This is a genomic window from Streptomyces sp. NBC_00353 (genome assembly GCF_036108815.1).
Classification (GTDB): Bacteria; Actinomycetota; Actinomycetes; order Streptomycetales; family Streptomycetaceae; genus Streptomyces.
On record NZ_CP107985.1, the window covers coordinates 6,367,754 to 6,425,424 of the forward strand.

General features: G+C 69.1%; 46 protein-coding genes and 2 tRNA genes (2 of these 48 running past the window's edge). 27 read left to right on the forward strand and 21 right to left on the reverse strand.

Going from position 1 to position 57,671, the window contains the following annotated elements; translation table 11 throughout:
- From OHA88_RS28770 to OHA88_RS28785, 4 genes are all read right to left on the reverse strand, one after another.
- On the reverse strand, positions 1-1,494 hold the start of the coding sequence (locus tag OHA88_RS28770) for a helicase-related protein (RefSeq protein WP_328627626.1). 1,758 nt of this gene lie to the left of the window's left edge; 1,494 of the gene's 3,252 nt are visible here — the first part of the coding sequence; it begins with the start codon at positions 1,492-1,494; the stop codon falls past the left edge of the window.
- Positions 1,491-3,407: a UvrD-helicase domain-containing protein gene (locus OHA88_RS28775; RefSeq protein WP_328627627.1), complete on the reverse strand. Its 1,917-nt coding sequence runs from the start codon at positions 3,405-3,407 to the stop codon at positions 1,491-1,493. The genes OHA88_RS28770 and OHA88_RS28775 overlap by 4 nt, the downstream gene beginning before the upstream one ends.
- A complete protein-coding gene (locus OHA88_RS28780; protein ID WP_328627628.1) occupies positions 3,404-8,203 on the reverse strand; it encodes a DEAD/DEAH box helicase in 4,800 nt (1,599 codons plus the stop codon). The genes OHA88_RS28775 and OHA88_RS28780 overlap by 4 nt, the downstream gene beginning before the upstream one ends.
- A gap of 119 nt (positions 8,204-8,322) precedes the next feature.
- Positions 8,323-8,691, reverse strand: a complete 369-nt coding sequence (locus OHA88_RS28785) for a hypothetical protein (RefSeq protein WP_328627629.1) — start codon at positions 8,689-8,691, stop codon at positions 8,323-8,325.
- 326 nt (positions 8,692-9,017) lie between these two features.
- Here OHA88_RS28785 and OHA88_RS28790 point away from each other — a divergent pair, with 326 nt between their 5' ends.
- The 3 genes from OHA88_RS28790 to OHA88_RS28800 are packed head-to-tail and all read left to right on the forward strand — an operon-like array spanning position 9,018 to position 12,987.
- Entirely contained in the window at positions 9,018-11,105 is a 2,088-nt protein-coding gene (locus tag OHA88_RS28790) for a helix-turn-helix transcriptional regulator (protein WP_328627630.1), read from the forward strand.
- Positions 11,102-12,079: a hypothetical protein gene (locus OHA88_RS28795; protein WP_328627631.1), complete on the forward strand. Its 978-nt coding sequence runs from the start codon at positions 11,102-11,104 to the stop codon at positions 12,077-12,079. The genes OHA88_RS28790 and OHA88_RS28795 overlap by 4 nt, the downstream gene beginning before the upstream one ends.
- The gene (locus OHA88_RS28800) at positions 12,076-12,987 is read left to right on the forward strand and encodes a DUF6339 family protein (protein WP_328627632.1); all 912 of its coding nucleotides are present in this window, start codon (positions 12,076-12,078) and stop codon (positions 12,985-12,987) included. The genes OHA88_RS28795 and OHA88_RS28800 overlap by 4 nt, the downstream gene beginning before the upstream one ends.
- Positions 12,988-13,073: 86 nt before the next feature.
- On the opposite strand, the gene OHA88_RS28805 is transcribed toward OHA88_RS28800, so the two are convergent.
- From OHA88_RS28805 to OHA88_RS28830, 6 genes are all read right to left on the reverse strand, one after another.
- A complete protein-coding gene (locus OHA88_RS28805) occupies positions 13,074-14,315 on the reverse strand; it encodes a DNA cytosine methyltransferase (protein WP_328627633.1) in 1,242 nt (413 codons plus the stop codon).
- A gap of 66 nt (positions 14,316-14,381) precedes the next feature.
- On the reverse strand, positions 14,382-15,338 hold the full coding sequence (locus tag OHA88_RS28810) for a DNA cytosine methyltransferase (protein WP_328627634.1): 957 nt from the start codon (positions 15,336-15,338) through the stop codon (positions 14,382-14,384).
- Positions 15,335-15,787 carry a very short patch repair endonuclease gene (locus OHA88_RS28815; protein WP_328627635.1) on the reverse strand — a complete coding sequence of 151 codons (453 nt, stop codon included), beginning with the start codon at positions 15,785-15,787 and terminating at the stop codon, positions 15,335-15,337. The genes OHA88_RS28810 and OHA88_RS28815 overlap by 4 nt, the downstream gene beginning before the upstream one ends.
- Positions 15,788-15,801: 14 nt before the next feature.
- Positions 15,802-18,741 (reverse strand): Z1 domain-containing protein, encoded by a 2,940-nt coding sequence (locus OHA88_RS28820; protein ID WP_328627636.1) that lies wholly within the window; start codon positions 18,739-18,741, stop codon positions 15,802-15,804.
- A gap of 49 nt (positions 18,742-18,790) precedes the next feature.
- Complete coding sequence (locus tag OHA88_RS28825) at positions 18,791-20,320, reverse strand: ATP-binding protein (protein ID WP_328627637.1); 1,530 nt, start codon at positions 20,318-20,320, stop codon at positions 18,791-18,793.
- A 218-nt stretch (positions 20,321-20,538) separates the two neighbouring features.
- Complete coding sequence (locus OHA88_RS28830; RefSeq protein ID WP_328627638.1) at positions 20,539-21,537, reverse strand: SEC-C domain-containing protein; 999 nt, start codon at positions 21,535-21,537, stop codon at positions 20,539-20,541.
- A gap of 78 nt (positions 21,538-21,615) precedes the next feature.
- Here OHA88_RS28830 and OHA88_RS28835 point away from each other — a divergent pair, with 78 nt between their 5' ends.
- The 3 genes from OHA88_RS28835 to OHA88_RS28845 are packed head-to-tail and all read left to right on the forward strand — an operon-like array spanning position 21,616 to position 24,200.
- Positions 21,616-22,428 carry a class E sortase gene (locus tag OHA88_RS28835; RefSeq protein ID WP_328627639.1) on the forward strand — a complete coding sequence of 271 codons (813 nt, stop codon included), beginning with the start codon at positions 21,616-21,618 and terminating at the stop codon, positions 22,426-22,428.
- Positions 22,429-22,482: 54 nt separating this feature from the next.
- Positions 22,483-22,641 carry a DUF3311 domain-containing protein gene (locus OHA88_RS28840; RefSeq protein WP_078852680.1) on the forward strand — a complete coding sequence of 53 codons (159 nt, stop codon included), beginning with the start codon at positions 22,483-22,485 and terminating at the stop codon, positions 22,639-22,641.
- Positions 22,638-24,200, forward strand: coding sequence for a sodium:solute symporter family protein (locus OHA88_RS28845; protein ID WP_328627640.1), 1,563 nt, complete (start codon positions 22,638-22,640; stop codon positions 24,198-24,200). Before OHA88_RS28840 ends, OHA88_RS28845 begins: the two co-directional genes overlap by 4 nt.
- Here OHA88_RS28845 and OHA88_RS28850 read toward each other — a convergent pair.
- A complete protein-coding gene (locus tag OHA88_RS28850) occupies positions 24,166-25,614 on the reverse strand; it encodes an MFS transporter (RefSeq protein WP_443044303.1) in 1,449 nt (482 codons plus the stop codon). The genes OHA88_RS28845 and OHA88_RS28850 overlap by 35 nt on opposite strands.
- Positions 25,615-25,754: 140 nt before the next feature.
- On the opposite strand from OHA88_RS28850, the gene OHA88_RS28855 reads away from it, so the two are divergent.
- From OHA88_RS28855 to OHA88_RS28870, 4 genes are all read left to right on the forward strand, one after another.
- Positions 25,755-26,282 (forward strand): winged helix-turn-helix transcriptional regulator, encoded by a 528-nt coding sequence (locus tag OHA88_RS28855; RefSeq protein WP_328627642.1) that lies wholly within the window; start codon positions 25,755-25,757, stop codon positions 26,280-26,282.
- A gap of 86 nt (positions 26,283-26,368) precedes the next feature.
- Positions 26,369-26,704, forward strand: a complete 336-nt coding sequence (locus OHA88_RS28860) for a DUF6412 domain-containing protein (RefSeq protein ID WP_030970975.1) — start codon at positions 26,369-26,371, stop codon at positions 26,702-26,704.
- A 128-nt stretch (positions 26,705-26,832) separates the two neighbouring features.
- Complete coding sequence (locus OHA88_RS28865; protein WP_328627643.1) at positions 26,833-27,603, forward strand: YidC/Oxa1 family membrane protein insertase; 771 nt, start codon at positions 26,833-26,835, stop codon at positions 27,601-27,603.
- Between the two features lie 159 nt (positions 27,604-27,762).
- A complete protein-coding gene (locus OHA88_RS28870) occupies positions 27,763-28,623 on the forward strand; it encodes a fumarylacetoacetate hydrolase family protein (protein ID WP_328627644.1) in 861 nt (286 codons plus the stop codon).
- A gap of 87 nt (positions 28,624-28,710) precedes the next feature.
- Here the strand turns inward: OHA88_RS28870 and OHA88_RS28875 are convergent, their stop codons facing one another.
- Positions 28,711-29,190: a heme-degrading domain-containing protein gene (locus OHA88_RS28875; protein ID WP_328627645.1), complete on the reverse strand. Its 480-nt coding sequence runs from the start codon at positions 29,188-29,190 to the stop codon at positions 28,711-28,713.
- Positions 29,187-30,341: a Gfo/Idh/MocA family oxidoreductase gene (locus OHA88_RS28880; RefSeq protein WP_328627646.1), complete on the reverse strand. Its 1,155-nt coding sequence runs from the start codon at positions 30,339-30,341 to the stop codon at positions 29,187-29,189. Before OHA88_RS28880 ends, OHA88_RS28875 begins: the two co-directional genes overlap by 4 nt.
- A 56-nt stretch (positions 30,342-30,397) precedes the next feature.
- On the opposite strand from OHA88_RS28880, the gene OHA88_RS28885 reads away from it, so the two are divergent.
- The 13 genes from OHA88_RS28885 to OHA88_RS28945 all read left to right on the forward strand — a co-directional run bounded on the left by OHA88_RS28885 (position 30,398) and on the right by OHA88_RS28945 (position 43,461).
- On the forward strand, positions 30,398-31,627 hold the full coding sequence (locus tag OHA88_RS28885) for an ROK family transcriptional regulator (protein WP_328627647.1): 1,230 nt from the start codon (positions 30,398-30,400) through the stop codon (positions 31,625-31,627).
- 179 nt (positions 31,628-31,806) lie between these two features.
- A complete protein-coding gene (locus OHA88_RS28890; protein ID WP_328627648.1) occupies positions 31,807-33,045 on the forward strand; it encodes a hypothetical protein in 1,239 nt (412 codons plus the stop codon).
- A gap of 54 nt (positions 33,046-33,099) precedes the next feature.
- The gene (locus OHA88_RS28895) at positions 33,100-33,864 is read left to right on the forward strand and encodes a GntR family transcriptional regulator (RefSeq protein WP_267004989.1); all 765 of its coding nucleotides are present in this window, start codon (positions 33,100-33,102) and stop codon (positions 33,862-33,864) included.
- Between the two features lie 132 nt (positions 33,865-33,996).
- Positions 33,997-35,121, forward strand: coding sequence for a TIGR03364 family FAD-dependent oxidoreductase (locus tag OHA88_RS28900; protein ID WP_328627649.1), 1,125 nt, complete (start codon positions 33,997-33,999; stop codon positions 35,119-35,121).
- A 53-nt stretch (positions 35,122-35,174) separates the two neighbouring features.
- Positions 35,175-35,879, forward strand: a complete 705-nt coding sequence (locus tag OHA88_RS28905; protein WP_328629822.1) for a phosphonatase-like hydrolase — start codon at positions 35,175-35,177, stop codon at positions 35,877-35,879.
- Entirely contained in the window at positions 35,876-36,991 is a 1,116-nt protein-coding gene (locus tag OHA88_RS28910; RefSeq protein WP_328627650.1) for an ABC transporter ATP-binding protein, read from the forward strand. The genes OHA88_RS28905 and OHA88_RS28910 overlap by 4 nt, the downstream gene beginning before the upstream one ends.
- Before the next feature lie 79 nt (positions 36,992-37,070).
- Positions 37,071-37,889, forward strand: a complete 819-nt coding sequence (locus OHA88_RS28915) for a 2-aminoethylphosphonate ABC transporter permease subunit (protein WP_328629823.1) — start codon at positions 37,071-37,073, stop codon at positions 37,887-37,889.
- Positions 37,876-38,673 (forward strand): ABC transporter permease, encoded by a 798-nt coding sequence (locus OHA88_RS28920; protein WP_328627651.1) that lies wholly within the window; start codon positions 37,876-37,878, stop codon positions 38,671-38,673. The genes OHA88_RS28915 and OHA88_RS28920 overlap by 14 nt, the downstream gene beginning before the upstream one ends.
- A gap of 39 nt (positions 38,674-38,712) precedes the next feature.
- The gene (locus OHA88_RS28925; RefSeq protein WP_328627652.1) at positions 38,713-39,774 is read left to right on the forward strand and encodes a 2-aminoethylphosphonate ABC transporter substrate-binding protein; all 1,062 of its coding nucleotides are present in this window, start codon (positions 38,713-38,715) and stop codon (positions 39,772-39,774) included.
- 113 nt (positions 39,775-39,887) lie between these two features.
- On the forward strand, positions 39,888-40,676 hold the full coding sequence (locus tag OHA88_RS28930; RefSeq protein WP_030970951.1) for an HAD-IIA family hydrolase: 789 nt from the start codon (positions 39,888-39,890) through the stop codon (positions 40,674-40,676).
- A 138-nt stretch (positions 40,677-40,814) separates the two neighbouring features.
- Positions 40,815-41,390: a hypothetical protein gene (locus OHA88_RS28935; protein ID WP_328627653.1), complete on the forward strand. Its 576-nt coding sequence runs from the start codon at positions 40,815-40,817 to the stop codon at positions 41,388-41,390.
- Between the two features lie 5 nt (positions 41,391-41,395).
- The gene (locus OHA88_RS28940) at positions 41,396-42,127 is read left to right on the forward strand and encodes a class F sortase (protein WP_328627654.1); all 732 of its coding nucleotides are present in this window, start codon (positions 41,396-41,398) and stop codon (positions 42,125-42,127) included.
- Positions 42,128-42,447: 320 nt separating this feature from the next.
- Positions 42,448-43,461: a glycoside hydrolase family 6 protein gene (locus OHA88_RS28945; RefSeq protein ID WP_328627655.1), complete on the forward strand. Its 1,014-nt coding sequence runs from the start codon at positions 42,448-42,450 to the stop codon at positions 43,459-43,461.
- Positions 43,462-43,512: 51 nt separating this feature from the next.
- Here the strand turns inward: OHA88_RS28945 and OHA88_RS28950 are convergent, their stop codons facing one another.
- From OHA88_RS28950 to OHA88_RS28960, 3 genes are all read right to left on the reverse strand, one after another.
- Positions 43,513-45,447 carry a kelch motif-containing protein gene (locus OHA88_RS28950; RefSeq protein ID WP_328627656.1) on the reverse strand — a complete coding sequence of 645 codons (1,935 nt, stop codon included), beginning with the start codon at positions 45,445-45,447 and terminating at the stop codon, positions 43,513-43,515.
- Positions 45,444-47,351 (reverse strand): glycosyltransferase family 2 protein, encoded by a 1,908-nt coding sequence (locus OHA88_RS28955; protein ID WP_328627657.1) that lies wholly within the window; start codon positions 47,349-47,351, stop codon positions 45,444-45,446. Before OHA88_RS28955 ends, OHA88_RS28950 begins: the two co-directional genes overlap by 4 nt.
- Before the next feature lie 423 nt (positions 47,352-47,774).
- Positions 47,775-47,848 (reverse strand) — tRNA-Lys (locus OHA88_RS28960).
- 183 nt (positions 47,849-48,031) lie between these two features.
- On the opposite strand from OHA88_RS28960, the gene OHA88_RS28965 reads away from it, so the two are divergent.
- The 4 genes from OHA88_RS28965 (at position 48,032) to OHA88_RS28980 (ending at position 53,832) form a co-directional block, all read left to right on the forward strand.
- Positions 48,032-49,207, forward strand: coding sequence for a peptidoglycan-binding protein (locus tag OHA88_RS28965; protein ID WP_328627658.1), 1,176 nt, complete (start codon positions 48,032-48,034; stop codon positions 49,205-49,207).
- A 92-nt stretch (positions 49,208-49,299) separates the two neighbouring features.
- A complete protein-coding gene (locus OHA88_RS28970; RefSeq protein WP_328627659.1) occupies positions 49,300-51,375 on the forward strand; it encodes an SPFH domain-containing protein in 2,076 nt (691 codons plus the stop codon).
- Between the two features lie 160 nt (positions 51,376-51,535).
- Positions 51,536-52,126 carry a lytic polysaccharide monooxygenase auxiliary activity family 9 protein gene (locus OHA88_RS28975; RefSeq protein WP_267005002.1) on the forward strand — a complete coding sequence of 197 codons (591 nt, stop codon included), beginning with the start codon at positions 51,536-51,538 and terminating at the stop codon, positions 52,124-52,126.
- 26 nt (positions 52,127-52,152) lie between these two features.
- Positions 52,153-53,832: an AMP-binding protein gene (locus OHA88_RS28980; RefSeq protein ID WP_328627660.1), complete on the forward strand. Its 1,680-nt coding sequence runs from the start codon at positions 52,153-52,155 to the stop codon at positions 53,830-53,832.
- 84 nt (positions 53,833-53,916) lie between these two features.
- On the opposite strand, the gene OHA88_RS28985 is transcribed toward OHA88_RS28980, so the two are convergent.
- The 5 genes from OHA88_RS28985 to ehuA form a co-directional block, all read right to left on the reverse strand.
- On the reverse strand, positions 53,917-55,428 hold the full coding sequence (locus OHA88_RS28985) for an MFS transporter (protein WP_328627661.1): 1,512 nt from the start codon (positions 55,426-55,428) through the stop codon (positions 53,917-53,919).
- A 133-nt stretch (positions 55,429-55,561) separates the two neighbouring features.
- Positions 55,562-55,635: transfer RNA gene (locus tag OHA88_RS28990), tRNA-Lys, on the reverse strand.
- A 94-nt stretch (positions 55,636-55,729) separates the two neighbouring features.
- Entirely contained in the window at positions 55,730-56,335 is a 606-nt protein-coding gene (locus OHA88_RS44690) for a sensor histidine kinase (protein ID WP_443044383.1), read from the reverse strand.
- Positions 56,221-56,979, reverse strand: a complete 759-nt coding sequence (locus OHA88_RS28995; RefSeq protein WP_328627662.1) for an IclR family transcriptional regulator — start codon at positions 56,977-56,979, stop codon at positions 56,221-56,223. The genes OHA88_RS44690 and OHA88_RS28995 overlap by 115 nt, the downstream gene beginning before the upstream one ends.
- Before the next feature lie 185 nt (positions 56,980-57,164).
- Positions 57,165-57,671, reverse strand: the 3' portion of a protein-coding gene (gene ehuA / locus OHA88_RS29000) for an ectoine/hydroxyectoine ABC transporter ATP-binding protein EhuA (RefSeq protein WP_326814424.1). Its footprint extends 345 nt past the window's final position; only the last 507 of its 852 coding nucleotides appear in the window; its start codon lies beyond the right edge, outside the window; its stop codon occupies positions 57,165-57,167.

Genomic DNA, 57,671 nt, shown 5'->3' on the forward strand with positions numbered 1-57,671 from the left:
CCCGGCCTCCCCGTCCCGCAACCGCCGCAGGAAGGTGGTGAAGGCGATCAGCCCGAGGTATGCCTCCGTCTTGCCGCCACCTGTGGGGAACCACAGCAGGTCCGAGACCTCTCGGTCCTTGTGGTCCGGATCGACGATTCCGGCGAGGCAGAGAAGCATGAAGGAGATCTGGAAGGGTCGCCACCGTCCGGCCTGCTCGTCCGGTTGGCCGGACCTGCCACCCTTGATCCACACTGTGCGCGCCCGCTGGTCGGCCATCGCGAGGTTCGCCAGCTGGAACGCCCGCAAAATGTCCGGCTGTTCGGAGTCCGCCAGCAGATCCACGCCTTCACGCATCCGGCGTAGTGCATGCCTGCAGAGCAGTACCTGATCGGCCGCGGTCTTGCCGTCTTCCGTGTCCCGCAGCAGACGAGCTTGATCCTCCTGGGTCTCGATCCACCGTTCGTATCCTGTCAGCACAGCGCGAAGCGCCGACACGACCTCATGGGACGGGTCGGTTCCCAGCCGGTACATGGTCAGTGGTTTGTCGTCGATCCCGGGGTTGGAATCCGTCAGCAACACTTCGTGGGAGGGAACGAATTCGGTCCGTAGGGCGGTGACCGTCGGACGATCGGTCGAAACGGATCCCACCGGAGGCGGTGTCCAATCCCAATGCGCCGCGCACCCGTGGCCGGTAGCGAAGGTCGGCACATGGCGGTGCAGGAGCCTGCTCAGCGCCTGTTCCGAGTCGACCGCACCCAGGGTGGCCGGCCGCGCCACGAAAGCCGGGCTGTCGCCGTCCTCTGCCGTAACAGTCAGCGTCGGCTGGTAGAAGCAGTGCGCGTCGCGGAGGTCGTACTGTCCGACCTCAAGATTGTTGACGACCGTGGCCGTCACGGTCACGGTCCCGCCCGACGTGGACCTGGGGCGGACCAGCACACGCAGCTCCAGCCCCGGGTGAAGAACGAAGGGATCGAGTAGACCGACTTGTGTGACGTCCACGCGGACCGGTTCGATCCGCAGGGCGGAGCGCCGCCAATGCTCCCTCTGGGCCTTCGTGCTGCGAGCCTCGGTCCGCTTCGCGGCCACCGGCTTTCCTTCGGCGTCCTCGGGGAGGTAGACGGCAGTGCGTACGGTCAACCGAATCCGGGCGGACACGGCCGGGTCCACAGCGAAAGTCAGGCCGATGGACGACGGCATCCGTACGTTCGACAGCGAGACACCCAGATCGCCGGTTCCTTCCTCGACTTCCCGGCGGGCGCCGAGTGGTACTGCATCGAGCCCGTCCCGCTCGGACTCCAGCTCACCCTGCTCGGTCGTGCCGGTCCGGGAAGAGTTGTCGGACCGGTCCACCCGTGATCGTGGGAAGAGCACCCCGACCGGGTACATGGTGATCGGCGCGTCATCCGTAAGCACCTCGTCCACACCGCCGACGGGACCGAGCAGGTCCTTCCGCAGGGCGTCGAGGAGCGAATCGCGCACCTCGTAATGCGCTTGGTGAGTCGACTCGCTCATCCTTCGTTCCCTTCCGATTCGTCCGCGTACCAGCGGAAGCGCCCCAGGCCGCACAACCGGGGTGCGACCCAAGCGCCGTGCGTACCCAGTCCCGCGCCCTCGGTGGCGGCGGGACTGCCCGCCACACTTTCCACGCAGTCGACCCTGAGGTCGGTGATCAACGGCGGCCATCGATCGACCTCGGAGTGTGAGGTGCGACGCAGCATTCGGTGCAGGTCGGTTCGGAAGCGCTCGGACACCACCGCGATCTGTCGGCCACCGGCCACTACTGCGTACGGAGGCGACTGGTCGGAGGCGACAGGGATGCCGTGCAACAGGACGAGCTCCGCCTCGGCACCGGCGGCGACATCGGTCACCAGGTGGCGCTGAAGCTCCTCGGCGTCCTGTTGAAATCCCTCCGTGCCCGGGGGCTGCTCATGGGACACGTCCGAACCGATCAGCTCGATCCCGTTACGGGCCCAAGAGCTACGACCGCCCAGGTACCAGCGGTCGATCCTCTTGTCCTTCCGGATGAGCCACGAGTTGGGTGCGTCCAAAACGTAGAGGTCGTCCCGAGCCCGCGTCATGGCCACATACAGCAGCCGGGTCTCCGCGGCCGGGTCATAGTCGTACTTCTTCTTCCGGACCGGGGGCGGCTCCTTCAGAACGCGTGGTTCGACGATCAGGACCCGGTCGAACTCCAAGCCCTTGGCCCGGTGCATGGTCGATATCACGAGCGAGGAAGACTGAGCCGCGGTGAGTTCATCAGGCAGTCTGCCTTCGGCGAGCGCGCGGTGGAGCGCGACGACATCGAGAGTTCCTCGACCACGGCCCCGCGCTACTTTTCGTACCGACCGCCACAGCGCCTCCGGCACGCTTCCGGCCGGTATCCGCAGGTCGACCACCAGTTCCTCGAAGCGTTCCCGGGTGAGAGCGGTCGTACCGGTCGAGGCGAGGAGTTCGGTGATCCAGACAGGGGCGGAGCGCTCGCGGGCCGAACGCTGCAGCGTGTGCGGGACGTCGGCTTCGGCCAGGATGCCGGACAATGTCAATGCCTGGCCGTTGTCGCGGCACAGGATGGCGGTGGTGTCGGGATAGTCGCGCAAGGCCGCCAGGACGAACTGGTCTTCCAAGCTCCCGAAGTTCGGCGTCGACAGCAACAGCGCACGCAGGTCACCGTGGATGCGCTCCGCCTCGCCGCCGGCCGCCGCCCTGTCGCGGGGCAGGCGCTGCAACGAGGAGCCGTAGGGCAGAGCCATCCGAGCCGCTTCGCTACGGGCGCGGAAGTTGTCGCCCAGGTGAAGCTCCACCAGGTCCTCGCCGAACGTGGCACGCACCCACTCGAGGAAGCGGTCGGTCTCCTCGGCCCGCTGATCCGGATCGGACACCTGGAACCCGTACACGGATTGAGCCGAATCCCCCACCACGGTGAACCCGCTGTTCTCCTGAAACCGGTCGAGCAGCGCCTCGACCATCTCCCGACGGACGCCGACGAGGTCCTGGACCTCGTCGATCACCACATGGGCCGGCACGTACTCGCCGCCCTCGACCGCCCCCTTGTCGATTGCCTCGGTGGCGGCCTCGATGCGGCCGTCGTAGGTGTAAGTCCCCCAGTCCACGTCCGGGTAGGCGCGGTTGAGCAGTGCAGCGGCCCAGCCGTCGAAGGTCTGGACGCGAATCCGCTGTGCGGCGGCAGCATGCCGCTCGATCCGCTCCGTGAGCTCGCGTACGGCGGCGCGGGAGAAGCTGAGTACCAGGATCTCCCCGGCCTCCAGTTCTTCGCGCTCCACCAAGACGTCGAGCCGCCGCACGAGGGTATGCGTCTTTCCGGCGCCAGCCCCGGCCGTGACCAGCACTCGGGCGTCCCAGGGCTGGTCCACCACGGCTTGTTGTGCGGGGGTGAGCCGGTGTTCGGTGAGAGGGGCGGCGGTCACTGGTTACCGTCCCACAGGTACTCGAACTCGGTGAAGGCAAGCTCTTCACCGTAGTTGGTGATGTTGTCGCGCACGTTCAAGATCAGGCAGCTCTCCTTGCCACCGTTCTTCGGGCCACGCAGGCCACGTCCGATCATCTGCTGGTAGATGTTCGGGCTGTACGTCGGGCGGGCGACGACCACGGCACGGGTGGCCGGCGCGTCGAAGCCCTGGGTGAGCACGCCGTAGTTCGTCAGGACCTGGATCCTGCCCTTGCGGAAATCGCTGATCTGCTTACGGCGTTCGTTGACGGGCGTGGTCGCGTCGACTGCGGCGGCCCTGATGTCCCGGTCGCCGAGCTTGGCGGCGAGCAGCTTGGCGTGGGCCACGGAAGTGGCGAACACCAGAATCGGCCAGTCCGACGGCATGGCGGCGATCTCGTCGACGATGCGCTGGTTGCGTCCATGATCCTCGGCCAGCCGCTGCTCGGCACCCTTGGGCAGAGTGGCGAACTTGTCGGACTGGGCCCGTTCGTCGGCCGTGAGCGCGATGGCAGCACCCGGCAGCTCCCTGTGCTTCACCTGGGCCAGGACACCGATGCGCTGCAAACCCTTGATCGCGACGGAGAGATCACCGTCGAAGACCCCCGTGTCGAGGCGGCTGCCGAACCGCTGCACCAGGAGGCGGGTAAGTTCCGCGTTGTTCTTGTACGGAGTCGCGGTGAGACCGACCAGGTGGCGACTGGTGCGGTGATGCGTGAGGTCGAGCTGGTCCAGCAGACCCGTGTAGCGCTTGGACATCGCGGTGTGTGCTTCGTCGATGATGACGAGCGAGGCAGTTTCTCTCAGCCAGGTGTAGTTCTCCGCCTCCAAGCAACTGGCCAGCTTTGCGTCGGTGGCGACGACCAGGTGCGGGCGACCGGCGACCGGAGTGGCTTCGTTCGAAGACCAGAGCCGGCTGATGACCAGCGGCTGCTCGGGGCCGACCTTCGACCAGACGAACTTCCAGCTCTGCACGGCCTGCTCACACAGCTCTTCGGTCTGCGCGATCCACAGGATCGGGCCGGGAAGATTCGTCCGGTCACGGATCCAGCGGATCACACCCTCCGCCGTGACACGGGTTTTGCCCGCTCCGGTCGGCAGACTGAGCATGCCACGCTGAGGCATCGGGTTCTTCAACAGGCCGAGCAGTGCTTGCGCGAGCTCCTCCTGGTACGGGTGCAGGGCCGGGAATTCAGAGGGACCGTCGATCTCCAGGCGGGGTTCCAGCGAGGGTACCTGGGCACCGGCGAAGGAGTCAGGGAACCCGAGGTCGGTGACGAAGAGCAGGGCTTTCGAGCTACCGGTGAAGGAGCTGGGGGCGCGTGTGGGGAAGTCCAGCGCGAGGTCGCGGGAGTGGACGCGAAGGATCGCCTCACCGTGGGCGTTGAAGGCCATCTCCGCTATACGCCGCGAACTCGGCTCGCTGCCGTGCTCCTGGATCTCGCTCTCCATGAGCCCGGGAGGAAGCTCGCCACGCAGAGCCGTCTCACCGATCAGCAGATCGATCTTGTCGATGATGCTTTCGGCTTCTCGCACCTCCCGCAGGCGCTTCAGGAGGGTTTGGTCATGTTCTTGCTTGTCCTGGAGGGCGAGAGCCTGGCGGCAGCCTACCGGGCCCCAACCCCACTTGAACTCCTTGTCCGCAGCCTCCAGCACCTGCTGTCGATCGAGGGAGTCCAGCACGAAGAGGGTCTGCCCCTTCCGCGCGAACGGGATCTGCTTCCGGTCGCTGCCCATGGGCGTGCGCATGACCTCGTCGAGTTCGGAGCAGCGTTGGATCTTCAGGCTGCCGGCGGCTTGGCCGAGGCGTGCCTTGACCGTCGGGAACTCCTCGAACAGGGACGAAGCCCGCCCGATCTTGACGGGCTCGATCTCCCTGCTGATGACGTCGGAGACCTTGAGCATCCCCCAGTCCTCGATCATCTCCTTCGCCGTGGCGACGTCCGCCTTGTCGGCGACCAGGAGGGCGGGGAGTCGTTCACGCACGAGTTCCTGGAACTCCAGCGCGCTCGTCGCGACAGCGATCTCGCTGTCGGAACGTCCCTCCCACGACGATCCAACCCTGCAGCGGGTGAGCAGGCCCTCCGGGAACTCGAAGCCGACCCGGTGCAGCAGCGCGTACGCGCGCCCGATGAAGGCGTCGTCCTCGCTCCCGAGTAGGAGGTCCAACAACTTGCTCCAGCGCCGGAGGGGCACTTCATCGGAGGATGTGGGCATGTTGAGCCTTCGCGCCGCCTCCTCCGAGATCTCGGCGACAGGAAGCACAGCTCGGAAACTTTTGAGCTGGGGGCCGACAGCCTCGGAGACTCGGGTCAGGCCCATGGAGGTCCTGACGAGCCCGTGCTTCTTGATCATCCAGCGCAGCGGGGACATGACGGCCTTGCGCGTGTTGGCAGTGGATCCGTACTGCATCTGCCAGTGCTGCGAGATGTCGGATGCCGACAGTGCGGACACGAAGGCAGCGCGTCCCTCTTCGGACAGAACGGGAAGCAGGTGCAGTGGTCCCAGTGTCGGAGCACCTTCGACGGCGAGGCGAGTGATGCTGGGGCGGGGAGCTGTGCTGGGCAGTTCACGAAGGTGCGCGTCGTGAACGACCTGCTTGTACTCCTGGAACCACGGCTCGTCATGGGGGCGATATCCGCCGGTGGGGCGGTCGAACAGTCCGAGGTCGCGGAAGACCGGCTTGTCGCTCTCATGGAAAGTCATATCGACGGTGACGGTATTGTCACGGCTCCCGTCGGCAGGCACCACGGGGCCCGGCAGGAGGCAGTCGCGCATCGGTCGGTAACGACCGTCCAGGGTGCGGACACGCAGCGTCTCCAGCGGCTTGGGCACCTTGGTGCGCATCCTGTCGACCTGCAGGCTGCCGCCGGCGCTGCGCAACAGTATCCAGAAGTTCGACCACGCATTGTTGTCGTAGTTGTCGAATCCCTGATCGAGGACGCCCTCGAACCGCCCTTGCGCGTCAGCGACCCTGATACCGATGGTGTGCAGGTGACGCGCCATTTCGGGGCGCTCGGAGATCGACGGGTGGACGTAGACCATGTCGTCGCGGAGCGTGTCGGCAGAGGTGCGGTGGAAGATCTCACCGGCTACGGGGGCGACCAACCCGTGCTCCTCGGTGAGGATGATCCGGGCTTTGCGGGCCTCGGCGGTGAGCGCGGAGTCGTCGCGCAGCCGTGCGGCCTGATCCTTGAGCACCATGAGGGACAAGATCTCGATGGCGTGGGAGGAGGCCTCCGCAGAGCTGTCGGAAACGAGAGCCTCGAGCCAGTCCTTGACGCTCTCAGGAGTCTTCCCTGCGGCATCCAGGACGTGCATCACCTTGCCACGCCGAGTAGCGCTGTCGGATGCGTCGACGGATGGATGCAGCCAGTTGGAGGGGCGGCCGCCGTACTCCGACCAGATCTGCACCCATTCCTTGTCCAGATTCGCCGGCGTGATGAACAGGTCGCGCGGGACCTGGAGTTGGCCGTTCTGGTCGGGTAGAGAAGGGCGTTCGGCGGTCATCTCCCACACCCGACGGAGGAAGTAGTCGTCCGCCCAGTTGAGCTTCTCCTTGGTTCGGCCGGGCAACAGGGGGAGGTATGCGGCAGGGTCCTCGTCGGGCATGAGCTCGGGCAGCGTGTCGATCACCAGTCGGGCAGCCACCTGGAGCAGTTCCCTGTTGAAGGCGCTGCCGTCGAGAAGGTGTTGGCGGTCCTCGTTGGTCTTCCACGGGGCGTTCAGGATGCCGGTCAGTGAAACTTCGTACTTGGTCGGGAAGAACGCCCAGAACGTACCCCGCCCGACGGGCACGGTATACAGGCCGTTACGCACGGTGTATTCGGGCACTGCCCAGGAGACCTCGAGAACCGGCCGGCCGTGAAGCTCGCCCGCACTGTCCGCGGCCTCGCCGGCAGGCGAGTAGGAGGCCGAGAACACCTTCCACTGCTCGGTCGTCTGCTTGGCGCCACGTGCCACTTCCCTGAGGGTGCGGTGGTTGCCCTTGGGCTCGATCGAGATCTCTCTGCGCGCCGGGGGCATGGTGCGCTCGTCGTGCAGAAGCACCTGTCCGACATGGGAGGAGAACAGCTGGAAGTGAGCAGGGAAGGCGTCCGTCTCCCGTCCGTCGCGACCCTTGTAACCGCTGATGTCGCGTCCGAGACGTTCGGCGGCACCCTTCTTCAGGGGCAAACGGACAACGGTGGTGGCCCAGCGCAGGAGTTTGTCCAGCACGTCGTCGTCGGCGCGTTCCTGATCGACATCGAGGGGGCGGGCCATACGGAGGACCGGCGTGTCCATGTCGGCTTCGCTCTGGCGACCGAGCGCCCGCGCGATCTCGGCGGCGGACCACTCCCGGTCGAACCCGAACCCGAAGTCGCCGTTGCCGCTGAAAAACTGGGGTGAGTCGCATACGGAAAGCACAGACTTGACGCCGACGCCGAAGCGGCCGATCTGCCCACCGCGCTTGCGGGACACGCTCATGCGCAGGATCGTCTCGGCGCCCTCCGGTGTGACCGGGGTGCCCTCGTTGGCGCAGTAGAGGTGGGTGTCGGTCAGGACGACGTGCAGCTTGCCGCCGGGCGATGCGGCGATCTCATCCGCCGCGTTCTGGACGAGCTCGAGCAACTGGCGTTCCCCGTAGCCACCCTGAGTGATGCGACGCTCGCCGTTGGCATGCTCCTGTACCAGCCCCGGGTCGACCTCGTAGGTCTTCAGGACGGTCGAGGACTGTCGGATCACGGTTGTGATCACGGGGGGCAGCGAAGGGTCGGCGAACGGCATGTCGGTCATGAAGCACCTGTCTCGAGCGAGAGAAACGAACCGAGGATGCGCGGGGGGATGCAGGGGTGCCGACGCGTGGTGCCGGCACCCCTGGAGAAGCAGTCAGGTAGCTGATGAGAAGGGTGGGGTCAGCTGTTGATGGTGGTGACCGTGGTGATGGTCGTGACCGTGACGGTCGTCGTCATGACGGTCACAGTCCGCCCGGTCGTGCGAGTCCTCCTGGTGCGGATGACCTGGTAGGTGCGGGGGCTACCGGGGCGCCGAGGGGTGGTGGGGCGCCGGGTGGTACGGGACGTGCGACGCACGCGGGGTTCGGAGGCGGTGGTCCGCTCCGTGGACGACATCTTCTTGCGGCGAGCGAGGCGCCGCCGCTCCGAGGCCAGGACCTCGGGGTGGATGCCGTGACACATCAGAAGCTCGGCCCGGAGGTCGGGGTCCTCCGTGTTGTCGTACTCCCTGATGAACCGTGCCATCCAGTCGTCACCATCGTCGCTCATGCGGGGTTCCCCTCCCTGTGGCAACGCCAACGAGTCCCATGACTGGATGGCGCTTGCAAGCATGCGGTGCAACCAGCCCGAGGACGGAGCTCTCCCGCATTCCCGAACAGGCGTTTCCTTCAACAGCCCTCGTTGCGAGGGGAGTTGCTTGGGGTGAACGCTAGCATGACGGTTCGACCTGACGGTCGGACAGTAACGAGATTTTTTCTTCAACCACCCCTGCTGGCGCACCAGTCGGGCATGGTGTCAATCGACGTTTGACGACCTGGCAGTGTCAAATGCAGTGCTACCGTGGCCCTTCCCGGAACCAAGGGGAAGTGGGTTCAATGGAGGACGTCGAAGGCTTCGGCATCTGGCTCGGACGCCAGTTGCGCCGCAGCGGCATATCGCAGGCGGATTTCGCCAAGGAGCTGGATCTGACGCGCGCGGCCGTGTCGGCGTGGGTCACCGGGAGATCGCGGCCGAGGCCGGAGCTGATGGTCGAGATCGCCAGGATCCTGGAGACGGACGTTGCCACCCTGATCACCAGGGACGCCGACGCCGGATCGGATCGGCCGATCGACTGGTACCACCGGGTCGCGCACCAGGACGGTGGTCGGGAGTACGGCAACGCGGCAGTCTTCGCCTTCGACGCGAACCTGGCTGTGTTGGCCAGGGAGGTCACGCAGAACTCCCTGGACGAGAGACTGGATCCGGGGCGCCCGGTGCGGGTGCGATTCACCCTGCACGAGCTGACCGGTGAACACCTGCACTCCTTCCTCTCCGCACTGAAGTGGGACCAGCTCGAGCCCCACTACACGGCGGCGGCGCAGTCCCGGCACAAGGTCGGCCGGGCTCTCGCCGAAGGGCTGCGGGCGTTGCGAGAAGACTCCTCCCTCCTGCTTCTCCGGGTTGACGACTACAACGCCTCGGGTCTGACCGGACCCGAGTACGGAGACGGTCGGTATGCCGCTGTGGTCCGTCGGCAGCTCGACAGTCACAAAAGCAACGACCGAGCCGGCGGTTCGTACGGGTTGGGTAAGGCCACCTTGTGGGCGGCCAGTCGGCTCGGTCTGGTGCTGATCAACAGCACCCTGTCCGAGACACATGAGGGGCGGACGGTCCGCCGGGTGGTCGGCCGATTGGACCTCCCCTGGCGTGAGGTCGATGGAGTTGCCTACGCGGGGCCTGCCTGGCTCGGTGAGCCGGACGCGGAGAAGGAACACGAGGGTGTGTCCCGCTCCTGGTGGGCCGATGAACGAGTGGTCGCCGATCTGCGTCTCGACCGGGACAGCGATGATCCGGGAACTTCCTTCCTCGTCGTCGGCGCTCACGACGCGGCCGGAGGCAACGACGCCCTGGAGGATCTGCACACGGCTCTCGGCCGGGCGCTGTCCGACAACTTCTGGGCGGCCATGACCTCGGGCCGTTCGACGCCGGCCATGCTCGAAGCGTCGGTCCGCGCTCTTCGCAACGGTGAATTCGTGATTCCCGAGCAGCGGGTCGATCCACTCGACCGTCACCCGGCACTGGTCCACGCGCTGCGGGCGTACCTCGACGGCGAGACGGTCGACGAACTCACGGCCCCCGGACAGGTCGCTGCCAGGGACGTGACCTTCGCCGTCCCGCCGTTGCGGGCCGCCGGGCGCGGAGCTGAAGGACACAGCCATCGTGCCGTACTCCTGGTCACTCCTGCTGCAGACAAGGACGAGAAGCACAGCCGCATCATCTGTATGCGCGGCACTCGCATGTCTGTCACGGCCCGCGCCCCTCGAAGTCTGGGCGCGGGGGTGGACCCCTTCCAAGCCGTCCTGCTCGCCGGTTTCGCCACAGGAGATGACGGCTCGGCGACGCACGCCGCCGAGGCATTCCTACGGGCCGCCGAGCCGCCGGAGCACGACAGGTGGGGGACGACCGAGGAACTCACTGCTGCGTATGCCAACGCGCCTCGCCGATTGACCGAGTTCAACGCGGCCATGGATACGGCGCTGCGCGGCGTGATCGGTCGACGGGCTGTCGGTCAGGACTCGACCGGCCCCGAGGTCCTTCGGAAGCTGCTGCGTATCGATGCGCCTGCGGCGGCGAGCGGTCGTCGTGGCGCGGGGCACCCACTCGTGGACCGGGTCGTAGGGAAGGTGGACGGGGACGGGGCCTGGACCCTGGACATGACGCTGACTGTCCCGCAGCGCGACGGCCGCTGGGAGCTGCTGCCGGTGGTCAAGTTCGATGTGCGATCGGGAGGACGTCCCTCGTTGGAGTGGGCGGAGCTGTCCGCGAAGGAGAACTGCCAGGTCGTCGACGGCCGACTGCTCATCGATCCGGATGTACGGTCAGCGCGTTTCGGAGGAGTCACGGCCGTCCGTAGTCACCCGGTGGCTGGCGTCATGGCCGGTGTGATCGTGGACATCCAGCAGGCACGGGAGACTTCGGCGTGAGCACTGTGTACGCGTACCCGACCTTGGTGGGGAAGATCGAGGTCACCGTTCGAGGGGCGAGTATGGACGGGAAGCCTCTGCAACTCTCGCTGATCTCCCAACGCGATCAGGTCGTCGCCCTTCATCAGATCGAGCGGAACGACTGGATCGAGGGCGTCCTCGACATGGAAGTCTCCCTCCCCACCGATGAACTGGACGAGGGGCCGTGGTCCGGGGTCACTTGCGTCGCCGTACTGACCGAGGGAGCCACCAACACTCGTGTGGTCAGTCGATTGGAACGTCGTCGTGGCGACACCCACTGGCGAGGTGAGGTCCGGGTGCGCCGCTCCACCCACGCGGCACGTGCGCTTCTCGATGTGAGCGTCGTCGGCACCCACGGTGGAGTCGACGGGCGCATCATCGGCAGGACGGATACGCCCTGGGTAGTGGACCTGCTTGCCCGTACGCCGACCAGGCAACGCGATCTGGAGATCCTGCAGAAGGATTTCAGGGATGGGCCACAGGAGTGGCTGCGTCGGTTCATGGACGCGCCTTGGCTGATCGACACCACCGGAGACCTGCCGGCGGTCCTGATCAATACGTCCTTCGAAGGGCTTCCCGAGCTGCTGTCCGGTGCTCGCGGGCCGCTGGAGAAAGCGACCGCCGGAATGGTGGCCGCGCAGATCGCGGGTGAGGCCTGGGCGACCATGTTTCACTCGGCACTGAGCGACCTCGAATTCGATGAGGACGGCACCCCGCACTTTCCTGGTGGGTGGCGGGAGTCAGTGCTGCGCTCCATGCTTCCTGAGGTGTTCCCGGGGCTTCCCCTCGCCGAAGCTCTGGCAGAGGCACACAGCCGCAGAGGTGATGGCCGAGGGTGGGCGGAGATCCAGTCGCGGATCCACTACGCAGCAGGAAGACGAGGGCAGGTGCCGAAGAATCTGACGGCGGCCATCCGCGCCGTGAATCGTGCCCAGGAAGGTCCGCGTCGATGAGCCGACACCGACACCACATCGAGTCTCCCGAACGGCTCGCGTTGCTACCGGGCAATCTCGCCGCAGCCTTCCTCACCCATGGGGTACGCGCGGGTCGGGACAGCCTGCCGCAGGTGGCGATTCTTCGGGCCAGCACACCGATCGAGAGCGACTCCGTCCGGTGGAGCGTCGATCCGGTGCGAGAGCTAGTCGAAGAGGCCATGAGCCGGTTCGATGCGGCGAGGACCGACGCCGATGCTTGGCTGGCGCCCCGATTGCATGCGACCTTGCGGATGACACGTGGTGAAGCGGCGAACTCCGGTCTCTGGAATTTCCTGGCCTTGGCCGTGGCGCCGGACTACGTCCTGTGGCGACACCTGCCGCTCGGAGGTTCGGACGGCGGCGAACCCAGGCAGGTCACCGGCGTCAGGTTCGTGGGCCCTCACTACAGCCAGGCCTTCTCCCGGCTGTGGTGGGCCGCCGAGATGTTCCGCGACGGGGCCGATTACACCTCCGCGGAGATCGCCTGCCGGAATCAGGACATGATCAACACGGCTCTCCGGCTCTCCACCATCGATCACAAGCCCACCGCACTGGCCCTGGTGCGGGTCCTCGAGGAGCTGTCACGACAGGGGGCCACGCGACTCGGCGATCGAGTCAACGCACTGTGTACGGCGGTCAACGTGGCCGGCAGCACGCTCATGTACGAGGTGATCGCTCCGGACGACGTCCCCGATCACTTCGCGCTCGCCGATTGGATCGAAGACGTGGAATCGGCGTCGGCCGTCCCGTGGGACCGACTCCCCGAAGGACCGGGCGACGGCACCGCCCGGCGCTCTTCCTGCGAGGCCCTTACGCGGATGTTCGAGCGATTCGTCGCAGAGGCGCCGTTGCGTGACAGGACTCGGGCCGGGGTTGCACAGGACTGAAGGCCGCTGGGGGACGCGGAGAACTTGGTCGCGGCCCTGTACCAAGTGTGTCCGAACGGGGCCTGTCGCAGCATGCCCCGTTCGGCTCACGCGTCCTCGGTGAGGACCTCATCCGCTGAGGCTCCCGGGTGCTCCGGTTCCCACGCCGCCAATTTGTTGATCAAGTCGTCGTCCGGCGGCCCGAGCCGGAGTGCGCTGCTCAGGATGTGCAGAGAGAGGAGCGGCGGAATAGCGTTCCCGATCTGTTGGGCCACATCGGTGGACCGCCAGGGGTACTTCCTCGGGAACGACTGAAGGAGGCCGGCCTCCTCGAACGTGAGCCGCTCCAACTCCTCGCCGATCTCCTTGTTACCGGATTTGGTCTCCTTCAGAAGGAAGACCCGGTTACGCCGGACCTTGCCCGTGATCGTTGCCGCAGGTTGGTCGGAAGTGCGACGGCCCCGGTTCTTGGGGTCGCCTCCCGATCCGTAGTTGGAGACCACCTCGAAGTCGCGTGGGCGCTCAGTGAGTACGTCCTGCATGGCGACCCAGGGCTTGACCGGCTTTCTCCCCTTTCGAGGCGCGGAGAACAACAGCCCCTGCCTGTCGTGCTCCGCATCGTTCTGCTCATGGAGGCGAATGGCTCCCTTGCTGTAGCGCTGGTGCGTCGCGCGGGGAAACTCCACGGGCCGTCCCACATTCTGCGGATCCCACTGGGCGATCAGCACGGCGCGCCGACGTGTCTGCGGGACGCCGAAGTCCTCGGAGTGGAGAACGTGGGCGTCGGCGGCGTAGCCGACGCGTCTGAGGAGCTCGGCGTAGTGCTTCCATACCGGCAGAACAGTGGGTACCTGCTCCAGCACAACCACGTCGTAGGGCTTTCCCCTCCCGAGCTTGGCCTCCATGATCCAGCGCAGCGGCTGGAGTACGAGACCGGTGCGCTCGTCCGACATCTCGTCGGTCTCGGTCTCGACTTCCTTCCGAGCGGCCTCGAAGGAAGCGAAGTCCTCGTTATCGATCAAACGTGTGGCCAGGCGCTTCACGTCCTCCAGGGCTTCGTGGCCCTTCCGGTTACCGGCCACGGAGAAGGACTGACACGGCGGCCCGCCCGTGAGGACATTCGCGTCCTCCACCTGTTGATCGCATGCGCTCAGTACGGCGACGTCCTTCTCTGTAGTGGTCAGGAGTCCGGCCGCTTTGCGTGTCGCACGCGTCGCGTCGTCCCACTCGATCCCGATGCTCTCCAGCCCCATGATCGTGGCCGCGATGTCGAGGCCACCGGGTCCTGCGAACAAATCCACGATGCGGAAATGCGCAGGTAGATGCGGTGGGTGGAGTGCATGGGTCATGGGGTTGAAGTGTAGCCGGCCAACCAAGATCAACTCCCATGGGAGCGAAGGTCGATATGCGGGCGATCAGGTCCGCAACGCGTCCGCGATGGCGCCGCCCAGCACCCTGCCGACCGGTGGCGGTGAAGCGTGCCCGATTTGCCGGTATCGCGCGGTCTTCCTGCCCGCGAATTGCCACTCACGTGGAAATCCCTGCAGGAGCGCAGCCTGTGAGTCCGTGAGTTTGATCAGGTCGGGGGAGCCGTGGAGATCGGGCCCCGGGACCTCATCGGCAAGGGCGCCTCCATTGACCCCCATACGCGCCCAAGCCTTCTTCGTCCCTGTCGGTCCCAGGTCTGCTCCGCCACGATTGTCGGAGCCGCCAACGAGTGTCGGTGCCACGCTGAGCGCCTGAGCCGCCCATGCGTCAGCGCCGAGCCAGCCGCGGGCCGCCATGGAGCGGCGGAGCGCCTTGCCTACCGACACGTGCTCCTTGACCGTCGGTAGCGGCGGCCGGAAGAGGTCGAAATACCGCTTCTTCAGCGCGACAAGCACGCCCTGCTTGCGATCCTGCGGTACGCCGAAGTCGGCCGCGTTCAGGACGAACCAGTGCAGCCGATATCCAAGGTGCTCCAGCTCCTCGCGGATGAATGTGCGCAAGGGCTCGAATTCCGGAGCCGCTACGAGCCCCGGCACGTTCTCGACGAGGAGGGCGCGCGGTTGGATGGAGTGGGTGAGGAGGACCGCTGCCTCCAGGAGACGCTGTTCCTGCTCTGTGTCCTCCCTTGCGGCGGTCGCGCTGGACTTCACCCGGGGCGGGCCTGCCGACAGTAGATCGACGTCGTAGGTCCTCGGGTGCTCGTCCGGAATGAAGTCCAGGAGGTCCATTTCCAGGACGTTCCATGTCGGACGGTTCAGGTGCAGCGTCTCGCAGGCCACCGCCTTGTTGTCCAACAGCAGCACCGGGTCGAAGCCCGCCTGCTCCAGGCCGAGAGCCAGCCCGCCCGCGCCCGCGCACACATCCACGAACCGGAGTTCGCTCACAGGTCCCCACCCATTCCTCGAGCCCCTCGATCGAACCGTTCCCGGTCGACCACCTCCGCCACCTGCTTGGCGACCTGTACCGGTGACTGGTGCTCCCAGAAGCGCAGCACCGTCCATCCCTCGGCGACCAGATGCGCCGTAGTCTCCGCATCCCGCGTCATGTTCCGATCGAGCTTCTGCCGCCACCACTCCGCGTTGGACTTCGGTTGCGTGGCGTGTTCGGGGCAGCCGTGCCAGAAGCACCCGTCCAGGAACACAGCCACCTTGGCCCGTGTGAAGGCGATGTCGATCGTCCGTCGGGACATGTGAGGCACGCGCTCGTTGAGGCGGTAGCGGTAGCCGGACGCGTGCAGCAGCTTCCGGACCGCCACCTCGGGAGCGGTGTCACGGCGTGCCTGGCGGCTCATCCGGGCGGAGACGCCGGGAGAGGAGGGTTTGGCGGTGCTCATCACTGCCAAGTTTCCTACGCTCCGGCCCCTTTGCGATCAATGACGGCGAAATTGCTCCTGCTCGAATCGATGGCGCTGAACCGCACCAGGCTCCTGTGCCCGGCGTCCGACGACCGCGGGGCGACAAGGGAGAAGGCCATGACCACGTCCCCGGGATCTATCGCGCCGCCGGAGGAGAGCCGGGGCTCGTCCTCGACCAACGGATAGAGGACCAGGACACCCCGTCGGTCCCGTGCGAGCGATTCGACCAAAGGGTCCTGGGAGTCGTTCAGGGCGCCGGCCACCCGCAGGGCGACGCCGCGGTGCTTGGGCTCGCTGATCGCACCGAAGAGGTCACCACGGCGCCGCGTACGGCTCGCCAGCGAGAGCGGACGTGAGCCGAGAATGCTCGCCTCCACCCTGTCTGTCGATGTCTGCTGCGGGACGATCACCAGCCAGTCGTCGATGGTGTTGCCGGCGCCGCCCGCCGAGACCAGAGATTCCAGGTGGGGCGAGAACTGTGTGGGCGCCGACCACTTCAGATCGCACAGGACCCCGAGCAGCGCGCCGTGGTCGAGCGTCCCGAGCACGGCTTCGTAGCTGTCGTCCCGGCCGTACTCGACGGAGCAGCACCTCAGCGTGACGGGGGCGGGATCCAGCGCTTCGAGGACAGGGCGCCAGGCCTCGGCGTTGTGCCGCAGGTCTGCCGCGCTCGTCGGGTAGGCGCTCGGCTCCACCCACTCGCCCGGTGACCGGATTTCCACCAGCTCCGCGTTGAACATCTTGTTGCGGGCGGATGGCTTGATCCAGGACAGGTGCTGGGAGACCAGCGGCGGGATCTGGGCCGGGGTGACCTGGGGCTTGCCGTCCACCAGGGCGGCGTACCGGGTGAGTTGGGCGCGGAATGTTTCCTCGTCGCGGCAGATGGCTTCGAAGGCCTCGTACAGGTCGACCGTGTTCGACTTGCCCAGGGGCTCCTCGCGGCCGATGTAGAGGCGGACCAGGTCGCGGTAGCCGGGGCGGAAGCCGAACCAGCGGCCCATCTGCATCAGGGTGTCGGCCTGCTGGGTCTTGCGGCGGTAGTACGTCACCGTCAGGCCCTCGACCGTGAAGCCGCGGGAGAGCTTGGTACCGCCGACCAGGATCTTCCACACGTTCGGGGTGCGGTCGAAGTCGAGGTCGGGCTGGGCGTAGTCGCGTTCGGTGTCGCCGTTGACGACGATCACCGGTGTACCGCCGGAGTTGATCAGCTGACGGGCCCGGAAGACGTGTTGCCTCAGGTCCTCGTACGAGGTGGGGGTGGGCAGGTCGTCGTCGGCGAAGCGCTGGAAGTCGGAGGCCAGCAGGGCCGAGAGGCGGTCGTGACCCTCCTGGCTGGTGTACGCCGCCTCGTGCCACAGGGAGCTGATCCGCAGGGCGAGGGACGCGTGTTCGGCCATGCGTACGGACTCATGGACAAGCATCGTGTGGTGGCGGAACGGGCCGTCGGGGACGCCGTTGGCCGCGCGGTACAGCTTCAGGGCTCCGGTGAGGAGGAAGGCGTCGAGGGCTTCCTGGAGGCGGTCGCCCGTGTCCTCGTAGATGCCGCGGATGTGGGATTCCTCGGCCGTGCCGGTGGCGGAGTCGTCGGTCCGGTCCAGGTCGTGGAAGTCCTGCACGCCCATGTAGCCGGTCGGGCGGGGCAGTGAGATCAGGAAGTCGCGCGGGAAGATGTCCTCGCCGTCGCCCGGGTCGACGAAGACGTTGGCGAAGGGCGTCGCCGTGTAGCCGACGTACTGGGCGCGGGGGAGGAGGCCGAGCAGCTGGGAGATCTGGCTGTTGATGGCCGTACGGGCGACCTTGCCCTCCTCCCACTTCTTCGGGTCCGTGGTGTTGACCGAAGCCTGGTCGGACTCGTCGTCGATGATCAGCGCGGGTATCTCGGAGAGGAGCGGGCCGATCTTCTTCAGGTCCTTGATGAGCTTGGCCAGCACCGACTTGTTCTTCTTCACCACCATCACGCGCGCGGCCGCGCGGTGCAGGTTGTCCGGGGCGTGAAGCGGCTGCGTACGGACCTGCTTGTCGAATTCGAGTGCGCGGATTCCGGTCGCCAGACTCTTGTAGTCGTCGTCCCGGGTGGTGAGGCGTTCGATGTCGAAGGCGCCTCGGGTGGAGGGGCGGCCACCGTGGCTGACGAACTTCGCCGGCCAGTCCTCGTCGTCCTGGTAGTCGATGTCGATCAGGGCGTCGGGGTCCGACGGGTCGGCGCCGCGCAGGATGTTCTCCTGGCCGATGAGTTCCATGTCCAGGCGGCGCTGGGTCTGGCCGCGGAGGAGGTTCAGGGTGCCGCCCAGCACGATGACCAGGCGGTAGCCGGCGTCGATGGCCTTCGCTGTGACGCCTGTGAAGTTGGCGGTCTTGCCGGACTGGACGTAGCCGACGACCAGGCCGCGGGCTCCGTACGCCTCGGCGCGCGTGGGGTCGGCGAGGCGCTCGACCACGGCGTGACTCGCCTCGTCGAGGCTGGACACGGCCGCGTCCGACCAGCCCTTGCGGCGCAGCAGTTGCTCGTACGAGTTCCAGTAGAAGGAGCGGGCTGCCGCGATGTCGCGGGAGTACCAGGAAGTCGGGGTCCTGCTGATGATCGTCGGGCCGGGCTCCTTGAAGACCGGGACGGCATGGTCGAGCGCCTTGCGCAGGTCGGCGCCGAAGCCGAGGCGGGTGTACGTGTCGGCGCGGCGGGCGTCGGTACGGGGCGGGGCAGCGGACCAGTCGGCCTGTTCCGCCAGGTCCCAGCCGGTCAGCGTGCGGTGCCAAAGTGCGGTGAGCTCGTCGCCGGGGCCCGCGGCGATGATGCGGTCCCGGAAGTGGCTCAGCTCCGTGTCGGCGGGTTCGTCGGCCTCGGTGAGTACGAAGGCCAGCTTGGTGAAGTGCTTGGGTCCGCGGCGCATCGCGGCCAGGACGTCGCCGTGCAGGTTGAGCAGGTGGTCGGTCATGGTGGGGACGGCTTCCTCGAGAAGGGAGGTGGGCGGACGACTCGGTGGTTCAGCGCGCGAGTTCGCAGCGCGCGGCTGTCACCAGGACGCTGTTCCACAGCGCCACGTTGTCGGTGTGGACAGCCCGCACCCGTTCCTTCTGGAAGATCTCGTTGACCATGAGATAGAGCATGCTCTTGACGACCGGGGCGTCGTTCAGGCCGCCGCGGCGGCCCCCGTTGAAGGCCTGCCGGTACTCCTTGTTGAGCTTGACCTCCCGCTCGTCACGGTCGAGTTCGAAGAACACCTCCGACGGCAGCGTGTCCCAGCGAAAGGTGATCGCATCCTCGCCCTCCAGCTCCGGAAGTTCGTCACGCAGCGCACGCCTCAGCTTCGGGTCCAGGCCCTTGCCGGCCGGGAGGACGGCCTTGCGCTGCGGCTCGGTGGCGCGCCGGGCCGCCTCCCGGTACGTCGTCTCCGCTTCCTGGAGATACGTGGCGAACGTCTGGCCCCTGTCGTCCGTGGCCTGTTCGAGGCCGCGGGCGAAGGCGGGGGTGACCGTCACGCCGTCCTTCTTCACCGTGAGGCTGAAGACGTCGTTCGGTTCGGTCGGCAGGTCGACGGCTATCCGGGCCAGCGCGAGGTGTCCCTCGGCGCTGCGGGTGCTGTTCCAGCCGCCTGCCTGGACGAGGCGGTCGTTGCGGTAGATGTAGAAGCCCTGGCGTTCGGAGAACGGACCGATGCCGCGGAAGCTGACCAGTGGTGACTTCGGAGGCCAGATGTGCGCGGTCAGTGCCACCTTGCCGACGCCCTCGACGGGTGCGGTGTACGTACGGGGGAAGCCGGACCGGCCCGGTATCCGGTAGCCGAACGGGTCGATCGGCTCGACACCGCGGTGGTCGAGTTCCTCCTTGGTCCGGACGTCCTCGACGACGATGTCGATGTTGAAGTCCTCGCGGGCGAGGAAGCGGTGCAGGTACAGACCGAGGTGGGTCTCCAGCTTCTCGATCGCGTCGTTCAGGAAGCGGTCGGCCTGACCCGTCGTCACGGTGTCGAAGGCGCGCACCCGGTCCCAGCGGACGATCGTGCCGTGCCACTCGACGACCCCGTCGTAGCGGTCGACGAGGTCCTGGCAGTAGCGGGGGTCGACGACGTCGCAGGTGAAGTCGGCCTGCGCGCGCGCCGTCAGCCAGCGCCGGCCGGTGGACGGACTCTTCTTGGTGCGGCTGATGACGGTCAGCGAATCGGCGTGCGAGAGGGAGGCGGCCTTGAGGCCCGCCCCGAAGTGGCCGAGCGCGCTTGCCGCGTATCCCTCGCGGCCGCCGACCGTCATTGCGGTGTCCAGGGCCTCGTCGTTCATGCCGCACCCGTCGTCGACGACAAGGAGGCCGGCGAGGCGGTCGTCGTCCCGGAGGAAACTGACGACGACGTTACGGGCGCCCGCGTCGATGGAGTTGTCGACGAGGTCGGCGATGGCGGCTTCGAAGCCGTAGCCCTGGTGCGTCAGCGATTCGACGTACCGGGCGGCAGGCGGCAGCCGCTTGCTGCCGGTCGTCGGGATCTCGTACTGCCAGTCGGCAGAAGGCTGATAAGGCGGCATGAAGGCTTCCTCGCGCACACAGAGCTGAGACCTGCGTGGGGAGGTGCGCCCTGAGATCAATGGTGGGATGTGATGGTATTGCAAAAGTGGGACATCGAGGGAATCTTCCTGCAGAAAGAATGCCTCGTTCCGCTCACCTACGTCCAAGGGCCCCGCTGGAGCGGGGCCCTTGGGGTTTTCCGGCAACGGCACAGCAGCAGCGCGCCCCGTTCAGGTGCTCATGCCACCCCGTGGCAGTCCCGGTACGCCCGCCCCGACCCGCACCAGCAGGCCGCGGTCCGTGCAGGAGGCCACGGCACCGCGCGGCCGCGGGCTGCGAGCGTCGTTGCGTACTGGGGGAGGAGGTTCGGGTCGGACGGGGACGCGGCTTCGGAGGCGGCGAAGGCCTCGTACGAGGGGACCGTGCCGGTGACGATGCCCAGGTTCGGGGTGCCCGCGGAGTGGAGGTCGCGGAGGGCGGCTTCCAGGTCGGTGAGGTGTTCGGTGTGGGAGGGGTACTCCGCGCGCAGGGTGGGGTATGCGGCGAGAAGTTCGCTCAGTTCGGGCTCCGGCCAGTGCAGGACCGCCACCGGGAACGGGCGGGAGAGTGCGGTGCGGTAGGTGCCCAGTTCGGCGCGGAGGCGGGTGATCTCGGCCTGGAGCTCGCCCGGGTCGGACGAGCCGAGTGACCACAGCCGCTTCGGGTCGTGGAGTTCGTCCAGCGGGACCGTGGCGGTGTGGAGCGTGTCGGTCAGGTCGTCCCAGGTGTCGTGGTCGACGCCCATCAGGCGGCGTACCCGGTGGCGGCCGATCAGCAGCGACTGGGTGGCGTACGGGACTTCCTCGCCCGGTGCCAGGAGCAGGGTCAGCGCGGTCGAGAGGAAGTCGTGGGCCGACTCCAGCTCGTCGTGCGATTCCAGGGTCTCGGCTGCGATCTGCCAGGGGCCGGGTTCGAGGGGCCCCGCCGCGCGGATGCCCTCGATGATGGCGCGGGCCTCGGCCTCGTGGCCGTACTCCCAGAGGTTCGATGCCTTGAGGGCCTTGATCAGGTACGGCTCGGCGGCGTCCGCGGCGAGGAGCTCGTCGTAGAGGGGGGTGGCGCGGGTGCGCTCGCCGGCGAGTTCCAGGTGGGCGGCGGCCCGGAGGAGCAGCGGTTCCCGGTCGTCGGGGTACTGCGCCGCCGTGCGCAGCAGGCGCTCGGCTTCGGCAATGTGGTCAGCAGGCGTGTCGGGGCGCATGCACCACACCGTACTGCTGTACGGCTCCTGTACGGAGGGTTGTTCCGACCCTGGAGAGTTACAGGTCCTGCCCTTATCGTGCGGGCCGTGAGGCAGCGGATACCGGTCAGGGTGCAGAGGAACCCGCGCGGGCGGCGCCTTGCCGCGCGCGGGCTGTGGTCGGGCGCCGAGGCGGTCGTGACCCTCGGTGTGGTGCTGCTGCTTCTCGTCGTCCATCAGCTGTGGTGGACCAATCGGCAGGCCAGGGCCGATGCCCGGCACAAGGTGCAGTCCCTGGAGCGGGAGTGGGGGCGGACGGGGGAGGGGGACGCCGGTGTTCCGTCCGCCCCGTCGGGCGAGGGCGCGGACGCGGACGCGGATACGGACACGGATACGGCGGGGGAAGGCGGGGGAGCGCCGGCGGGTGGTGCGCGTACGGGAGCGGCTGCTGCGCCCCGCTGGGATCAGGCCTACGCCGTCATCCGTATCCCGCGCCTGGGGCTCACCGCCCCCGTCGCCCAGGGCATCAGCAAGAGCGGCGTCCTCGACAAGGGGTACGTCGGGCACTATCCGCGCACCGCGCAGCCCGGTGGCGCCGGGAACTTCGCGCTAGCCGGGCACCGCAATACGCACGGTGAGCCGTTCCGCTACATCAATCGGCTGCGGCGCGGCGACCGGATCACCGTCGAGACCCGGCAGCGCGTGTACACGTACGTCGTCGACAAGACGCTGGCGCAGACCGCCGCCCGGGACAGCGGGGTCATCGCCGCCGTGCCGCGCAGCAATCTGAAGCCCGCCTTCGGGTACAGCGAGCCCGGTTCCTACGTGACGCTGACCACGTGCACGCCTGAATTCACCTCCCGTTACCGCCTTGTCGTGTGGGGGAAGCTGGCGGGTGTGCAGGAGCGGTAGCGGCGGTCACTAAGCTTTTCCGACGTGCTCAGACGACGTCCGCAGTTGTTGTGGTTGCTGGTTCCCTACGTGCTGTACCTGGGGGCGCTGCCGTTCGTGAACCGGGTCCGTCCCGTCGTGCTCGGACTGCCGTTCCTCTTCGTGTGGCTGCTCGGGGCGACCCTGCTGACACCCGTGGCGGTCTGGCTGACCCGGCGGGGGGACCGCCGGTGAACGCCGCGGTCGCGACCTCCGTCTTCGGGGCCTTCATGGTGGCCACCGTCGCTCTCGGGCTCCTCGCCGTGCGAGGCCGCGGGAACAGGGGCCGTGACGGGCTTGCCGAGTGGTCCGTCGGCGGGCGCAGCCTCGGGACCGTCTTCATCTGGGTGCTGATGGCCGGCGAGGGCTACACCAGCTTCAGCTATCTCGGCGCCGCGGGATGGGGCTACAACTACGGGGCCCCCGTGCTCTATGTGGTGGCGTACATGTCCTGCGGTTACGCCGTCGGATATGTCGTCGGGCCGATGCTCTGGGCGTACGCGCGCCGGCACGGGCTCGTCGGGATCACCGACATGGTCGCGCACCGCTTCGGGCGGCCCTGGCTCGGCGCCCTCGTCGCCGTCCTCGCGACCGTGTTCCTGCTGCCGTACATCCAGCTGCAGATCACCGGCATGGGCGTCGTCGTCTCCACCATCTCGTACGGTGCCATCAGCCTGAACTGGGCGTACTTCATAGCCTTCGCCGTCACCACGGGTTTCGTCGTGGTCAGCGGACTGCGCGGCAGCGCCTGGGTGTCCGTGCTCAAGGACGTGCTGGTGATCGCCACTCTCGGGTTCCTCGCCCTCTACGTCCCCATGCACTACTTCGACGGGTACGGGCCCTTCCTGGACCGGCTCGTCACCGAGAAGAGCGAGTGGCTGGCCTTCCCCGGGCACGGCGACAGCGGGCTCGGGCAGGCGTGGTTCATCACCACCTCGTTCCTCAACTCCCTCACCGTGGTGATCTTCCCGACCACCGTTGCCGGCTACCTCGGCGCGAAGAACGCCGACGTCCTGCGCCGCAACGCGATGTGGCTGCCCGCCTACAACGTGCTGTTGTTCGTCCCGATGCTGCTCGGCATGGCCGCCCTCTTCGTCGTGCCGGGGCTCGTCGGCGCCGAGTCCAACCTCGCGCTCTTCGAGCTCGTCGTGGACTCGCTGCCCGCCTGGGCCGTCGGCGTCATCGGGGTGGCGGCCGCGCTGTCGTCGATCGTGCCCATGGCCGTCTTCATGCTCGTCATCGGCACCATGTGGGGGCGCAGCGTGCTCTCGCTCGTACCCCGCTGGCAGCAGCGGCAGAAGGGCGCCGCGCAGACCGTCGTCGTGGCCGCGGGCGTCATCGCGCTCGTGCTGACGTACACCGCGCCGAACACGCTGGTGCGGCTCTCTCTCGTCTCGTACGAGGGGATGGCGCAGCTGCTCCCCATGGTGCTGCTGGGACTGATGTGGCGGCGGCTGACGCTGCTCGGTGCGATGGCCGGGCTGGTCGTGGGCGTGGGGGTGGTCTGCGGGTTCGTGTTCACCGGGAACGATCCGGTGTGGGGCGTGAACGCGGGCATCGTCGCCCTCGGCGCCAACCTCGCCGTCGCGCTCGCGGTGACCTACGCCGGCCCGCGCGAGCACGACGACCGGCCGGACGGCGACGTGCTCGCGCGGGACGAGCCGGGGGAGAGGCGGGAGGCCGGGGAGAGCCGGAGGCCGGAGCTCTCGGGGGTGGGCGTCAGCGAGGCGAGCGACGCTCCCGCAGGAGCATGACGACCACCGTCGCCACCAGGGCCGTCGCGACCGAGAGCAGCACCGCCCCGTCCGCACCCGAGCCCGACGTCGCGACCGCGATCGTCAGCGCGACCCCCGCCGACGAGCCGAGGTAGCGGGCGGTGTTGTTCGCCCCGGAACCCATCGCCGCCCGCTCCGCCGGCACCGACTCCACCGCGACACGCGGCAGCGCGGCATTGAGCAGGCCGCTGCCGATGCCGGAGACGACGAGCGCCAGGGTGAGCCGCAGCCACACCGACGGGCCCGCCGTTCCCGCGTCCAGGGTGCCCAGCAGCGCCAGCACCGCCACGGCGTGCAGGGCGAAGCCCGCGGCCAGCTGGTGGCGCGCCGAGACCCTGCCCGTCAGCCGCCGTGCCTGCAGCGCCACCACGAACGACGTACCGGACCAGAGCAGGAACAGCCACGCCGTGCCCATCGGCGACAGTCCGAGTCCCCCTTGCAGAAGTGTCGGCAGATAGCTGAACAGGCCGATCACCGCGAATCCGGTGAACAGACCGCCCGCCAGCGACGTCAGGAACGGGCGGCTGCGCAGCAGCGTCAGATCGATCAGCGGCGCCGCGGCCCGGCGCTCCACCACCACGAACACGGCGGTCAGCGCGAGCACGGCAAGCAGCAGCAGGCCGACACTCGCGCGCAGCCAGCCTTCCCGGCCCAGCGTGAGGGCCGTCAGCAGTGCGGTCATCGCCAGGCCGAGCGCCGCTGTGCCCGCGAGATCGGGACGGCCGCCGCGCGGCGAACGGGACTCGGAGAGCACGCGGAACGCAAAGGCGGCCGTGCCGAGTGCGGCGACCGCGAGTGCGGCATACACCAGCCGCCAGTCGATGATGCCCAGCGAACCGGCGAGCAGCGGGCCGAGCGCGATCCCGCCGCTCACGCACGCACCCCAGATCCCGGTCGCTCTGATCCTGGCCGTCCCCGCGGGGAACGCGCCGACGAGCAGGCCCAGGCTGGTCGCGAGGATCGCCGCGGTCGCCGCGCCCTGGGCGACCCGGGCCAGCGTGAAGACGAGCGTGCTGGTCGCGAAGGCGCCGGCCGCGGTGGTGACGCCGAGGCCCAGGGTGCCGATGAGGAACAGCCTGCGCCGGCCGTAGTCGTCGGCGAGGCTGCCCACGACGAGGAGGAAGGCGGCCAGTCCGAGCGGGGTGCCGTTGATCAGCCAGGCCTGGCCGGAGGCGGGGGTGGCGAGCGCGGCGGAGATGCCGGGGACGGTCGTCAACGGCGACGTGTAGTTCATCAGCGCCACGGTGGTGGCCAGGGCGGTGACGGCGAGGGTGGCGGTGGGGCGGGAGGAGGAGGGGGAGAGGGCGGCGGTCGGGCGGGTCACGGCACGTCTCGGGGGGTGCGATGGGGTGTGCGCGAGCTGCTGAGTGAGGGGACGTGTGGGCTGCGCCATGGCTTCGCTCCGGGGCTCGGGTCGTTCGTTCCGGGTCGGCTCTCGGCCGCTCTTGGTTCGGTGAATGAACTTAGGGTTGTAGGTCGACGCTAACACGGGTCGGTTCATTCATCGAACCTTGTGGGAGTAAAGTGGTGCCCATGGCTCTCGGCAAGGACTACGCGACACAGCAGTGCTCGATCGCCCGCGCACTCGAAGTGATCGGCGAGCGCTGGACCCTCCTGGTGGTGCGCGACGCGTTCTTCGGCGTCCGCCGCTACAGCGACTTCCTCGTGCACCTCGGCATCCCGCGTGCCGTCCTCGCTGCACGGCTGCAGTCCCTCATCGAGGCCGGAGTACTGGAGAAGCGCCGCTACCAGCAGTCGCCGCCGCGCGACGAATACCTCCTCACCGACAGCGGCAAGGCCCTCTGGCCGGTCCTGCGCACCCTCGGTGTGTGGGGGAGCGAGCACATTCCCGGTACGCGTCCGATGCGGCTCTTCATCCATGCCGCCTGCGGTACGGAGCTGGGGCCGTACGGCAACTGCCCGGCCTGCGCCCAGGTCGTACCGCTGGAGGATGTCGAGATGCGGCCGGGCGACGGGCTCGACCCGAACCGCGATCCGGTCAGCCGCGCCCTGTTCGCGCCGCGCAGGCTGCTCCAGCCCCTGGAGGCCGACCCCGTCTGACGCCGGCCCCCTGCCACGGTGCCATCGTGTATAACGGCTGGAGGGCCGAACGGACGAGCCCACCGGGCCGAGCAGGGGAGGGATCGATGAGCGGCAGCATCAGCAACCGTCTGCGCGCCGGTGTCGCACGCCTGCCCCGTCCCGTCGGAATCCTGCTCTTCCTCCTCACCGAGGTCCTCCTCGCCGAGGGCGGCAGCCTCTCCGCCGCGGTCGCGCTGGCCGCCACCGCGGCCGCCGGTTCCGCGCTCGTCGCCTGCTCGGTCATCAGCGCCCGCTGCGCCGCCCCCGTGCCCCGCACCCGGGTCCGTACCGCGATGCGCGACCGCGAGAAACGCACCGCGTTCCTGCCGCAGCGCGACCCCGACGCCAAGGGGCGCAGGCGGCCCCGAGCCCCCGGCCACGCCCTCCTGACGGCCGCGTAGGGACTTCCGCCCACCTTCTTGCCTGTGTACGTACGCACACGCGTACCCGGGTGCACCCCCACGCGGGTCGTCATGCCGAGCCAGATGTTCTCTCCCCCGGCACGACGAGACCCCCGGAGGGCTCACCCATGTCCGTCTTCATGTCCGCTTTCGCCGGCCTGGTCGGCTCCTTCGCCGACCTCCTCCAGCCGCTCTTCCAGGGCGCCGCCACGGCCGCCGCGATCGTCCTCTTCACCGCGCTGGTGCGGCTCGCCGTGCACCCCCTGTCGCGGGCCGCGGCGCGCGGGCAGAAGGCCCGCACCAAACTCCAGCCGCAGATCGCCGAATTGCGCAAGAAGCACGGCAAGAACCCCGAGCGCATGCAGAAGGCGCTCATGGAACTGCACAAGGAGGAGAAGGTCTCGCCGCTGTCCGGCTGCCTGCCCAGCCTTCTCCAGATGCCGGCCTTCTTCCTGCTCTACCACCTCTTCTCCAGCCAGAAGATCGGCGGCGACCCCAACGCGCTGCTCGGCCACGAGCTCTTCGGCGCCCCGCTCGGCGAGCGCTGGCACGACGCGCTGGCGCACGGCGGGCTGTTCGGCGCGCAGAGCGTCGTCTATCTCGGCCTCTTCGTGATCGTCGCCGCCGTCGCCACGTTCAACTACCGGCGTACGAAGCGTCAGCTCGCCGCAGCCCCGGCCACTCCCGCCACCGGGCCCGACGGGCAGCCGATGCCGGGCATGGGCGCGATGACGAAGCTGATGCCGCTGATGTCCTTCTTCACGCTCGTCTCGGTCGCGTACGTGCCGCTCGCCGCCGCGCTCTACATCGTCACCAGCACCACCTGGACCGCGGTCGAGCGGACCGTCCTCTACCGCGACATGCCGGCCGCGGGCGCCGCCATGGCCACCGTGGCGTAAGGGGCATGGCCACTGCGGCGCAGTCGCCGCGGCGAGTGCGCCGGTCCAGTGCGTGAACAGGGTCTTGCGGAGTGATCCGATGTCTTGGAGGATCGGCCAAGCCTGCGATGGCCGCCACCCATCCGACGGGCCCGATCTCGACGAAGGGGAGACAGACCGTTGAAGCTGCTTCGCGTGGGTACGGCAGGTGCGGAACGACCGGCGCTGCTGGACCAGGACGGAACGCTGCGTGACCTGTCGGGAATCGTCCCCGACATCGACAGCGACCTGCTCGCCGACGAGTCCGCGCTGGCCCGCGTACGGGCCGCCGCGGCCTCGCCCGGCGAGCTGCCCGTACTCGATGCCGAAGGGCTCCGGGTCGGGCCGCCGCTCGCCCGGATCGGCAAGATCGTGTGCATCGGGCTGAACTACCACGACCACGCCACCGAGACCGGTGCGGCGATTCCGACCGAGCCGATCCTGTTCTTCAAGGCGCCGGACACCGTAGTGGGACCCGAGGACACCGTGCTGGTGCCGCGCGGCAGCCGCAAGACCGACTGGGAGGTCGAGCTCGCCGTCGTCATCGGCCGCACCGCCCGGTATCTGGACTCCGCCGAGGAAGCCCTCGGGCATGTCGCCGGTTACGCGGTCGCGCACGACGTCTCCGAGCGCGAGTTCCAGATCGAGCGCGGCGGCACCTGGGACAAGGGCAAGAACTGCGAGACGTTCAACCCGCTGGGGCCGTGGCTGGTGACGGCGGACGAGGTGCCCGACCCGCAGGCGCTTGCGCTGAAGCTGTGGGTCAACGGCGAGCTGAAGCAGGACGGCGCGACCGCCGACCAGATCTTCCCGGTGGGCGAGGTCGTCCGCTACCTCAGCCAGTTCATGACGCTGTACCCGGGCGATGTCATCAACACCGGTACGCCGGCCGGGGTGGCCCTGGGGCAGCCGGAGCCCAAGCCGTATCTGAAGGCGGGCGACGTCGTCGAGCTGGAGGTCCAGGGGCTGGGACGGCAGCGGCAGGAGCTCAAGGACGCTTAGCCGCGTAGCCGGCCAAGAGCGTCCTTGGGCGGTCAGAGATCGGAGGGGTGGGTCGCTGCTGGTGCAGCGACCCACCCCTCCGATGCGTCATCCGGCGATCGTGGTGGCGAACTGTTCCAGCGCCTCGACGACCAGCGCATGGTCGTCCGCCTGCGGCAGACCCGAGACCGTGACCGAGCCGATCACGCCCGCTCCCTCCACCGCGATCGGGAACGAACCGCCGTGCGCGGCATACAGGTCCGGGTCCAGTCGCGAGGAGTCCTCGAACGTCGTCCCCTTCGCCCGGAACCGGGTCCCGACCAGGTACGAGCTCTCGCCGTACCGTTCGACCACTCTGCGTTTGCGGTCGATCCACGCGTCGTTGTCCGCGCTCGAACCGGGCAGCGCGGCATGGAACAGCTGCTGGGAGCCGCGCCGGATGTCGATCGCGACCGGCGCGTGCCGCCTGCGGGCCATGGAGACGAGCAGGCCGCCGAGGGCGTACGCGTCGTCGTAGCCGAAATGCGGCAGAGTCAGTCGGCGCTCCTGCGCGATGAGCTCGGAGATGGTCGGAGCGGTGGGGTTCATGCGGTCTGCTCCTCGGAAGCAGTGGGCAGGGTTACGGTGACGCCTTCGCGGGCCGAGCGGCGGGCGGCCTCGAGGACGTCCAGGGCCGCAGCGGCCTGCAGGGCCGTCACCGGATTGTCGCCCTTGCCGCGCACCGCGTCGGCGACCGCCGCGTAGTACGCCGGGTAGTCGCCCGGCAGGGTACGGACCGGGACGCCGCCACCGGTCAGCGGCGACTCGCCCGCACCGATCCGGCCCCACAGCGTCTCGGGCTCCTCGCCCCAGCCGTGAGCTGCGGCGGACGGGCGGTGGCCCTCGCGCAGGTCGGCCTCCTGCGGGTCCAGCCCGTACTTCACGTAACCGGCCTTGGAACCGAGCACCCGGAAGCGCGGGCCGAGCTGCGCCGTCGTGGCGCTGACGTACAGGTGCGAGCGGACCCCGTTCGCATGGGTGATCGCCAGGAACGTGTCGTCGTCGGTGGCGGCGCCGGGGCGGCGCGCGTCGGACTCCGCGTACACCTGGACGGCCGGGCCGAACAGTACGAGCGCCTGGTCGACGACATGGCTGCCCAGGTCGTACAGCAGTCCGCCGACCTCCTGCGGATCGCCCGACTCGCGCCAGCCGCCCTTCAGCTGCGGGCGCCACCGCTCGAAACGGGACTCGAAGCGCTGTACGTCGCCGAGCTCGCCGTCCTCGATCAGCCGGGCAAGCGTCAGGAAGTCGTTGTCCCAGCGGCGGTTCTGGAAGACCGAGAGCAGCAGGCCGCGCTCCTCGGCCAGCGCGGCGAGCGCGCGCGCCTCGGCCGCCGTACCGGCGATCGGCTTGTCCACGACGACCGGCAGACCGGCCTCGAGCGCGGCGGTCGCGATCGGGACGTGGGTCTTGTTGGGGGAGGCGATCACAATCAGGTCGAGCGCGTCCGGGCCGCCCGCGCGGGCCCACAACTCGTCGGGCGACGCGGCGAACGAGACGTCGGGGAACTCGGCGCGGGCCTGAGCCCGCCGCTCCTCGTTCGACGTGACGACCGTGTCGAGGACGAGGCCCTCGGTCGTGGCGATCAGCGGGGCGTGGAAGACGGAGCCCGCCAGGCCGTAGCCGACGAGTCCGACGCGGAGGGGGGTCTCGTGCGCGTGCGTCTGCTGCTGCGCCTCGGGAGTCGTGATGCCAGTCATGCAATCCACTTAAGCAACGCTGTTGCCAAAGTGCAAGCGAGAGAGACAATGGGGCCGTGAACAGGAGTAATGCCGGGGCCAACCTGCCGACCTTGCGCAGCCACAACGCGGCGCTCGTGCTGGACCTGCTGCGTGTAGCGGGCGAGCGCGGGATCAGCCGCCTGGAGCTGGCGGAGCGGACAGGGCTCACGCCGCAGGCCGTCAGCAAGATCACTGCCCGTCTGCGGGCGGAGGGCCTGGCGACGGAGGCCGGCCACCGCGCGTCCACGGGTGGCAAGCCACGGACCGTGCTGCGGCTGGTCCCGGACGCGGGGCACGCGGTGGGGCTGCACCTGGACCGCGACGAACTGACGATGGTCCTGGTCGACCTGGCCGGGACGGTCGTCGCGAGCCGCAGGACGCCGCTGGACTTCGGCGCGCCGGCCGGGGAGGTCGTCGCGGTGGCGGCGGGCGAAGTGGGGGCCGTGCTGGGCGGGCCGGCGGCGGACGCCGGGGCGGAATCTCCCCAGCCGCGCCCCTTCCCGGAACCGGGGGCAGGTCCCCGGACCTCCGCGGCCTCCGCCCCAGGTGAGGGGGACGCGGCCGGGACCGCTCCCGTGGGGGACACGCGGACCGTGCTCGGGATCGGTGTGGCCGTGCCCGGGCCCCTGGACCATCGCGGGGGCGTGCTCCATCGGGTCACCGGGTTTCCGCAGTGGGACGGCTATCCGCTCCAGGACGCCCTCGCCGCTCGTACCGGGTTGCCCGTCGTCGTCGACAAGGACACCAACGCCGCCGCCCTCGGGCTCGCCCTGCGGGCCGACGGTCCGGGCGACTTCGCGTATCTGCACCTCGGGACCGGGCTCGGCGCCGGGCTGTTTCTCGGCGGGGCGTTGCACCGAGGGGCCCGTACCGGTGCCGGTGAGTTCGGGCATCAGACCGTGTCGCTGGACGGGCCGCCGTGCAGCTGCGGCGGGCGCGGCTGTATCGAGGCGCTCTGTCTCGCCGCCGTCGCCGACGGCGATGTCGCGGAGGCCGCACGCGTGCTCGGGACCGGTGCCGCCAACCTCGTCGGGCTGCTCGACATCGACCGGGTGGTGCTGGGCGGCCGTACCGTCGGCGAGGATCCGGATGCGTACGTACGAGGGGTCCGCGCCGTGATCGAAGAGCGTGCACGGCGTGACGGCACCGGCGCGGCGGTACCGCTCGTCACCACCGCCGGTGCCGGCCGGCCGGTCGCCGAGGGGGCCGCACAACTGGTCCTCGCCCCGTTGTTCGGCCGTGTCGGCAGCGGCGGTGGCGCATAGCGCCGTCGGAGCGGTAGGGGTGTGGGCCGGTCGAGGGGTCGGGGGCGGCCGACCGGGTGGTCCTTCGGCATGTCGACGCCCGGCGGGTCGCGCGCGCGTGACAGCGTCGCCGCCTACAGCCGGTGAACTCCGGGCACGGGGCGATCCGGCCGTTCGCAAGCAGCGAAGGGTGTCCCCCCATGTCCCCCCAACCGCCCCCCGAACCGTCTCCGGAGCCGTCCCCGCTCCGGCCGTCCTCACCGCTTCCGCCCGCGCGGCCACGCCATGGACTCGCCCTCGGACTGGCCGCGGCGAGCGTGGTCCCCGCCGTCGTCCTCGGCGGCCCGTCCGCCGCCGCCACCCCGGTCCCGGCGCTCTCCGTCACCGCCGACCAGCAGCCCACCTGCGGCACACCGGCGGCGGGCGATTTCCCGATCACGACCCGGATCCGCAGCGGCCCGGAGAGGTATGCCTCCGGCGGCGGTTACGGCACCTGGTTCCTGGATCTGACCAATACGACCTCCGAGTCGTGCCGGTCCATCCACCCGGTCCTGGTCCTCACCGACGAGGACCGGAAGCTGACCTCCGACCAGATCCAGCTGGAGTTCTCCGATCAGGCCCAACCCGATGTCGAGCACCGCGTCGCCTGGGAGACGACCGACCGCGACGAGCACATCGGTGTCTTCGGCGGTGACGGCGCCGACGACTTCGCCGGCTTCACGGTCCCTGCGGGCCGCACCGTCACCGTCGAGGTCCGGATGGCGTTCACCTCCGACACCGGACCCGGCCGGATCACCGTCAACGCCGCGATCGTCCAGCGGCAGCGCGGCGCGAGCGCCGACAGCGGCAGGGTGCAGCCGAAGGACGACGGGGACTGGGTCGGTGAGTCCGACGACTATGTCTTCAGCGTCGTCGAGGACAGCGGCGACAGCGACACCGGCGAGGTCGGTGAGACCGACGAGTACGGAGACACCGACGAGTACGGCGACACGGACGAGTACGGAGAGAGCGACGAGTACGGCGACACCGACGATTTCGGTGAGACCGGTGATTTCGGTGAGGCCTCCGGCATCGGCGGGAACGGTGATGTGGGGGGCGCCGGCGATGTGGCGGGGAGCGGGGACCCCGGCCGGGACACCGCTCGCGACGGAACCGGAACCGGCCCCCGGGACAACGCCACCGGAGCAGTCGGCGGCACCGGTGACACCGCTGCCATCGGCGGCGTCGACGGCGGCGGAGGCGTCGGTGGTACGCCGACCCCGCCGGCCTCCGGGCGCGTCCCGGATTCCGGACGGGCCCCGCAGGACCGTCCCGAGCTCGCCATGACCGGCCGGACGTCGACCGTCCCCTGGCTCACGCTCCTCACCGCCGGGTCCCTGCTGCTCAGCGGCGCCGTCGCCATCGCGTGGTCCCGGCGGCTGCGCCACGCCCGTCGCTGACCTGCGGCGCCGCACCATTCACCGGTGTTCATGTCCGTCTGCCACCATCGGGGCGTGGACTACCTGCTCGACCAGGCACCTGGCGCACCGATCCGCTCCGGCATTCCGGAGCACGGCCGTATCCCCAAGTACTACGCCGTGAAGGCTCATGTCTCGCTCCTCATCGAGGAGTTGGGCGAGGGCGGCATGCTGCCCACCGAGCGTGACCTTGCCGTCCGCTACGAAGTCTCGCGCGAGACAGTGCGTCAGGCACTGCGCGAACTGCTGCTGGAGGGCCGGCTCGCCCGTCAGGGCCGCGGCACCGTCGTCGCGGGTCCCAAGCTGGAGCAGCCGCTCTCCCTCGCCAGCTATACGGAGGGGGTGCGCCGCCAGGGGCGGACCCCGGGCCGTCATCTCATCGGTCTGGAAAAGTTCCCCTGCACCGCCGCACTCGCCGCCGAGACCGGCGTCGAGCAGGGCGAACCGATCTGGCACCTGGAGCGCGTCCTGCTCGCCGACGACGACCGGGTCGGCCTGGAGAGCACGTACGTCTCCGTCGCCCGCGTACCGGACCTGGACACCGAGTTCGACCCCGACTCCTCCTTCTACGCCTACCTCCGCGACCGGCTCGGTATCTCGTTCGGCGATGCGGACGAGCGGATCGAGACGGTGCTCGCCACCCCGCGCGAGGCGCTGCTGATCGGTACGCCGCCCGCGCTGCCCATGCTGCTGCTCCACCGGATCTCGCGGGACGCGAGCGGGCAGCCGCTGGAACGCGTACGCACCCTCTTCCGCGGCGACCGGTTCTCCTTCACCGCTCACCTGGGCACGCGCGGCTGACACCGCAGACCGGCGATCGACTTGCATCGATAACGGCAACATAACGGGTCTAGGCCAACCTTGAGGCCCAGTTCACCCTCCCGTCGCCGTACCGATCCGAACGGGCCACCCGCCCCAAGCAGCGTTGCCGTCGTGAGAGTCATCGTCGTAGGAGCCGGCGTGGTGGGAACCATGCACGCCTGGCACGCAGTGAACCGCGGCCACGAGGTCGTACAGATCGAGCGCGAGAGCGAGGCACGCGGAGCATCGCTCCGCAATTTCGGACAGATCTGGGTCAGTGGCCGGGCCGGCGGCGAAGAGCTGGAGACCGCCCTCCGCGCCCGCGAGCTGTGGGAGGGCATCGGGGAGCAGGTCCCCGGCCTGGGCTTCCGGCCCTGCGGTTCGCTGACACCGCTCCGCACCGAGCTGGAGATCGCCGTCGCCGAGGCGGCGGTGGCCCGCCCCGACGCTGCGGCCCGCGGCTACCAGCTGCTCACGGCCGACGAGGCCCGCGCCGTCAACCCCGCGCTCCGCGGCGACTTCGTCGCCGCGCTGTGGTGCGAGCGGGACGCCGCCGTCGAGCCGCGCACCGCTCAACTGGCTTTGAAACAGGCGCTGTTGGCGTCAGGCAGGTACACCTTCCTCGGCGGCCGTGAGGTCCGCGAGGTGGTCGGCGCGGCGTCCGTGCGCGACGACCACGGTGACGTGCACACCGGCGACGCCGTCGTCCTGTGCACCGGCGCCTGGCTCGGCGGCCTCGTGCGCGAGCTGGCCGGTCCCGATCTGCCGGTGCGCCGCGTCCGCCTCCAGATGATGCAGACCGACCCGCTCGGCGAAGCGCTCACCACCTCCGTCGCCGACGCCGACAGCTTCCGCTACTACCCGGCGTACCGGAGCGAGGCGCTCGACGCCCTCAACGCCGGGCAGGCGCAGGCGCCGACCGCGGCCGAGCACAGGATGCAGCTGCTGATGGTGCAACGCCGGGACGGCGGACTGACCATCGGCGACACCCACGAGTACGAGCACCCGTTCTCCTTCGACGTCGTCGAGGAGCCGTACGAACACCTCACCCGGGTCGTCGAGTCCTTCCTCGGCCGCCCGCTGCCGAGGATCCGGCACCGCTGGGCCGGGGTCTACGCCCAGTGCACCGACACCGGCCGCGTCGTCCACCGCCAGCAGGTGAGGGACGGCGTCTGGCTGGTCACCGGGCCGGGCGGCCGCGGTATGACCTGCTCGCCCGCCATCGCCGAAACGACCGCCGACGAACTGGACTGGTGAAGAAGTTGAGCAACTCGCAGAAGAACGACCGGAAGAACGACCGGAAGAACGACCTGGAGAACGAGCAGAGGAGCAGGCTCAATCTGGTCGTCCTCGACATGGCCGGGACCACCGTCGCCGACGGCGGCCTCGTCGAGCAGGCCTTCGCCGCCGCCGCACAGCGCCTCGGCGTGCAGCCCGGCTCCGCCGACCACACCGAGAAACTCCACTACGTGCGCGCCACCATGGGCGAGTCCAAGATCTCCGTCTTCCGCCACCTCTTCGGCGACGAGGACCGGGCTCAGCAGGCCAACCTCGCGTTCGAGGAGGCGTACGGGGAGCTGGTCGACGGCGGCCGTATCGCGCCGGTGCCCGGCGCCCGCGAAGCCATCGAGCGGCTCACGGAAGAGGGCCGGACCGTGGCCCTCTCCACCGGTTTCGCCCGCACCACCCAGGATGCGATCCTCGCCGCGCTCGGCTGGCAGGACCTGGTGCCGCTGACCCTCTGCCCCGCCGACGCGGGCGGCCGCGGCCGCCCCTACCCGGACATGGTCCTCGCCGCGTTCCTGCGCACCGGAGCGGTGGACGGCGTCCAGCAGATCGTGGTCGCGGGGGACACCTCGTACGACATGCTCAGCGGCGTACGCTCCGGGGCCGGGATCGTCGCCGGGGTGCTGACCGGCGCACACGACAAGGACCAGCTGGAACGCAACGGGGCCACGCACGTACTGGGTTCGGTCGCCGAGCTGCCGGACCTGATCGCCCGGGCGGAAGCATGACCGGCACACCCGCACCCGCAGCAGCCGGTCGGACCGCGCAGGGCGGCGGGATCCGGTTCGACGGGGTCAGCGTCGCGTACGGCAGGAACACCGTCCTCGACCGGCTCGATCTGACCGTCGAACCCGGCGAGGTCATGGCGCTGCTCGGGCCCTCCGGATCCGGCAAGACCACCGCCCTGCGCGCCGTCGCCGGCTTCGTCCGGCCCGCCTCCGGGCGGGTCTGGCTCGGCGACCGCGATGTCACCGGGCTGCCACCGCACAAGCGCGGCATCGGCATGGTCGTCCAGCAGTACGCGCTCTTCCCGCACATGCGGGTCCAGGACAACGTCGCCTTCGGCCTCAAGGCCCGCAAGGTCGCAAAGGCCGAGATCCCCGCACGGGTCGCCGAAGCCCTCGAACTCGTCGGCATGGCCGCGTACGCCAAGCGCTACCCGCGCGAGCTCTCCGGCGGTCAGCAGCAGCGCGTCGCCATCGCCCGCGCGCTCGCCGTCCGCCCCGGTGTCCTGCTGCTCGACGAACCGCTCTCCGCGCTCGACGCCCGGCTGCGCTCCGGGATGCTCGCCGAACTGGCCCGCCTGCACCGGGAGTTGCCGGACGTCTCCATCCTGTACGTGACCCATGACCAGGTCGAGGCGCTGACCCTCGCCGACCGGATCGCGGTCATGGACAAGGCGCGACTGCAGGACTGCGGCACCCCGCAGGAGCTGTACCGCCGCCCGCGTACGGAGTTCACCGCGTCGTTCGTCGGCAACGCCAACCTGCTGCCGGTCACCGTCGCCGGGACCGCGGGCACCGTGGAGTTCGCCGGGCGCAGGCTCGACGTACCGACCGGCGAGGCGGCCGACGGCGTCACCGCCACCCTCTGCGTCCGGCCCCACCTGGTCGGACTCGGCGACGGGCCCAACGCGCTGACCGGCGCCCTCGCCGAGGTCCAGTGGCGCGGCTCCACCCATCGGCTGTACGTCGACGTCGAAGGCCACCGGATCAAGGCCGACCTCCCCGAACTGCGCGACACTCCGGCGCTCGGCGACCGGGTCACCCTGCACTTCGCCGCCGAGGACGCGGTGCTGCTCCCGGCCGGCGCCGGGGTCGGGGGAGGAGTTCGTGCCTAGCGCCGTGACCGGAGACATTTCCTCGGGTGCGTCCGGCAGCGGCCTTGTCCTCAACCGCCGGACGGGCTCGAAGTACCGCATGGCCCCCCGGTTCGTGTGGGTGTTGCCGCCCGTTGCCGTTCTTGCTCTTGTCTTCCTCTATCCGCTGGTCCTCGTCGTCCAGCAGTCCGTCAGCCCGGACGAGGGCGGCACCTCGCTCGCCCCGTACGGCGACGTCTTCGCCTCCGCGTCATTCCGCTCGGCGCTGACCACCACCGTCTGGCTCGCCGTCGGCTCGACCGCCGGCTGTCTGGTGCTCGGCCTCGTCCTCGCCCTGGTGATCGCGTTCGTACCGTTCCCCGGCGGCAGGGCGGTCGCCAGGTTCATCGACGTCTTCCTCTCCTTCCCGTCCTTCCTGATCACCCTCGCCCTGCTGTTCATCTACGGCACCGTGGGCATGGCCAACGGCGTCTGGAGGGATGCCACCGGAGCGGCGGACGGGCCCTTCCACTTCCTCACCACCCCGTGGGGCGTCCTCCTCGCGGAGATCACGTACTTCACCCCGTTCGTGATGCGGCCACTGCTCGCCGCGTTCTCGCAGCTCGACACCGCACAGCTGGAGGTCGCCTCCTCCCTGGGCGCGAAGCCGGCCCGGATCGTGCGGCAGGTGATCCTCCCCGAGGCGCTGCCGGCGCTCGCCGCGGGCGGCTCCCTCGTCCTCGTGATGTGCCTCAACGAGTTCGGGATCGTGCTGTTCACCGGGGCCAAAGGGGTCACGACCCTGCCGATGCTCGTCTACGGCAAGGCGATCCTGGAGTCCGACTACCCGGCCGCCTGTGCCGTCGCCGTCGTCAACATCGCGATCTCCGTGGGTCTCTACAGCCTGTATCGGATGGTGAGCCGCCGTGTTGGTGCATAGCCGTACCGGGAAGTGGGCCACCTGGACCGTCTTCTTCCTGCTCTTCGTCCCACTGTTCGCACTGCCCCTGCTGGTGATCGTCGCCGCGTCGTTCACCACCAACTGGTCCGGTGCCTTCCCCTCGGGCCCGACCACCGAGCACTACCGGGCCGCCACCAGTGGCGACTCCCTCCAGGCCCTCACCACCAGCCTGATCACCGCCGTCGGCGCCAGCCTGCTCGCCCTCACCATCGGCTCCTGGGCCGCGCTCGCCGCCGCCACGCTGCGGCGGCGGGGCAAGAGGTTCCTGGACGGGCTGTTCATGCTGCCGGTCGCCGTACCGTCCGTCGTCGTCGGCCTCGCCGTGCTCGTCGCGTTCAGCAGGCCGCCGATGCTGCTCAACGGCACGCGCTGGATCGTGATCCTGGCGCACACCATTCTTGTCACGGCGTTCGCCTACCAGTCGGTCTCGGCTGCGACAGTGCGTCTCGACCCGATGTACGAGCAGGCGGCAGCCAGCCTCGGCGCCCGCCCCTCCTACGTCCTGTGGCGGATCAAGCTGCCGCTCCTGCTGCCCTCCCTCACGGCCGCCGCGGGGCTCTGCTTCGCCCTGTCCATGGGTGAGCTGAGCGCCACGATGATGCTCTACCCGCCCGACTGGACACCGCTCCCGGTGCAGATCTTCGCGGCCACCGACCGTGGCTCGCTCTTCACCGGCGCCGCCGTGGCCGTGGTCCTCATGGGCACGACGCTGCTGGTCCTGCTCGCGGTCTCCCGCATCCGCACCAAAGCCTCGTACCGCTGACACCCCTTACCGAACCAACCTCCAGGAGATGCGACACCCATGCGCAAGAGCCACCTCAAGCCGCTGGCCGCCGTCACCGGCGCGCTCGCCCTCGCCGCCACCCTCTCCGCCTGCGGCGGTTCCTCCGCCGCCTCCGACGAGAAGATCGTCACCGTCTACAGCGCGGACGGGCTCAAGGGCGAGAACGGCGACGGCTGGTACGACAAGGTCTTCAAGGACTTCGAGAAGAAGACCGGCATCAAGGTCGAGTACGTGGAGGGCGGCTCCGGCGAGATGGTGCAGCGCGCCGCCCGCGAGAAGTCCAACACCCAGGCCGATGTACTGGTCACACTCCCGCCGTTCATCCAGCAGGCCGACTCCAAAGGCCTCCTGACGGCGTACGAACCGGCCGGCTCCGACCAGGTCGACGGCGCCGACAAGTCGTCCGACTCCAAGTGGACCTCGGTCGTCAACAACTACTTCGGCTTCGTCTACAACAAGAAGGAACTGAAGACCGCGCCCACCACCTGGGACGAGCTCACCGACGCGAAGTACAAGGAGAAGATCCAGTACTCCACCCCCGGAGTCGCCGGTGACGGCACGGCCGTACTCATCAAGGCCATGCACGACTTCGGCGGCAAGGAGCCGGCGATGGAGTACCTGAAGAAGCTTCAGGCCAACAACGTCGGCCCGTCCGCCTCCACCGGCAAGCTCGCCCCCAAGGTCGACAAGGGCGAACTGCTCGTCGCCAACGGCGACGTCCAGATGAACTACGCCCAGTCCAAGGACATGCCGAACCTCGGCATCTGGTTCCCGGCGAAGTCCGGCTCCAAGCCCACCACGTTCGCCCTGCCCTACGCGGCCGGACTGGTCAGCAAGGCCCCGCACAGCGCCAACGGCAAGAAGCTGCTCGACTTCATGCTCTCCGAGCAGGCCCAGAAGGACGTCAGCGAGGTCGGCGGCGGCTTCTCCGCCCGCAAGGACATCGAGGCCACCGACGCGAACGCCATCGAGCTCAGCAAGCTGATGGACGGGGTGGAGGTCTTCGAGCCGGACTGGTCGGACATAGACGCCAACCTGGACGGATATGTGGACGCCTGGAAGACGGCCACCGGAAGCTGACCGCGGCGACCGGCACGGGCCCACCGGCCCGGCACCCTAAAATCGGGGATGTCGGCGCTGCACAACGCGGTGCCGCCGGCGTCCCCGCACACGGCGTACGGCAGGAGTCCCACATGGCAGAGCGCAAGCCGATCACATCCTGGCTCACCGACATGGACGGAGTCCTGATCCACGAAGGCACGCCGATCCCCGGGGCGGACGCCTTCATAAAGCGGCTGCGGGAGTCCGGGCTGCCGTTCCTGGTGCTCACCAACAACTCGATCTACACGGCACGCGACCTGCACGCCCGCTTGGCTCGCATGGGCCTGGACGTGCCGGTGGAGAACATCTGGACCTCCGCCCTGGCCACCGCGAAGTTCCTCGACGACCAGCGGCCCGGCGGCACCGCGTACGTCATCGGCGAGGCAGGACTCACCACCGCGCTGCACGACATTGGGTACGTCCTCACCGATCATGACCCGGATTACGTCGTCCTCGGCGAGACTCGAACGTATAGCTTCGAGTCGCTCACCAAGGCGATCCGCCTGATCAACGGCGGGGCCCGCTTCATCTGCACCAACCCGGACGAGACCGGCCCCTCCGCCGAGGGCCCGCTGCCCGCCACCGGCGCCGTCGCCGCACTGATCACCAAGGCCACCGGCAAGGACCCGTACTTCGCGGGCAAGCCCAACCCGCTCATGATGCGCACCGGGCTGAACGCGATCGGTGCCCACTCCGAGTCCAGCGCCATGATCGGCGACCGGATGGACACCGATGTGCTCGCGGGCCTGGAGGCGGGCATGCACACCTTCCTGGTGCTGACCGGTCTGACGACCCCCGCCGACATCGACCGCTACCCCTTCCGGCCGTCCACGGTCGTCGACTCCATCGCCGACCTGGTCGGCCTCATCGACGTCGGCTGAGCCCGGCCGGCACCGGCGCGGGCGCGTGCGGGGGAGGGTTTCTGCGAGCCGTTCCCCGCACCCCGACGGACCAGCCCCGTCGCCCCAGCGGATGCGAAAACCCGCCGGACGCGTGAACCTGCCTTTAGGAGGTTCACGATGCGTTCCATACCCTTCACGTTCTGTGGAGCCGCAGTGGTTGCGGTGACACTGATGCCCACCTCAGTCGCACTGGCCGACTCCGGCTCCGGCCAGGAAAAGGACTCACAGACCCGCTCCACCCTCTCGGTGGATCCGTCCTCCATCGCCCCCGGGGATGAGGTGGACCTGCAGTTCGACGGCTGCAAGGGCAAGAAGGCCAAAGGGATCTCCGATGCCTTCGACTCCGACGCCGGCTTCTCGGCCGCCGACGACGGCGGACTCTCCGCCACGGGCAGGATCCGCTCGGACGCCGCGGCCGGCGACTACGACATCTGGGTGACGTGTGACGACGACAAGGACACCCGGGTGTCCGGCACCGTCACCGTCGTCGCCCGCGAAGGCGCCGCACCCGTCGCCCCGATCGCCCCGGTCCGCGCAGGCGGCGGCGGCGCCGCGACGCTCCTTGCCGGTGAGGCCGCCCAGCAGGACGGCCCCGGCGTCGTACACACGGTGATCGGGCTGGTCCTGGCCGCCGTCGCCTCCGTCGCTGTCGCTTTCCGCAGCTCCCGCCGTCGCCACCCGTCCACGGACTGAACGAGATGTCCGCCAAGGACCGCCCGACAGGCACCGGCCGGCTGCTCACTGGCGTGGCCTGGGCCGTCGTGTTGCTGGCCCTGTGGCTCTGGGGACGCGGCATCACCGACGGCTCCGGCGCCAGCTCCGCCCCGACCACCGGCGATGTCGCCGCGGTCGGCCGCCCCCTCGGCGTACCGCTGCCCGCGGCGCACGCCCCGATCAAGGGTGCGGCACCCGAGCGGGTCGAGATCCCCTCGATCGGCATCAAGGCCCCCGTCGTCTCCCGCGGCCTGGACGCGGCGGGAGGGATCGACCCGCCGTCCTTCGCGACACCGCACACGGTCGGCTGGTACGGCAGCGGCACCCGGCCCGGCGCGGCGGGCGCCGCGCTCTTCGTCGGCCATGTCGACACCGAGACCAAACCGGCCGTCTTCTACGGGCTGAGTGCGGCGCGCCCCGGCGCCAAGATCCGGGTGGTGCGCACGGACGGCACGGTCGCCGAATTCACCATCGACGACGTCCAGGTCTTCACCCGGAACCGCTTCAACGCCCACAAGGCGTACGGGCCCCGCAAGGACGGCCGGGCGGAGCTGAGGCTGATCACCTGCGGCGGTACGTTCGACCGGGCGTCGCACGAGTACAACGCCAATGTGGTCGTCTCCGCCTATCTGACCGGCGAGAAGAAGAGTGCGGCCAAGGCAGCCGAGGCCGTGGGCAAGTCCGCGGAGTCCGCCGGGTCCGCCGACTCCGCTTAGGTCGTCCCGAGCAGAAGAGGGATACCCGGCCCGGCCGGCCGCCCGTTCTCCCCCCGGGGCGCCGGCCGGGCCGGTCCTCGACCGCGGTGCGCGGGCTGCGGGAGAAGCCCGGCGCCGACACGGGAGGGCAAGGGGCGTGTGGGCCACTCCTGAACACTGTAGGCCGGTGAACGGTCATGGCCCAGTCGTTTTTTGACGGTACGTCCAGAACCGGTCACTGTCCGTCGTTCGTGAACGTCCTCGTATGTACGGGCAAGCCGGACACCGGGGTGTGCCAGGATGGATTCGACCGGTCTTGTCCGGCACCCAAGGGGGAGTGGATGTACGGCAATTACACCGGCCGGTTCCGCACGGGGGCGGTGGCCGCGGTCGGCGCGATGGTGCTGCTCGCGGGATGTTCCTCGGCCGGCGACGACGGGGACAAGAACCCCGCCGTGATCGGCCGGCAGCCCACGGGCGGCGACCCGTACTGGGTCAACCCCGACGGGAACGCGGCCCGGCAGGTCGCCGCGTACACCAAGGACGGCAACGACAAGAACGCCGACCTGATCAGGAAGATCGCCCGGCAGCCGGTCGGCGAGTGGATCGGCCCGGACAACCCCGAGGCCGAGACGAAGGGCTTCACCGAGGCGGCCGCGAAGGCCGGCCGGGAGGCGCTGCTGGTCCTCTACAACATCCCGCACCGCGACTGCGACCAGTTCTCGAAGGGCGGCGCCGCCGACGGCAACGCGTACCGCGCCTGGCTGGAGAAGGTCGCCCAGGGCATCGGCGACCGCCGGGCCACGGTGATCCTGGAGCCGGACGCAGTGCTGCACCTGGTCGACGGCTGCACCCCACAGGAGTTCCACGAGGAGCGGTACGACCTCCTCAAGGGCGCCGTCCAGCGGCTGAAGCAACTGCCGGACACCCGCGTCTACATGGACGCGGGCAATGCCGGCTGGCACACGCCCGACGCGCTCTTCCAGCCGATCCGGCGGGCAGGCATCGCGGACGCGGACGGATTCGCGGTCAATGTCTCCAACTTCCAGACCACGGCGGCCAGTACGGATTTCGGCAAGCAGCTGTCGGCGAAGGTCGGCGGCAAGCCGTTCGTGATCGACACCAGCCGCAACGGCAACGGGCCCTACGACGGCGGCGACCCGAAGGAGAACTGGTGCAACCCTCCGGGCCGCGCACTCGGCGAACCGCCGACGACGGACACGGGTGAGGACCTGGTCGACGCGTATCTCTGGGTCAAGCGGCCGGGAGAGTCGGACGGCGCCTGCAAGGGGGGTCCGAAGGCCGGGGCATGGTGGCCGGAGTACGCGCTGGGTCTGGCCCGCAACACGAAGTAGTACCCGGGGGCGTCCGGTGGCCGGTTCTCCGTCCTCGAACTCCCCCTCTGCCTACGGGATCTCCACCCACTTTCCTTCCGACGGCGTCCCCTTCGCGTCCGTGACGAACAGCATGTACCACCCCGAGGGAACCAGCGCCCGGTTCTTCGGCACCGTCACCGAGATGCCCCCCGTCGTCCTCCTCAGCCCCAGCTCCACCGACCGCTGGTCCGTGTCCGTCACATGTGTCACCGCGCTCGGCCGCATCAGCTTCGCCGACGTGATCGTCGACCCCTGTGAGGTCGTGAACGTCCCCGTACCGCCCCGACGCATGTTCTTGGGCCCCGCGGTCAGCTCCGGGCGCGAGTCGCGGTACAGGTACGGCGGGGTGTAGATCTCGATGCGCTGCTCGAAGATGCCGGGGCGGGAGTCCGCCCTGTCGGCGTAGAGCGAGTCGGAGCCGAAGATCATGACGCGGCCGTCGGGGAGCAGTACGGACCCCGAGTGGTAGTTGCGGCCCACCGCCGGGTCCGCGACCCGCTGGTAGCTTTCCGTCTTCGCGTCGTACAGCCGGGCCTGCAGGATGTTCGAGCCGCCGCGCCCCCGGTAGTCGTCGGAGCCGCCGGTGACCAGCACCGAGTCGTCCGGCAGCAGTGACGCGCTCGGATAGCGGGTGCCCTCGTCGAGCGACGCGCCGTTCCTGAATTTCGGGTCGGGGTCCTTGAGGTCGACCAGCCGGGACTTCTCGCTCGACCTCTCCGACTCACCGACCCCGCCGCCGCCGATGACCATGAACTTCTCGTCCTGGGCGGGAGGCAGCCGTACCGTCGCCGATGTCTCCATCTCGTCGGCGTCGCTCAGTCCCGGGATCTTCTTGAACCTGTTGGTCGCCAGGTCCCAGATGCCGGGGTCGCGGCCGATGTCGGCGGGTCCGTATCCGGCGTTCGAGCCGGAGTAGAAGAGCTTGCCGTCGTCCAGGAGGAAGACCGCGGGGTACGTGGGGAACTTCCGGACGATGCCGGTGTACGCCCACTTCCTGGTCTTCGGGTCGTAGATCTCGTCCTTGCCGGGCACGATCTGCCCGATCTCGTCCAGCCCGGACAGGGCGAGGACCTTGCCGTCCTCCAGCGTGGTCAGCGTCGGATACCAGCGTGCCTCGTTCATCGGGTCGACGGTGACGTACTTCTCCGCCACCGGGTCGAATTCGTACGCCTCCCGGATGCCCTGGAAATCCTTCTTGTCGAGGGCGAGCTTCTGGGCGATCCCGTACACGTTCCGGGTGTCGGAGCCGGAGAGGCCGGAGATCCGGTAGTTGTCCTGGGTGCCCGTCTCGTACTCCGTGCCGGCCTGCTGGGACTCGACGTAGATCCGGCCGAGCCCGGGGTCGTTGCGCAGGAAAGCGCCGGTCCGTTTGTCGAAGACCTTGGTGGCCTTCTCCACCAGTACCGGGTCCTTGGAGACGAACGTCTTCCCGTTCCCCTTGCCGGTGAACCGGGTGCCCGCGGGCAGGGTGATCGGCTCGTCCGGGTTCTCGTTGTGGACGATCATCAGGCCGCCGGCCTTGGTGACATCGCCCTCGAGCTTCTCGTACCGCTTCGTGCCGCCGGCTATCAGCAGCTTGCCGTCAGGCAGTTGGGTGTGACCGGAGCAGAACATGTCCTTGGGCGTGGGTATGTTCTTGAACGTGTTGGCCCCGGGGTCCCACAGCACGGACCGGAAGCTCTTCGCGTCGAAGTTCTTCTGGTTGTTGCCGGAGCCCGCGACGAGCAGCACCTTGCCGGTGTGCAGCAGGGCGGCGTGGATCGTATTGATCCGGAACTCGGACGGCACGTCCAGGAAGTCCCAGTGTCCGTTGGCGGCCTTGTACTCCGGTCTGTTGATCGTGTACGCGTGGTAGCGCTCGCTGCCGAAGCGGTACAGCCACGGCCCGTTCGCTCCCGAGAGCGCCAGAACCACCGCCGTAGTGATCGCCATGCGGCGGGTACGGCGGCTCGGGCGGTACTTCATCGTTTACGTCCCCCAAGGGCGATCTGCATGGTCTGGTCGTCGGCGAGCCGGCCGGGCCGCTCCTGCGGGAAGTGCGCCGGATGCGGGGCCGGTGCGCCGCCCCGCTTCTTCTTGTCCGCGCGGACGGTGTACCGCCAGCCGAGGATCGGCGCCGCCGTGATCAGCAGGGCCAGCGCGGCCCAGGTCAGCATCGCCGGATGGCTGTGGCCGAGAGCGAAGGACGCGGTGATGGAACCGCCGAACACCAGCATGAAGAAGAGGTGGATGCGGAAGGTGCCGAACAGCGTGTCCGGGCTGGACGAGTCGCCCTTGGGCGTCACCACGAACGAGCTCTTGCGGCGCAGCACGGCATCCATCAGGGAACGTGCGTAGATCGGGGCGGAGAGCGCGGACATCATCATGCCCGCCAGGCCGCCGGAGCCCTCGGGCTCGTGCGGCGAGACGTTGTGCCGCCGGTTCCAGATGTACAGACCGATCTGGAGCGCCGAGGCGTTGCCGTACAGCATCATCCAGACGACCGGGTCGATCTGCACACCCGAGGCGCCCATGCCCAGGAACAGCGCGCAACTGAGCGCAGCCAGGATCCAGTTCAGGGCCGACATCGGATAGAAAATGATCATCATCGTGTAGTTGAAGAGCTTGCCGAAGGGGAGCGTCCCGATCCCTCTCCAGTACTGCTTGATGATCGTTTCGTACGTCCCCCGTGACCAGCGCAGCTGCTGGGTGAAGAAGTCCGTCCACGCGGTCGGGCCCTCGCCGACGGCCAGCACGTCCGGGGTGTACACCGAGCGCCAGTACCGGCCGGTGCGCGGGTTGCGGGCGCGGTGCATCTCGAAGCCGGTCGCCATGTCCTCGGTGATCGAGTCGTACAGGCCGCCGATCTGCTGGAGGGCCGATATCCGGACGGCGTTGCTGGTGCCGACGAACATCGGGGCGCCGTAGCGGTTGCCCGCGCGCTGGATCAGCGCGTGGAAGAGGAACTGCTGGGACTCGGCGGCCTTCGTGACGAACGTGTCGTAGTTGCCGTAGACCTGCGGGCCGATGACGAAGCCGACGTCCGGGTCGCGGAAGTAGCCGAGCATCCGCTCCAGGTAGTTGGGCAGCGGTACGTGATCGGTGTCGACCGAGGCGAAGAAGTCGTACGCGCCGCCGTGCGCGTCGAGCCAGGCGTTGTAGTTGCCGTGCTTGGTCTTCGCGCGGTGCGCGCCCTTGGCCTGGTTCCAGTGCGGGACGCCCTTGCGGGAGAAGTGGTGCACCCCGAGGCGGGCACAGACCTCCTTCACCGCGGGGTCGTCGCCCTCGTCGAGCAGCCAGACGTGCATCGGCCCGCGATGCCGGATGCGGACCGCGGCTTCGAGGGTCTTCGTCACCATCTCCAGGGGCTCCTTGCCCGGGACGAAGGACGTGAGGAAGGCGACCCTGGTGCCGGACTCCGGCACGACCGGGACCGGGTCGCGCGCGACCAGCGTCGCGTGCGCGTTCGACAGGACATTCATCGTGCGGAAGAGCTCGATCAGACCGATCGAGACGAGCATGACGATGTCGAGGATCAGAAGCGTGTCGTTCTTGACGTTCGGGTCGCGCTGGGTCCAGTGCTCGGGCTGCATCAGCCAGGCGAACAGGCCGAGCGAGACGAGCGGTGCGGCGCCGAGCAGGAGCGCCGCGCGGATTCTGTGCGGCTCCTGCGAGAGCAGCGAGCGGTACTGCACGGTGTAGGGCTTGTCCGGATCGGGCTGGGTCAGTGGCCCGGCGAGCCGGCTGTAGTGCTCGTAGTCGTAACGCGGCAGCGCCTTCTTCGGGTGGCGCCGCTGTACCCCGGTACGCAGCTGCGGGGGTATCCGCAGCTGCGTGGTCCGGGAGGAGTGGTCGTTGTTCTGCCCGGCGCCAGTCGGCGTCGACGTCATGGGTCATCCCCCTGCACGCACTGGTCACTGCGTGATCGGTCGGTCGTCTCGTCCGCGGCGAATCCCCCTCGACCGCCGCGGGCGCATCGCTGGTGGGCCACCTTCCCCTGAGGAGTGGGATGGCGCCCTGCCGGTTGCAGGATGCCCCTCGGCATCCGTCCATGAGCGGGACCCCCACCCCGCGGTACGGCAACCGGAACTTCCCCCGTGCTGTCCCAACTGCGCGTGTCATCGGCTCGGTTGAAGCCGATGACCCCATGACAGGTTGTATGACCCAGGTCGTTATCGCAAGGGTGAAACGGGCGGTTAACCGGCCATATGTGCGATTTGGGTGACTCTTGCGGAGGGGCGCACGGAGGCGTAAGGGCTCCGCGTACACGAACAAGACCCCCTCACGCTCGGTGAGGGGGTCTTGACTCTGCGTGCGCCGCCAGGGACTCGAACCCCGGACCCGCTGATTAAGAGTCAGCTGCTCTAACCAACTGAGCTAGCGGCGCCTGCTGACCTGGAGAACTCTACCCGACCTCCAGGGGTGCCTCTGACCATTTCCTGTCGATCACGGCCTGTCGGATGGTCGTTTTTTCACTTCTATCCGTCAAAATGCAATATGTCCGGTGGGTTGAAACGCTGACGCCCGTGCAGGTGTGCCCAAAGATCTTGAGAGTGCGGAGAGGATTCGCATGACCGTGCCGGCCTTCGAGGAGTACGTGCCCGCCGTCGACTGCACCTGCGCGGGTTGTGCCGCCCAGCGCCGGGCCGCCGCCAGGGCTCTGCCGACGCGGTACGGAGGACACCCTGCGGCGCATGGGGCGCGGCGCGCGCTGGTCATGGTCACGGCGGCCGGCGTGGTGCTCGGCAGCGGCGCGGCCGAGGCGGCGAGCGCGGCGACCGGGCACCCCGCCGGAAGCGCCGGGGCCGCGGGGTCCGTCGCATCTGCCCGGGCGGACCCGACGCCGACCCCGGCCGACCCGGAACAGGCCGACCCAAGTGACCCTGGCGACCCGGATCCGGCCGACCTGGCCGATCCGGGCGATCCGGCTGACCTGGCCGATCCGGAGGATTCGGAGGATTCGGATTCGGACGACTCGGAATCCGGCAGTCCACAGGGTGTCCCCGGCCCACTGCGGGGGAGCGGGGCCGCGGGGCCGCCATCGTCCACGGGCTCGGCACCGGAGACGCCGAAGACCACACGGACGGACATCATCAACCGGGCGAAGAAGTGGGTCAGCCAGCAGGTCCCGTACAGCATGGCGAAGTACTGGTCCGACGGTTACCGGCAGGACTGCTCCGGCTATGTGTCGATGGCCTGGAAGCTGAGGAGCAACGAGTGGACCGGCAGTCTCGCCAAATTCGGCACCAAGATCGCCCGCGAGGAACTGCAGCCCGGCGACATCCTGCTCTTCCACAACAAGGCCAACCCGACGAACGGCTCGCACGTCACGATCTTCGGCGGCTGGACCGACTACACGCACAGCCACTATTCGGCGTACGAGCAGACGCCCTCGCACACGCGTAAGCGGACGACGCCCATGGCGTACTGGAGTCACTCCGGCAGCTACATCCCGTACCGCTACAAAGGGCTGCCCACCAAGACCGGCAGCAGCAGTTCGAAGGCGCTGTCGGCGTTCCCGGGCCGGGACTATTTCCGGCCGGGTCAGTCCAACAGCCATGTCGACAAGCTCGGCAGACAGTTGGTGAGGAAGGGATACGGCAAGCACTACGCAAAGGGCCCCGGCCCCCGGTGGACGGAGGAGGACCGGCGCAATGTCGAGGCCTTCCAGCGGGCGCAGGGCTGGCGGGGCACAGAGGCCGACGGCTACCCCGGCCCGGAGACCTGGCAACGACTTTTCGCGTGACAGAACGGAAATGACGGAGGCGGGAAATGAGATCCACGGTGTCGGACAGCTCCGGAGGTCCGGAGAAAAAGAACGGGATGGAAGGAGAGCCGGTGAACGGCGGCGAGGAAATGAGGGCCGGATGGGGCCCTGGCGCGAGTGCCGACGCAGAGTCCCGCACGGGTGCCGAGCCGGGCAACGGGACGGAATCCGTCCTCGACCTGGTGCTCGACCCGGTCCCGGGCGAAGCCAAGGACTCCACCTTCGGTGCGGCCTCGGCGTCGGTATCCGTACCGGCTTCGGATCCCGCGCCGGCTTCGGTGTCTGCCACGGTTTCGGATCCCGTGCCGGCTGTCGAGACCGGGACCGCATGGCCGCTGCCCGAATCCGTCGGAGCCGAGCCGGTGTCCGGCCCCGTGCTCGATGCCGGACTCGGCCCCGTGGCCGCCGGCCTGGTGTCGGTTGAGGCCGAGGGCGGAGACGTGCCGGTTTCGGATCCCGTGCTCGATGCCGCGCCCGACGCCGCACTCGGCCCCGTGGCCGCCGGCCTGGTGTCGGTTGAGGCCGAGGGCGGAGACGTGCCGGATTCGGTGTCTGCCACGACTTCGGATCCCGTGCCGGCTGCCGAGGCCGGGGCCGCATGGCCGCCGCCCGGACCCGTCGGAGTCGAGCCGGTGTCCGACACCATGCTCGAAGCCTTGCTCGATGCCGCACCCGGCGCCGTGCCGGCTTCGGTGTCTGCCCCGGTTTCGGTTTCGGTGTCTGCTCCGGTTTCGGACCCCGTGCCGGTTTCGGTGTCTGCCACGGTTTCGGACCCCGTGCCGGGTGTCGAGGTCAGGGCCGTATGGCCCCCGGAATCCGTCGGAGTCGAGCCGGTGACCGACCCCGCACCCGCTGACCTGCTCGACACCGCGCCCTACACCGTGCCCGAGGGCGTGCCTGACGCCATGCTCGATGCCGTGCCCGACACCGTGCCCGAGACAGTGTCCGACGCTTTGCTCGATGCCGCACCCGCCGCCCTGACGTCCGTTGGAGCGGAGGCCGCGGGCGACGGTGCGGACGGCGACGGCGATGCCCGGTTGGAGACCGGGCGGCAGCAGGCCGCCGGCGTCAAGGAGCTCACCGAGGCCGTCCCCGTGCACGTCCTCGTCCGTGACGACCCCGCCAAGTCCCCCGCCGATCCGGCGCGGCAGGACGGCGGCGGGGGGAAGGCGACGGGTGTACGGCGGGCGCCCGTGGCCCGCAGGGGGCAGGTGCAGGCCCCCACCCGTCCCGCTCCGGCCGGGGATCCGTACCTGACCGAGAAGCCGGGGCCCGCACTGCCCGGATGGATCGCGGTGCTCGCCGGGCTGGTCGGGGTCATCGGCGGTGGCGCCGTGCTGTGGTGGGCCGGTGCGGTGCCGCGTGGCGTGCTTGCGCGGGTCGGGATCGATGTGCGCCCGTACGACGGGATCGGCCCCGGGGCCTGTGCGGAGCTCTTCCTGTTGCTGATCCTGGTGCTCGTCGCGCTCAGCGGTCTGGGCCGCGGGCGGGTCGGGAGCGCGTGGGTGCTGACGCTCTTCGGTGAGTACCGGGGTAGCGTGCGCCGGACCGGGCTCGTCTGGACCAGTCCGCTGCTGCTGCGTCGCCACGTCGACGTACGGCTTCGGCACTGGCGCAGCGAACCGCTGCCCGCTGTGGACGCGAACGGTACGGCGCTGCGCGTCGTCGTCCTCGTCGTGTGGCGGATCAAGGACACGGTGCGGGCGACGTTCGGGGTGACGGACCACGAGGACTATCTGCGCGAGCAGGTCGTGTCGGCGATTGCGCGCGTCCTCTCGCAGCTGCCCGCCGACGCCTTCCACGAGGACGCGCACACCCTGCGCAACGCGGAGGCGGTCGGTGACGCGCTGACCCTGACGCTGAAGGCGGAATGCGAGCCGGTGGGCATCGACGTGTACTCCGCACAGCCGACCGGTATCGAGTACGCGCCGGAGGTCGCCGCTTCCATGCAGCGCCGACGGATCGCCGCCATCGACGCCCAACACCGCGACAGCGTGCTGACTTCCGTGGTTGACGCGGTGGACGACACGGTCAGCCGGCTGACCGCGCGAGGCCTCGTGACGCTCGACGACTACGAACGGAAGGCGCTGGTCAAGGACCTGACGGTGGCCTTCTACACCGGACGCACCAGTGGGGAAGGTTCCTGATCGCGCCGTCGTACTGCCTCCGTGGGGAACCGGAATCCCACTCCCATTGGTCTGGACATGTTCATGCCCTGTCAATAATCTAAGGCTTGGTCTAGACCGCACCATCACGCGCGCAGCAGTGCTCATGGAACCTCCCCCACGTTCTTGAGGAGCGACAGCAATGCGTAAACGGGCAAGCGCGGCCGTCATAGGCCTCGCCATCGCGGGCGTCTCGATGTTCGCGACGAGCAGCGCAGGCAGTCACGGCTACACCGACAACCCCATCAGTCGCCAGAAGCTCTGCGCCAACGGCACCGTCACCGGCTGCGGTGCCATCCAGTACGAGCCGCAGAGCGTCGAGGCTCCCAAGGGCTTCCCGGCGGCGGGTCCGGCCGACGGCAAGATCTGCTCCGGCGCCCACGACAACTTCGCCGCACTGGACGACCCGCGCGGCGGCAACTGGCCCGCCACCAAGGTCACCGCGGGTCAGGGCTTCAGCTTCCGCTGGCAGTTCACCGCCCGCCACGCCACAACCGACTTCCGTTACTACATCACCAAGAACGGCTGGGACCCCACCAAGCCGCTCACCAGGGCGGCGCTGGAGTCGCAGCCGTTCATGACCGTGCCGTACGGCGGTCAGCAGCCCCCGGCCACCCTGACCCAGCAGGGCACCATCCCCACCCAGAAGACCGGGCGGCACATCATCCTGAGCGTCTGGAACATAGCGGACACCGGCAACGCGTTCTACGCGTGCTCCGATGTTCAGTTCTGACGCCTAGTCAGTTACCGTGCGGCGCCATGGGGAGCGCAGGCACCGTCGCGGAGTTCGTACAGCGCCAATGGGGCGACCACCGGCCCGGGTTGAGGCACGAGGACACCGTCCTCAGCCACCACCAGGTAGCCGCCGGCGCTGCTGCACGGGCGGCGCTCCTGGTGGATCTGCTGCCGGCGGGCAGCGAACCGCACCTGGGGGTGCTGCTCGACAACACCCCCGAATTCCCCATGTGGTTGAGCGCGGCGGCCCTGGCCGGGGCCGCCGTTGCGGGCATCAACCCGACCCGGCGCGGCGCCGAGCTGGCCCGCGACATCATGCACACCGACTGCAGGGTCCTGGTCACCGAACGCGCGCACCTGCCGTTGCTCGACGGGCTCGATCTGCCGGGCGTACGGGTGCTGGTCACCGACACCGACGCGTACGCCGAGCTGCTCGCCGGCTACGCGGGGGCCGAACCGGGCGAGGCGGTGCTCGGGGAGGTCCGGTCCGCCACCCGCATGTTGCTCTACTTCACCTCCGGGTCGACCGGTGCGCCCAAGGCCGCGATCTGCACCCAGGGGCGGCTGGCTGCGGCCGGGCAGTCGCTGGTCGACCACTTCGGGGTCCGGCGCGACGACGTCCACTACGTCTGCATGCCGATGTTCCACGGCAACGCCGTGATCGCCGACTGGGCCCCCGCACTGGCCGGCGGCGCCTCGGTCGCCCTGCGCCGCCGCTTCTCGGCCTCCGGCTTTCTCGACGACGTACGGGCGTACGGCGCCACGTACTTCACCTATGTCGGCCGCGCCGTGCAGTACCTGCTGGCCACCCCCGAGCGCCCCGACGACCGTGACCATCCGCTGCGACTCGGCTTCGGCACCGAGGCGGGTGCCGTGGACGCGGCAAGGTTCCGGGAGCGGTTCGGGGTGCGGCTGGTGGAGGGGTACGGATCCTCCGAGGGCGGCGCGGCGATCCAGCGGACCCCGGACACCCCGGCGGGTGCCATCGGGCGGGCCTCCGCCCGGGACGATCTCGCCGTCGTCGACCCCGAGACCGGCGAGGAGCGCGTCGCCGCGGTCTTCGACGAGGGCGGACGACTGGTCAACGGCGCCGAGGCCATAGGGGAGTTGGTCAACCGGGGCCGTACCCCCTTCGAGGGCTACTGGCGCAACGCGGAGGCGGACGCGGCGCGGGTGCGCGGCGGCTGGTACTGGACCGGGGACCTGTTCTTCCGCGACCCCGACGGCTTCCTCTACTTCGCGGGCCGCACGGACGACCGGCTGCGCGTCGACAGCGAGAACCTGGCGGCCGCGATGATCGAGAACATCCTGGCCCGCTGGGGGGACGCGGCGGCCGTCGCGGTGTACGCGGTGCCGGACCCGGTGGCCGGCGACCAGGTGATGGCGGCGCTGGCACTGCGTGAGGGGGCGGCGTTCGACCCGGCCGCCTTCGCCGCGTTCCTGGCGGCCCAGCCGGATCTGGGGACGAAGATGGCGCCCCGCTTCGTGCGGATCGTCCCGGCGATGCCGGTCACGGCGACGAACAAGGTGCACCGGGTCGCGCTCCGCCGCGAGGGCTTCCGGAGCACGGACCCGGTGTGGTGGAACGGGGTGGGCGGTGGTGGGTACGGCCCGTTGGGGGGCGAGGAACTGGCCGGCCTGCTCGCCGAGTACGAGGCGCATGGACGCACCGCCCTCCTGCCCTCGGTCTCCCTCATGGCCTGAAGGGCATGGGAGGGGCCCCTCGACGGGCCCGAAACTCGAACCCGTCCGGCGAACGAGGACGGACAAGGTGACGTGGACGGCCCCTCAGTGCGTCGGGGCCAGTTGCTTCCGGGCCCCACTGCTGCGCCGCAGAAGTGCCACGGCGAGCGCCGCTCCCGCCAGCAGAATCAGCGATCCCGCCACCGACGCGTACTGCATGCTGTGCACGAACGCCTCCCGGCCCGCCGAGATCAGCGACGCGTCCCCCGTGGCCAGCGCCCCCGGCAGGGTCTTGCGGGCGGCCTCCGGTGCGGAGTCCGGCAGGTCCGCTCCGTACACCGCGGTGGCCACCGCGCCCAGCAGCGCCATGCCCATCGCGCCGCCGAACTCCTGACCCGTCTCCAGCAGCGACGCGGCCGAACCGGCCTTCTCCGGCGGGGCGGTCGCCAGCGCCAGGTCCGAGACGAGCGCCATGACGGTGACGATGCCCGAGCTCATCACGGCCGAGCCGATGAGCAGCAGCCACAGCGAGTCCGTGTCGGACAGGGCCAGCAGAGCGAATCCGGCGGCGGCGATGACGAATCCGGCGGAGATGACCTGCATACGGTCGATCCGCTGGGCGATCGCCGTGGCCGTCGGCGCCGCGGCTCCCACCGCCAGCGACGGGGCCAGGCTCCACAGGGCGGCCTCCATCGTGGACATGCCGAGCACCGACTGGAGGTACTGGGTGGTGAAGAAGGCGGAGCCCATCATCGCGAAGGCGGCGAGGGAGTTGAGGCCGATTCCGGCGGCGAAGCCCTTCCCGCGGAACAGTTCCCGGCTGATCATCGCATCGTCACGGACGCGCTGGCGGCGGACGAAGACCCAGCCGACGAGCAGGCCGACGGCGATGAGCAGGGCGTTGCGCGCGTCGAGACTGTGGGCGGCGCTCTCCTTGACGCCGTAGACGACGGGGAGCACGGCGCCCATCGACAGCGGCACGCTCCACAGGTCGAACCGCCCCGGGTTCGGGTCCTTGAACTCCGGGACCAGCACCGGCACCAGAACCAGCAGCAGCACCATCGCCGGCACATTGATCAGGAAGACCGAGCCCCACCAGAAGTGCTGCAGCATGAACCCGCTGAGCACCGAGCCGAGTGCGATCCCGCCCGCCATGGCGCCGGACCAGATGCCGACCGCGGTGCTGCGCTGCTGCTCGTTGCGGAACATGTTCCGTACGAGCCCCATCGTCGACGGCATCAGCGTCGCTCCGCCGATCCCGAGCAGCGCGCGCGCCGCGATCAGCATCTCGGGGCCGGTGGCGTATGCCGCGCCGACGGACGCGGTGCTGAAGGCGACTGCCCCGACGAGCAGCAGCTTGCGGCGGCCGATCCGGTCGCCGAGCGAGCCCATCGTGATGAGCAGGCCGGACAGGGCGAAGCCGTACACGTCGAAGATCCAGAGCTGCTGGGTGGCGCTCGGGGCGAGGTCCCGGTCGATGGACGGGATCGCGAAGAAGAGGACGGAGACGTCCATCGAGACAAGGAGGAGGGGGAGCAGGAGGACCACGAAGGCGGTCCACTCCTTGCGGCCGGCGAGGTCACTGCGATCAGTGGTGGTGCTCGTCGCGTTCGTCATGCCAGGAAATATACGAGCGTTTAAAACAAGTGTCTAGTACGGACGTGTAACACGTTTGTATGGAACGACGGGCAGCAAAAAACGCAGTGGGCGGTCTACGTACAAGTACGTAGACCGCCCACTGCGTTGTCTGTGCGCCGCCAGGGACTCGAACCCCGGACCCGCTGATTAAGAGTCAGCTGCTCTAACCAACTGAGCTAGCGGCGCCTGCTGACTCGAAAATAATACCTGGTCCCGGGAGGTGCTGATGACACGCGCCCGCGACGGGCCCGCGGGGACATCCGGCCTGACCGGACGGCCCCTAGTGGCTGGGGAGTGACACGCGGGCGGTGGGCCCGCCGCCGGGGTTGGGGGTCAAGGTCGGGTCGCCGTGGTGGGCGCGGACGATACCGGCGACGAGGCCGAGGCCGTGCCCGCGGCGAGCGGGGTCCTTCTCGGCCAGGCGTCCGCTGCCGCGCAGGAACGGTTCGGTGAGGTGGTCGACCGTGTCGGGCAGGAGGGGTCCGGTGTTGGTGACGGTCAGGACGGCGCGGCCAGGGTCTGCCGGGTCGGGGTCGGTGCTCAGGGTGAGCGATCCGCCGGTGGCCAGGTTGTGCCGCAGGGCGTTGTGGAGCAGGTTCAGGGTGAGCCGGCGGAGCAGTACGCCGTCGCCGGTGGCCGGGGCCGGGTGGATGTCGGTGGAGAGGGCGATGCCCCGTGTCCAGGCTTCCTCGCGGACGAGATCAAGGGCTGCGCACCGCCCCCGAGCTCCCCCAACTCCCGGAACTCGCCGGTCGCAGCCCCCAGCAGCCCTCAGAGTGCCAGTGACAGCAGGACCGGAGCGGCCCGCCGGTTCAGGGTGTCCGCTGCCGAGCGCAGCCGGTGCGCATCCTCGACCGGCAGGGAGAGTGCCAGGCAGCCGGCCGATGAGCCCGCCGTCAGCGGGACGGCCGCGCAGACCGTCCCCACCGCGTACTCCTGGAGGTCGAGCACCGGGACCGTCGCCGGCTGGCTGTCCAGCTTGGAGAAGAGGACCTTCTCGCTGGTGATGGTCCGCGAGGTGAGCCGGGCGATCTTGTGGCGCGAGATGTGGTCGCGGCGGCCGTTCTGGTCGAGCTGGGTCAGCAGGCACTTGCCGATCGCGCTGGCGTGCGCGGCGGACCGGAAGTCGACCCACTCGTTGACCGCGGGCGTGCGCGGACCGTCGGCGTACTGGGTGACCCGGATCTCGCCGTCGACGTACCGGCTGATGTACACCGCGGCGCCGACGGAGTCGCGCAGCTGGTCCAGTGTCTGCTGGAGCTTCGTCTCCAGGGCCTGCCTGCGGCCGGTGCCGGAGCCGAGCAGCAGGAGCGAGGCGCCGATCACATAGGCGCCGTCGGTGATCTGCTCGACATAGCCCTCGCGGCGCAGCATCAGCAGCAGCGGGGCGAGATGCCCGGCCGGCAGCCCCGTCTCGCGGGAGATCTGGGCGTCCAGAACGCCGTTGCCGTGCTTGGAGACCGTTTCGAGAACACGAAGGGCGTACTGCACCGAGTGGAACGGTGCGGTCGGTTCGGGCTTCAACGCCACGGTTTCCCCCTACCAGGTTGTGACCGCAAGACCAGGTTGTAACCGCAAGCTTCCGCACCACGATAGCCGCCAAATGGCTTTTGAGGGGGGCCTGTTGACGACTTGCCGAGGCGCCCCGGCGCTGCCAGCTGGGGTGCACCCGTCTGGCATATGCCAAAGTCATGAGCAGCCGATGGAGGGCGAGGTCACAGCACCGCGTCGAGGAACTCGCGCGTACGTTCGTGTTCGGGATCGGTGAAGATTTTTTCCGGCGAACCTGCCTCCACCACCCGCCCGGCGTCGAACATCAGCACCTTCTCCGAGACGTCCCGGGCGAAATTCATCTCGTGGGTCACGCAGAGCATCGTGATGTCGGTGTTCCGCGCGATGTCGCCCAGCAGGTCCAGCACGCCCGCCACCAGCTCCGGGTCGAGTGCGGACGTCACCTCGTCCAGCAGCAGGATCTCCGGCTGCATCGCCAGCGCGCGGGCGATCGCCACCCGTTGCTGCTGGCCGCCGGAGAGCTGGGAAGGGTGTGCGTCGACCTTTTCCGAGAGCCCCACCAGATCGAGCAGCTCGCGGGCGTGGGTCTCCGCCTCGTCACGGTCCATGCCCAGCACGCTGACCGGTGCCTCGGTGATGTTCTGCAGCACCTTCATATGGGGAAAGAGGTTGAACTGCTGGAAGACCATGCCGATCTTCCTCCGGGCCTC

Coding starts and splice junctions, on each gene's coding strand:
- OHA88_RS28780 (WP_328627628.1), bottom strand. CDS start 8,203: ATGACCGACATGCCGTTCGCCGACCCTTCGCTGCCCCCCGTGATCACA.
- OHA88_RS28785 (WP_328627629.1), bottom strand. CDS start 8,691: ATGAGCGACGATGGTGACGACTGGATGGCACGGTTCATCAGGGAGTAC.
- OHA88_RS28790 (WP_328627630.1), top strand. CDS start 9,018: ATGGAGGACGTCGAAGGCTTCGGCATCTGGCTCGGACGCCAGTTGCGC.
- OHA88_RS28800 (WP_328627632.1), top strand. CDS start 12,076: ATGAGCCGACACCGACACCACATCGAGTCTCCCGAACGGCTCGCGTTG.
- OHA88_RS28805 (WP_328627633.1), bottom strand. CDS start 14,315: ATGACCCATGCACTCCACCCACCGCATCTACCTGCGCATTTCCGCATC.
- OHA88_RS28815 (WP_328627635.1), bottom strand. CDS start 15,787: ATGAGCACCGCCAAACCCTCCTCTCCCGGCGTCTCCGCCCGGATGAGC.
- OHA88_RS28820 (WP_328627636.1), bottom strand. CDS start 18,741: ATGACCGACCACCTGCTCAACCTGCACGGCGACGTCCTGGCCGCGATG.
- OHA88_RS28825 (WP_328627637.1), bottom strand. CDS start 20,320: ATGCCGCCTTATCAGCCTTCTGCCGACTGGCAGTACGAGATCCCGACG.
- OHA88_RS28830 (WP_328627638.1), bottom strand. CDS start 21,537: ATGCGCCCCGACACGCCTGCTGACCACATTGCCGAAGCCGAGCGCCTG.
- OHA88_RS28850 (WP_443044303.1), bottom strand. CDS start 25,614: ATGGCGCAGCCCACACGTCCCCTCACTCAGCAGCTCGCGCACACCCCA.
- OHA88_RS28855 (WP_328627642.1), top strand. CDS start 25,755: ATGGCTCTCGGCAAGGACTACGCGACACAGCAGTGCTCGATCGCCCGC.
- OHA88_RS28860 (WP_030970975.1), top strand. CDS start 26,369: ATGAGCGGCAGCATCAGCAACCGTCTGCGCGCCGGTGTCGCACGCCTG.
- OHA88_RS28865 (WP_328627643.1), top strand. CDS start 26,833: ATGTCCGTCTTCATGTCCGCTTTCGCCGGCCTGGTCGGCTCCTTCGCC.
- OHA88_RS28875 (WP_328627645.1), bottom strand. CDS start 29,190: ATGAACCCCACCGCTCCGACCATCTCCGAGCTCATCGCGCAGGAGCGC.
- OHA88_RS28880 (WP_328627646.1), bottom strand. CDS start 30,341: ATGACTGGCATCACGACTCCCGAGGCGCAGCAGCAGACGCACGCGCAC.
- OHA88_RS28890 (WP_328627648.1), top strand. CDS start 31,807: ATGTCCCCCCAACCGCCCCCCGAACCGTCTCCGGAGCCGTCCCCGCTC.
- OHA88_RS28910 (WP_328627650.1), top strand. CDS start 35,876: ATGACCGGCACACCCGCACCCGCAGCAGCCGGTCGGACCGCGCAGGGC.
- OHA88_RS28915 (WP_328629823.1), top strand. CDS start 37,071: ATGGCCCCCCGGTTCGTGTGGGTGTTGCCGCCCGTTGCCGTTCTTGCT.
- OHA88_RS28925 (WP_328627652.1), top strand. CDS start 38,713: ATGCGCAAGAGCCACCTCAAGCCGCTGGCCGCCGTCACCGGCGCGCTC.
- OHA88_RS28930 (WP_030970951.1), top strand. CDS start 39,888: ATGGCAGAGCGCAAGCCGATCACATCCTGGCTCACCGACATGGACGGA.
- OHA88_RS28935 (WP_328627653.1), top strand. CDS start 40,815: ATGCGTTCCATACCCTTCACGTTCTGTGGAGCCGCAGTGGTTGCGGTG.
- OHA88_RS28940 (WP_328627654.1), top strand. CDS start 41,396: ATGTCCGCCAAGGACCGCCCGACAGGCACCGGCCGGCTGCTCACTGGC.
- OHA88_RS28945 (WP_328627655.1), top strand. CDS start 42,448: ATGTACGGCAATTACACCGGCCGGTTCCGCACGGGGGCGGTGGCCGCG.
- OHA88_RS28950 (WP_328627656.1), bottom strand. CDS start 45,447: ATGAAGTACCGCCCGAGCCGCCGTACCCGCCGCATGGCGATCACTACG.
- OHA88_RS28955 (WP_328627657.1), bottom strand. CDS start 47,351: ATGACGTCGACGCCGACTGGCGCCGGGCAGAACAACGACCACTCCTCC.
- OHA88_RS28965 (WP_328627658.1), top strand. CDS start 48,032: ATGACCGTGCCGGCCTTCGAGGAGTACGTGCCCGCCGTCGACTGCACC.
- OHA88_RS28975 (WP_267005002.1), top strand. CDS start 51,536: ATGCGTAAACGGGCAAGCGCGGCCGTCATAGGCCTCGCCATCGCGGGC.
- OHA88_RS28980 (WP_328627660.1), top strand. CDS start 52,153: ATGGGGAGCGCAGGCACCGTCGCGGAGTTCGTACAGCGCCAATGGGGC.
- OHA88_RS28985 (WP_328627661.1), bottom strand. CDS start 55,428: ATGACGAACGCGACGAGCACCACCACTGATCGCAGTGACCTCGCCGGC.